The sequence below is a fragment of the Vibrio owensii genome, from assembly GCF_002021755.1.
Lineage (GTDB): Bacteria > Pseudomonadota > Gammaproteobacteria > Enterobacterales > Vibrionaceae > Vibrio > Vibrio owensii.
On sequence record NZ_CP019960.1, the window covers coordinates 749,729 to 807,399 of the forward strand.

The 57,671-nt window shown below is 46.0% G+C and carries 52 protein-coding genes (2 of these 52 running past the window's edge); 34 read left to right on the forward strand and 18 right to left on the reverse strand.

The features are described 5' to 3' along the window. Nucleotides 1-603, reverse strand: partial view of a type 1 glutamine amidotransferase domain-containing protein gene (locus A9237_RS19870; protein ID WP_078609279.1) — the 5' portion only. Its footprint begins 69 nt before the window's first position; 603 of the gene's 672 nt are visible here — the first part of the coding sequence; the start codon lies at nucleotides 601-603; its stop codon lies beyond the left edge, outside the window. Between the two features lie 117 nt (nucleotides 604-720). Here A9237_RS19870 and A9237_RS19875 point away from each other — a divergent pair, with 117 nt between their 5' ends. Then, the gene (locus A9237_RS19875) at nucleotides 721-1,605 is read left to right on the forward strand and encodes a LysR family transcriptional regulator (RefSeq protein WP_005388553.1); all 885 of its coding nucleotides are present in this window, start codon (nucleotides 721-723) and stop codon (nucleotides 1,603-1,605) included. Between the two features lie 59 nt (nucleotides 1,606-1,664). Here A9237_RS19875 and A9237_RS19880 read toward each other — a convergent pair whose 3' ends face one another. Beyond that, the gene (locus A9237_RS19880; protein ID WP_078609281.1) at nucleotides 1,665-3,326 is read right to left on the reverse strand and encodes an electron transfer flavoprotein-ubiquinone oxidoreductase; all 1,662 of its coding nucleotides are present in this window, start codon (nucleotides 3,324-3,326) and stop codon (nucleotides 1,665-1,667) included. Between the two features lie 278 nt (nucleotides 3,327-3,604). Between A9237_RS19880 and A9237_RS19885 the strand changes: the two genes are divergently transcribed. Further along, nucleotides 3,605-4,354 carry an electron transfer flavoprotein subunit beta/FixA family protein gene (locus A9237_RS19885; RefSeq protein WP_005450138.1) on the forward strand — a complete coding sequence of 250 codons (750 nt, stop codon included), beginning with the start codon at nucleotides 3,605-3,607 and terminating at the stop codon, nucleotides 4,352-4,354. 11 nt (nucleotides 4,355-4,365) lie between these two features. Further along, nucleotides 4,366-5,331, forward strand: a complete 966-nt coding sequence (locus tag A9237_RS19890) for an electron transfer flavoprotein subunit alpha/FixB family protein (RefSeq protein WP_078609284.1) — start codon at nucleotides 4,366-4,368, stop codon at nucleotides 5,329-5,331. Between the two features lie 913 nt (nucleotides 5,332-6,244). Here A9237_RS19890 and A9237_RS19895 read toward each other — a convergent pair. The 3 genes from A9237_RS19895 to pdhA are packed head-to-tail and all read right to left on the reverse strand — an operon-like array spanning nucleotide 6,245 to nucleotide 9,454. After that, nucleotides 6,245-7,387: a dihydrolipoamide acetyltransferase family protein gene (locus tag A9237_RS19895; RefSeq protein ID WP_078609286.1), complete on the reverse strand. Its 1,143-nt coding sequence runs from the start codon at nucleotides 7,385-7,387 to the stop codon at nucleotides 6,245-6,247. Then, complete coding sequence (locus tag A9237_RS19900) at nucleotides 7,384-8,367, reverse strand: alpha-ketoacid dehydrogenase subunit beta (RefSeq protein ID WP_009696326.1); 984 nt, start codon at nucleotides 8,365-8,367, stop codon at nucleotides 7,384-7,386. Before A9237_RS19900 ends, A9237_RS19895 begins: the two co-directional genes overlap by 4 nt. Continuing rightward, nucleotides 8,360-9,454, reverse strand: coding sequence for a pyruvate dehydrogenase (acetyl-transferring) E1 component subunit alpha (pdhA, locus tag A9237_RS19905; protein WP_078609288.1), 1,095 nt, complete (start codon nucleotides 9,452-9,454; stop codon nucleotides 8,360-8,362). Before pdhA ends, A9237_RS19900 begins: the two co-directional genes overlap by 8 nt. Nucleotides 9,455-10,047: 593 nt before the next feature. Between pdhA and A9237_RS19910 the strand changes: the two genes are divergently transcribed. The 3 genes from A9237_RS19910 to yegD all read left to right on the forward strand — a co-directional run bounded on the left by A9237_RS19910 (nucleotide 10,048) and on the right by yegD (nucleotide 12,671). Continuing rightward, nucleotides 10,048-10,368 (forward strand): DOPA 4,5-dioxygenase family protein, encoded by a 321-nt coding sequence (locus A9237_RS19910; protein ID WP_005450131.1) that lies wholly within the window; start codon nucleotides 10,048-10,050, stop codon nucleotides 10,366-10,368. A 236-nt stretch (nucleotides 10,369-10,604) separates the two neighbouring features. After that, nucleotides 10,605-11,231: a hypothetical protein gene (locus A9237_RS19915; protein WP_009696323.1), complete on the forward strand. Its 627-nt coding sequence runs from the start codon at nucleotides 10,605-10,607 to the stop codon at nucleotides 11,229-11,231. A gap of 87 nt (nucleotides 11,232-11,318) precedes the next feature. Beyond that, nucleotides 11,319-12,671, forward strand: a complete 1,353-nt coding sequence (gene yegD / locus A9237_RS19920; RefSeq protein WP_049537613.1) for a molecular chaperone — start codon at nucleotides 11,319-11,321, stop codon at nucleotides 12,669-12,671. 259 nt (nucleotides 12,672-12,930) lie between these two features. Here the strand turns inward: yegD and A9237_RS19925 are convergent, their stop codons facing one another. Beyond that, nucleotides 12,931-13,407 carry a copper chaperone PCu(A)C gene (locus A9237_RS19925; RefSeq protein WP_078609290.1) on the reverse strand — a complete coding sequence of 159 codons (477 nt, stop codon included), beginning with the start codon at nucleotides 13,405-13,407 and terminating at the stop codon, nucleotides 12,931-12,933. A gap of 92 nt (nucleotides 13,408-13,499) precedes the next feature. Further along, nucleotides 13,500-13,961: a hypothetical protein gene (locus tag A9237_RS19930; protein ID WP_039985069.1), complete on the reverse strand. Its 462-nt coding sequence runs from the start codon at nucleotides 13,959-13,961 to the stop codon at nucleotides 13,500-13,502. 407 nt (nucleotides 13,962-14,368) lie between these two features. Between A9237_RS19930 and A9237_RS19935 the strand changes: the two genes are divergently transcribed. Continuing rightward, a complete protein-coding gene (locus tag A9237_RS19935) occupies nucleotides 14,369-15,409 on the forward strand; it encodes a Preprotein translocase subunit SecY (RefSeq protein WP_078609292.1) in 1,041 nt (346 codons plus the stop codon). Between the two features lie 128 nt (nucleotides 15,410-15,537). On the opposite strand, the gene A9237_RS19940 is transcribed toward A9237_RS19935, so the two are convergent. The 3 genes from A9237_RS19940 to A9237_RS19950 form a co-directional block, all read right to left on the reverse strand. Next, the gene (locus tag A9237_RS19940; protein WP_005439304.1) at nucleotides 15,538-15,834 is read right to left on the reverse strand and encodes a hypothetical protein; all 297 of its coding nucleotides are present in this window, start codon (nucleotides 15,832-15,834) and stop codon (nucleotides 15,538-15,540) included. A 117-nt stretch (nucleotides 15,835-15,951) separates the two neighbouring features. Further along, nucleotides 15,952-16,287: a hypothetical protein gene (locus tag A9237_RS19945; protein WP_009704615.1), complete on the reverse strand. Its 336-nt coding sequence runs from the start codon at nucleotides 16,285-16,287 to the stop codon at nucleotides 15,952-15,954. 124 nt (nucleotides 16,288-16,411) lie between these two features. Beyond that, the gene (locus A9237_RS19950; protein WP_078609294.1) at nucleotides 16,412-17,602 is read right to left on the reverse strand and encodes a DUF5666 domain-containing protein; all 1,191 of its coding nucleotides are present in this window, start codon (nucleotides 17,600-17,602) and stop codon (nucleotides 16,412-16,414) included. Nucleotides 17,603-17,691: 89 nt separating this feature from the next. Between A9237_RS19950 and A9237_RS19955 the strand changes: the two genes are divergently transcribed. The 6 genes from A9237_RS19955 (at nucleotide 17,692) to A9237_RS19980 (ending at nucleotide 23,725) form a co-directional block, all read left to right on the forward strand. Beyond that, nucleotides 17,692-18,360: a response regulator transcription factor gene (locus tag A9237_RS19955; RefSeq protein ID WP_078610225.1), complete on the forward strand. Its 669-nt coding sequence runs from the start codon at nucleotides 17,692-17,694 to the stop codon at nucleotides 18,358-18,360. Then, nucleotides 18,332-19,573: a sensor histidine kinase gene (locus A9237_RS19960; RefSeq protein ID WP_078609296.1), complete on the forward strand. Its 1,242-nt coding sequence runs from the start codon at nucleotides 18,332-18,334 to the stop codon at nucleotides 19,571-19,573. Before A9237_RS19955 ends, A9237_RS19960 begins: the two co-directional genes overlap by 29 nt. Nucleotides 19,574-19,672: 99 nt before the next feature. Beyond that, a complete protein-coding gene (locus A9237_RS19965) occupies nucleotides 19,673-20,686 on the forward strand; it encodes an IS110 family RNA-guided transposase (RefSeq protein WP_078607610.1) in 1,014 nt (337 codons plus the stop codon). A 322-nt stretch (nucleotides 20,687-21,008) separates the two neighbouring features. Further along, complete coding sequence (locus A9237_RS19970) at nucleotides 21,009-21,938, forward strand: SRPBCC family protein (RefSeq protein ID WP_078609298.1); 930 nt, start codon at nucleotides 21,009-21,011, stop codon at nucleotides 21,936-21,938. 132 nt (nucleotides 21,939-22,070) lie between these two features. Continuing rightward, nucleotides 22,071-23,363, forward strand: coding sequence for an alkaline phosphatase (locus A9237_RS19975; protein ID WP_078609300.1), 1,293 nt, complete (start codon nucleotides 22,071-22,073; stop codon nucleotides 23,361-23,363). Between the two features lie 125 nt (nucleotides 23,364-23,488). Continuing rightward, complete coding sequence (locus tag A9237_RS19980; RefSeq protein WP_237358456.1) at nucleotides 23,489-23,725, forward strand: hypothetical protein; 237 nt, start codon at nucleotides 23,489-23,491, stop codon at nucleotides 23,723-23,725. A gap of 135 nt (nucleotides 23,726-23,860) precedes the next feature. Here A9237_RS19980 and A9237_RS19985 read toward each other — a convergent pair whose 3' ends face one another. From A9237_RS19985 to A9237_RS20010, 6 genes are all read right to left on the reverse strand, one after another. Next, nucleotides 23,861-24,307, reverse strand: a complete 447-nt coding sequence (locus A9237_RS19985; RefSeq protein WP_078609304.1) for a hypothetical protein — start codon at nucleotides 24,305-24,307, stop codon at nucleotides 23,861-23,863. Between the two features lie 12 nt (nucleotides 24,308-24,319). Next, on the reverse strand, nucleotides 24,320-26,098 hold the full coding sequence (locus tag A9237_RS19990) for a S8 family peptidase (protein ID WP_078609305.1): 1,779 nt from the start codon (nucleotides 26,096-26,098) through the stop codon (nucleotides 24,320-24,322). 255 nt (nucleotides 26,099-26,353) lie between these two features. Continuing rightward, complete coding sequence (locus A9237_RS19995) at nucleotides 26,354-26,689, reverse strand: hypothetical protein (protein WP_005439286.1); 336 nt, start codon at nucleotides 26,687-26,689, stop codon at nucleotides 26,354-26,356. Between the two features lie 8 nt (nucleotides 26,690-26,697). Beyond that, nucleotides 26,698-28,650: a tetratricopeptide repeat-containing diguanylate cyclase gene (locus tag A9237_RS20000; RefSeq protein ID WP_078609306.1), complete on the reverse strand. Its 1,953-nt coding sequence runs from the start codon at nucleotides 28,648-28,650 to the stop codon at nucleotides 26,698-26,700. 582 nt (nucleotides 28,651-29,232) lie between these two features. Beyond that, nucleotides 29,233-30,489 (reverse strand): aromatic amino acid transport family protein, encoded by a 1,257-nt coding sequence (locus tag A9237_RS20005; RefSeq protein WP_005439281.1) that lies wholly within the window; start codon nucleotides 30,487-30,489, stop codon nucleotides 29,233-29,235. Between the two features lie 220 nt (nucleotides 30,490-30,709). Further along, nucleotides 30,710-32,926, reverse strand: coding sequence for an EAL domain-containing protein (locus tag A9237_RS20010; RefSeq protein ID WP_078609308.1), 2,217 nt, complete (start codon nucleotides 32,924-32,926; stop codon nucleotides 30,710-30,712). 362 nt (nucleotides 32,927-33,288) lie between these two features. On the opposite strand from A9237_RS20010, the gene A9237_RS20015 reads away from it, so the two are divergent. The 11 genes from A9237_RS20015 (at nucleotide 33,289) to nirD (ending at nucleotide 46,737) form a co-directional block, all read left to right on the forward strand. Beyond that, nucleotides 33,289-33,723, forward strand: a complete 435-nt coding sequence (locus tag A9237_RS20015) for a GNAT family N-acetyltransferase (RefSeq protein ID WP_078609310.1) — start codon at nucleotides 33,289-33,291, stop codon at nucleotides 33,721-33,723. A gap of 290 nt (nucleotides 33,724-34,013) precedes the next feature. Next, complete coding sequence (locus tag A9237_RS20020; protein ID WP_078609312.1) at nucleotides 34,014-36,677, forward strand: nitrate reductase; 2,664 nt, start codon at nucleotides 34,014-34,016, stop codon at nucleotides 36,675-36,677. Between the two features lie 20 nt (nucleotides 36,678-36,697). Next, nucleotides 36,698-37,603, forward strand: coding sequence for a uroporphyrinogen-III C-methyltransferase (cobA, locus tag A9237_RS20025; protein ID WP_078609314.1), 906 nt, complete (start codon nucleotides 36,698-36,700; stop codon nucleotides 37,601-37,603). Next, the gene (locus A9237_RS20030; RefSeq protein ID WP_078609316.1) at nucleotides 37,600-38,553 is read left to right on the forward strand and encodes a glycosyl transferase family protein; all 954 of its coding nucleotides are present in this window, start codon (nucleotides 37,600-37,602) and stop codon (nucleotides 38,551-38,553) included. Before cobA ends, A9237_RS20030 begins: the two co-directional genes overlap by 4 nt. Nucleotides 38,554-38,782: 229 nt before the next feature. Beyond that, nucleotides 38,783-39,700: a dienelactone hydrolase family protein gene (locus tag A9237_RS20035; protein ID WP_078609318.1), complete on the forward strand. Its 918-nt coding sequence runs from the start codon at nucleotides 38,783-38,785 to the stop codon at nucleotides 39,698-39,700. Nucleotides 39,701-39,773: 73 nt separating this feature from the next. Then, nucleotides 39,774-40,355, forward strand: coding sequence for an ANTAR domain-containing response regulator (locus A9237_RS20040; RefSeq protein WP_078609320.1), 582 nt, complete (start codon nucleotides 39,774-39,776; stop codon nucleotides 40,353-40,355). 265 nt (nucleotides 40,356-40,620) lie between these two features. Beyond that, entirely contained in the window at nucleotides 40,621-41,985 is a 1,365-nt protein-coding gene (locus tag A9237_RS20050; protein WP_005375887.1) for a CmpA/NrtA family ABC transporter substrate-binding protein, read from the forward strand. A 72-nt stretch (nucleotides 41,986-42,057) separates the two neighbouring features. After that, complete coding sequence (locus A9237_RS20055) at nucleotides 42,058-43,023, forward strand: ABC transporter permease (protein ID WP_078609322.1); 966 nt, start codon at nucleotides 42,058-42,060, stop codon at nucleotides 43,021-43,023. A gap of 11 nt (nucleotides 43,024-43,034) precedes the next feature. Then, complete coding sequence (locus A9237_RS20060; protein ID WP_005450080.1) at nucleotides 43,035-43,871, forward strand: ABC transporter ATP-binding protein; 837 nt, start codon at nucleotides 43,035-43,037, stop codon at nucleotides 43,869-43,871. A gap of 10 nt (nucleotides 43,872-43,881) precedes the next feature. Continuing rightward, a complete protein-coding gene (gene nirB, locus A9237_RS20065) occupies nucleotides 43,882-46,401 on the forward strand; it encodes a nitrite reductase large subunit NirB (protein WP_078609324.1) in 2,520 nt (839 codons plus the stop codon). Then, on the forward strand, nucleotides 46,402-46,737 hold the full coding sequence (gene nirD, locus A9237_RS20070) for a nitrite reductase small subunit NirD (RefSeq protein ID WP_078609326.1): 336 nt from the start codon (nucleotides 46,402-46,404) through the stop codon (nucleotides 46,735-46,737). Between the two features lie 98 nt (nucleotides 46,738-46,835). Here the strand turns inward: nirD and A9237_RS20075 are convergent, their stop codons facing one another. Then, nucleotides 46,836-47,240, reverse strand: a complete 405-nt coding sequence (locus A9237_RS20075) for a PPC domain-containing DNA-binding protein (RefSeq protein ID WP_061009144.1) — start codon at nucleotides 47,238-47,240, stop codon at nucleotides 46,836-46,838. Nucleotide 47,241: 1 nt separating this feature from the next. Beyond that, a complete protein-coding gene (locus A9237_RS20080) occupies nucleotides 47,242-47,817 on the reverse strand; it encodes a TetR/AcrR family transcriptional regulator (RefSeq protein ID WP_005375904.1) in 576 nt (191 codons plus the stop codon). A 284-nt stretch (nucleotides 47,818-48,101) separates the two neighbouring features. On the opposite strand from A9237_RS20080, the gene A9237_RS20085 reads away from it, so the two are divergent. The 10 genes from A9237_RS20085 to A9237_RS20130 all read left to right on the forward strand — a co-directional run. Further along, entirely contained in the window at nucleotides 48,102-48,716 is a 615-nt protein-coding gene (locus A9237_RS20085; protein ID WP_078609328.1) for a glutathione S-transferase, read from the forward strand. A gap of 254 nt (nucleotides 48,717-48,970) precedes the next feature. After that, a complete protein-coding gene (locus A9237_RS20090) occupies nucleotides 48,971-49,231 on the forward strand; it encodes a hypothetical protein (protein WP_005443088.1) in 261 nt (86 codons plus the stop codon). A 21-nt stretch (nucleotides 49,232-49,252) separates the two neighbouring features. Continuing rightward, entirely contained in the window at nucleotides 49,253-50,914 is a 1,662-nt protein-coding gene (locus A9237_RS20095; protein ID WP_078609330.1) for a SpoIIE family protein phosphatase, read from the forward strand. 212 nt (nucleotides 50,915-51,126) lie between these two features. Continuing rightward, nucleotides 51,127-51,600 carry a type II secretion system protein gene (locus tag A9237_RS20100; protein WP_078609331.1) on the forward strand — a complete coding sequence of 158 codons (474 nt, stop codon included), beginning with the start codon at nucleotides 51,127-51,129 and terminating at the stop codon, nucleotides 51,598-51,600. A 96-nt stretch (nucleotides 51,601-51,696) separates the two neighbouring features. Further along, the gene (locus A9237_RS20105; RefSeq protein ID WP_078607610.1) at nucleotides 51,697-52,710 is read left to right on the forward strand and encodes an IS110 family RNA-guided transposase; all 1,014 of its coding nucleotides are present in this window, start codon (nucleotides 51,697-51,699) and stop codon (nucleotides 52,708-52,710) included. 466 nt (nucleotides 52,711-53,176) lie between these two features. Continuing rightward, a complete protein-coding gene (locus A9237_RS20110) occupies nucleotides 53,177-54,946 on the forward strand; it encodes a GGDEF domain-containing protein (RefSeq protein ID WP_078609333.1) in 1,770 nt (589 codons plus the stop codon). 40 nt (nucleotides 54,947-54,986) lie between these two features. Continuing rightward, the gene (locus tag A9237_RS20115) at nucleotides 54,987-55,529 is read left to right on the forward strand and encodes a prepilin-type N-terminal cleavage/methylation domain-containing protein (protein ID WP_009704587.1); all 543 of its coding nucleotides are present in this window, start codon (nucleotides 54,987-54,989) and stop codon (nucleotides 55,527-55,529) included. A 17-nt stretch (nucleotides 55,530-55,546) separates the two neighbouring features. Further along, entirely contained in the window at nucleotides 55,547-56,239 is a 693-nt protein-coding gene (locus A9237_RS20120; RefSeq protein ID WP_078609335.1) for a response regulator transcription factor, read from the forward strand. An 11-nt stretch (nucleotides 56,240-56,250) separates the two neighbouring features. After that, nucleotides 56,251-57,522: a sensor histidine kinase gene (locus A9237_RS20125; RefSeq protein ID WP_078609337.1), complete on the forward strand. Its 1,272-nt coding sequence runs from the start codon at nucleotides 56,251-56,253 to the stop codon at nucleotides 57,520-57,522. A 15-nt stretch (nucleotides 57,523-57,537) separates the two neighbouring features. Further along, a protein-coding gene (locus A9237_RS20130) for a type II secretion system protein (protein WP_009704584.1) crosses the window boundary here: on the forward strand, nucleotides 57,538-57,671 show its start. Its footprint extends 397 nt past the window's final position; the window shows 134 of its 531 coding nt (coding positions 1-134); the start codon lies at nucleotides 57,538-57,540; its stop codon lies off the right edge, out of view.

A 57,671-nucleotide genomic window follows, 5' to 3' on the forward strand; every position in this document is an offset into this window, starting at 1 on the left:
TCGGTCATCCACAATCACAAGCTCTTGCCATGGTTGCACTTTGGAATAACGCGCTGCGCCACGAGCAAGAGACTCTTCCAATAGGAATGGGATGTCGTTGATAGTGCCGAAGTCGATTTCTTCTTCGCGAGTGAAGCCTGTTACTGATTTAGACGCAAGTAGCTTCTCGCCATTGTTAAGCGTGATAGGGAGAAGAGCGCCCGGACCATGACAAACTGCTGCCACAATACCGCCATCTTCATAGTGTTTTGCAGAAATCTTGGCAAAATCTTCGTTGCTCGCTAGGTCTGAAAGAAGACCAAAACCACCCGGATAGAAGATCGCATCGTAGTTGTCACCGTTGATTTGTGACACTGGAATCGTGTTGTTGATGCGATTCTGGAAATCATCACCTGCCAAGATTTTCTCGTTTACTGCGTCGCCTTCGATGTCGGTTCCGTACAGTGGTGCTTGCCCGCCTTTGATAGAGGCAATGTCGTAATCGAAGCCTGCACCCAGTAATTCGCTAAGGGCATGAGTGAGCTCTGGCGCGTAAGTTCCGTTTGCTTGGTCAGTTTCACCAAGGGTCGCATGGTTCGTCACAATGATGAGTACTTTCTTCATGATGGTTTCCTTTTTGGCTTACGTATATTTGTTGAACACCTTCATACTAATTGCTAAACAAATAAGTGATAATACGATTAATTGGCAAAACATTATTGCTATATAGCAAAGGTAAGTATGGACAGTTTTGAAGGCATCAATGAGTTTGTTACGGTTGCTGAGAGCTTAGGGTTTTCTGCAGCGGCAAAACAGTTAGGTTGCAGTACCAGTCACGTCAGTCGCCAAGTCACAAGACTAGAAGAGCGATTAGGTGTCGCTTTGTTAGCACGTTCGACAAGAATGGTGAGTCTAACGGAAGCGGGGCAAGCGTATTATCAACAGTGTAAAGAGTTGGTGATTGGGCTTCAGCAAGCCAATGAACAGCTCACCACGCAGCAAACTCAATTGAGTGGTACGTTACGCGTGAGCGCCGCTGGTGCGTTTTCTGAGAACCATGTAGCGCCTGCCTTGATGGCGTTTGCCAAGCAACATCCTAATCTCACGGTAGAGATCAACTTCAATACCAGCATGGTCAACTTTATTGAAGATGGTTTCGATTTTGCCATTCGTTACGGCAGGTTGAGTGATTCAGGCTTGGTTGCGAGAAAGTTGGTGGATCGTCCCATGGCAGCGGCAGCCAGTCAGCGTTATCTCGATGAACATGGTTTACCAACGCACCCCGAGCAACTCAAGCGTCATAGCTGCATTATTGCCAATAAGGACGTTTGGTTGTTTGAAAAAGACGGCAAGCCTTTAGATGGCGTAAAGGTGCAGGGCAGATGGAAGAGCAATAACGCACACACGGTCTTGCAAGCCTGTGCGGAAGGGTTAGGCGTGGCTTACTTACCCAAGAGCAGTTTCAACGATGCTATTTCGTCTGGTCGCTTGGTGCCAATCCTAGAGCCCTATTGGGGAAGTGGTAACAGCAGCTGGATTGTTTATCAGAATCGTCACTTTTTGCCACTACGAGCGCGATTAGCTATCGATTTTTTACTTGATCATTTTGCCGATTGGCAGGAGTAAGAAGGTTCTGCCAATCGGTTTATTTATCCATTTGTTAGACGGTCAATATACTAACGTATCTACATGTTTTGATAGCTTGGTCCGCCGCCACCCTCAGGTGCTTTCCATGTGATGTTTTGCGATGGATCTTTGATGTCACAGGTTTTGCAATGCACGCAGTTTGCGGCATTGATTTGGAATATTCGCTCGCCTTCGACTTCTACCACTTCATACACGCCAGCAGGGCAGTAGCGCTGGCTTGGCTCATCAAACTTCTTCAAATGGACTTGAATCGGAATATGAGGATAGGCGAGTTGCAAGTGGCAAGGCTGATTTTCTTCGTGTTGTGTACTAGACAAAAATACTGATGAGGGTTTATCGAAGCTGATTACACCATCTGGTTTCGAGTATTGAATAGGTTGGCACTCGTCAATTGGTTTCAGCTGTTCATGATCGTGCGAAGGATCAGTGATTGTCCATGGTATTGGTTTTTTCACCAGAGGCTGCCACAGATTGTGTTCGAAGGTGGAAAGTGCGCCGCCCAGCACGCTGCCGAATTTGTGAATGTTCGCACCAAAGTTACGTGTGTCACTAAGTTCTTCATACAGGTATGAATCTTCAAACTTGGTTTGGTAATCCGGTTCCGAATTGGATTGTGTGAATGCTTCAGCAATGGCTTCTGCGGCTAATAAACCGGATTTCATCGCAGTATGGCTGCCTTTGATTTTGGCGACGTTTAAGGTGCCTGCATCACAGCCAATCAATAGACCACCGGGGAATTGCTGTTTCGGCAGAGAAGACAACCCACCTTTTGCAATGGCTCTTGCGCCGTAAGCGATGCGTTGAGCGCCTTTCAAATGTTGTTCGATAGCTGGGTGGTGCTTAAAGCGTTGAAATTCGTCAAACGGACTTAAGTAAGGGTTACTGTAATTCAAGTCGACAATAAGCCCGACAGCGATTTGGTTGTTCTCCATGTGATAGAGAAAACCGCCACCCGTAGTGTTGGATTCACTCAGAGGATACCCAGCAGAGTGAATCACGCTGCCTGATTGATCTTTGGCATCGGTAGGTAACTCCCAAATCTCTTTAAGCCCGAGTGCATAATGTTGCGGTTGTTTATCATCGTCTAAACCAAATCGTTGGATGAGTTCTTTACCAAGATGACCTCGGCACCCCTCGGCGAATACGGTGTATTTGGCTTTTAGCTCAATACCGGCTTCAAAGTTGGGTTTGGCTTCTCCTTTCTTGTCCAAACCCATGTCGCTGGTATTTACGCCTGTAACAGCGCCAAATGCATCGTAGTTAATTGTGGATGCGGCGAAACCGGGATAGACCTCAACACCAAGTGATTCTGCTTGTTCTGCTAACCAACGACACAAGTTCGCCAAACTGATGACGTAGTTGTTTTCATCATTGTGCATTGGGTTGGGGGTAAGAAAGTGGGGAACACGAACGTGATTAAGTTCTGTGGTTAGGTACAAGAAGGCATCGTTTTTTACAGCGGCGGAAAGCGGTGCGCCCATGCTTTGCCAATCAGGAAAGAGTTCGTCTAATGCACGCGTTTCGAATACCGCGCCAGATAAGATATGTGCACCAACTTCTGAACCTTTCTCTACCACACAAATAGACAGCGGTTCGCCTTCACGCTTTTGGTTGAGTTGCGCTAAGCGGCATGCAGCACTCAAACCCGCAGGTCCGGCGCCAACAATCACCACATCAAATTCCATGCATTCTCTTTCCATCTTCTTGCTTCCTTTATGCGAAACCTTTCTTTGTGTTTCAGGTGCTTCTTCTATTACGCAGTGCTCGTATAAAGAACTATAGTCCAGTTGACGTAAACGTAAACTAAACTAAGCTCAAATGGTAACGTCATAGGGCGTGATAAAGATTTTGAGTGACAATGTCACAATGCGTTTTTTATTAGCAAGGTGATGAAAAGCAAGAGCTTTAACACAAATCTTTGTTACGCATGACCCAATTGCTAGGACGCGTATCGCTTTGCGATCTGCTAGGAGGGAATGTGAAAGTACTGGTTGCGATTAAACGTGTAATTGACCCTTACGTTAAAGTAAGAGTGAAATCTGATGGTTCCGGTGTGGAAACCAACAACGTGAAAATGACGATGAACCCATTCTGTGAAATTGCGGTGGAAGAGGCAGTACGCCTTAAAGAAGCTGGGGTAGCAGAGGAGGTGTTGGTGGTGTCGATTGGTGACACAAGTTGTCAGGAACAATTGCGCTCAGCGCTCGCATTAGGTGCGGATCGTGCGATTCATATTGATGTTGAACAGTCACCAGAACCGCTTGCGGTCGCGAAGTTACTCAAAGCTGTGATGGAGCAAGAGCAGGCTCAATTGGTGCTTCTGGGTAAACAGTCAATCGATACGGATAACAACCAAGTCGCGCAAATGTTGGCAGCACTAACGAATCGCCCACAGGGGACATTTGCATCGGAAGTGAAAGTAGAAGGGGAAACGGTTCTGGTTACTCGAGAAATCGACGGTGGCTTAGAGACGCTCAAACTGGATCTGCCTGCAATCATCAGTACGGATTTGCGATTGAATGAACCGCGTTACGCCTCTCTACCGAATATCATGAAAGCGAAGAAGAAGCCGCTATCGGTGATGACGCCAGACTTCTTTGGTGTGAGTGTTGAGCGCTCTCAGCAAGTACTGGAAGTCATGACGCCGCCTGCTCGTAAAGCCGGTGAGATGGTTGGCAGTGTGAGCGAGTTAGTCGACAAGCTCAAAAATGAAGCGAAAGTGATTTAGGAGGCATAACCATGGAAAACAAACCGTTAGCAACCTTGGTCGTGGTGGAGCACGACAACCAATCACTTTCAGTCGATACATTACGTGCGTTGAGCGCGGCTTCTCAAATTAAACAAAACGGTGCCTCTTTGCCGGTCACCGCCTTGTTAGTCGGACACCAGTTCAACTCAGTATTGAATGAGTTGAAGTGTGTGCAAGGTATCTCGCAGATCGTTGCGATTGATGCTGCCGAATATCAACATGCATTGGCAGAAAATCTGTCTACCTTGATTGCCGAAGTTGGTCGGGATTATTCGCATATCCTTGCTCCCGCGAGTACCTTCGGTAAGAACTTGATGCCCCGAGTCGCTGCCTTATTGGATGTTGGGCAGTTGTCAGATGTGATTGCAATTGAATCGCTCGATACGGTTGTTCGCCCCATCTATGCCGGTAATGCGTTAGCCAGAGTTCGTTCGGACGATACAACCAAAGTGATGACGATTCGAAGTTCAGCGTTTGACGCAGTTGCTGTGTCTGATTCATCAGTAGTTGAGAATGTCGTGACGTTAGAAACGGTCATTAAGGCAGAGCACAGTGAGTTTGTTTCACAGCAAAAAGCGGAAAGCGAAAGACCAGAACTACCGGCGGCAAACGTTGTTGTCTCTGGTGGTCGTGGGTTAGGCAGCAAAGAGAATTTCGCACTGGTGGAACAACTTGCCGACAAGCTTGGTGGCGCAATTGGTGCATCACGCGCTGCGGTAGACGCAGGCTTTGTTTCTAACGATTTGCAAGTTGGGCAAACGGGTAAGATTGTCGCGCCTCAACTGTACATTGCCGTGGGTATTTCCGGGGCGATTCAGCATTTGGCTGGGATGAAGGATTCTAAGGTGATTGTGGCGATCAACAGTGATCCAGAAGCGCCAATCTTCCAAGTCGCAGACTATGGTTTGGTAGGTGACCTGTTTGAGATTATGCCGGAGTTGCTGGAGAAGGTGTAAGTTCGGTATTTGTCGGGCGTCATTCCCTAGAACGAAGAATGAGCGAGTAGGGAATCCCTTCATGCTCGCTACTTTAAGTCGTCATTCTGAACAGCTAGGAACGAGCGTGATTCAGAATCTGCTATCAAAGTGCGCTGTGGGTTTATGTCTATGAAGTTGCTTCAGCTTTGGTTGTCATTAGATTCCTAGTCGCGCCTAGGCTTGCTGGAATGACGCGCTAGAGTTTCTTGCTAAGAGTCAAATTCTTAAGTCGCTTTTTGCTGAGTGCAAACCAAACCGCCTCATTCCATAGAGCGAAGAATGAGGGAGTAGAGAATCTTATTCTTGCTCACTATTTTAAGTCGTCATTCTGAACAGCGAGGAACGAGCGTGATTCAGAATCTGCTATCAAAGTGCGCTGTGGGTTTATGTCTATGAAGTTGCTTCAGCTTTGGTTGTCATTAGATTCCTAGTCGCGCTTAGGCTTGCTGGAATGACGCGCTAGAGTTTCCTTATGAAAATCAGACTCTTGAGGCGATTCTTGTTGAGTGCAAACCAAACAGCGTCATTCCCTAGAGTGAAGAATGAACGAGTAGGGAATCTCTTCTTGCTCACTACTTTAAATCGTCATTCTGAACAGCGAGGAACGAGCGTGATTCACAATCTGTTGTCAAAGTGCACGGTTGGTATATCGCTATGAAAGCCCTTCAGTGCACTTTGCCATTAGATTCCTAGTCGCGCTTAGGCTTGCTGGAATGACGCGTTGGAATTTCCTTTAAATGTTAGGTTTTTACGGCGCTATTTGTTGAGTGCAGACCAAACTGCGTCATTCCCTAGAGTGAAGAATGAACGAGTAGGGAATCTCTCTTTAAATTCACTCTCAAAACAAAGGGCTTCCAATAAGAAGCCCTTTATTGTTCATAGCAAACACTTTCTAAACACTTGGTTTTCTTAGGTGCTCTGCCAGCACTTTTGTGAACCTTGCTGCTTCACCGCCGGTACATGCTCGGTGGTCAAACGTAATCGACAGCGGCATGGCTTTCACTGCTAAAGCTTGTCCGTCTCGAATTACAACCTTCTCAATGATTCGACCTGCACCGACAATCGCGACTTGTGGCGGCGTGACCACTGGTGTTGCGTAAATGCCTGCAATTGCGCCAAAGTTTGAAAGCGTAATGGTGGCGTGTTGCAACTGCTCACGACCAATCTTACGTTCACGTATGCCTTGTACAGTTTGGTCTAACCAACGACGCACCTCTTGAGGCTCATACTCATCAGCGTGTCTCAGAACCGGCACGTACAAACCATGTCGACTGTCTACGGCAATACCAATATTCACCGTGCTGTGGACACAACGCGTCATGGTTTCGGCATCGAACCATGCATTCATGGCAGGCTCTTCCTGACACGCATGCACGATCGCTTGGACCAGACGAATACTGATGTCTTCACCTTGCTTCCAGCCATCTAAGACAGCTTCCTCAGTAATGGTCACTGCCGCGACATTGTGATGGGATTCCGCCATGGTCGACACCATGGTTCGGCGTGCGCCTTTGAGTACTTCTGTACCGGGACGTTGTTTGCCTGCTTCGTCGTAAATGTCGGCATCGACGATCAAACCATCCGGACCGCTGCCTTTGACCAAATCTAAATCCACACCCAGTTTTTTCGCTAATAGGCGAGCAGAAGGTAGGGCAGTGATGAGGTTATCAGGTGATGGATTGTGTTCGCCACCAATCCAGAAATCATCCACATTCACGCTGTGCGCATGTTGGGATACATTACCGACCACGGTTGCTGCATCGGCAGTTTGTTTTTTCTCGGAGACGGTTTGTTCTGCTCCCGTTTCATCGATTTCCAGAAGTAGAGCACCAATGTTGATTACATCGCCTTCTTCGCCATGACGACTCACGATACGGCCGCCATAAGGAGCAGGGACGTCTACGGTCGCCTTTGCGGTTTCGACAGTAAGCACCACTTGGTCGAGCTTGACCATATCACCGACACTAATATGCCATTTCACAATTTCTGACTCAGCGAGACCTTCGCCGAGATCGGGTAAGTTAAACGTCTTCATTTCCAATCCTCCACGAGTTCGCGCGCGGCGAGCACAATGTCTTCTTCCTGAATCATGTAATAATCTTCGTTGCGGTAGTACGGCATGATGGTGTCCATGCCCGTGACGCGTTTTGGTGGCGCTTTGAGTAGGCACATCGCATGTTCTGCGGTTCTGGCTAACAGCTCTGAGCCGACACCACAGGTTTTGCTGGCTTCATGTACCACCAAGAGGCGTCCGGTTTTCTCAAGTGAACGGAAGATGGTCGCGGTATCAATGGGTTTGATACTGGCTAAATCAATCACCTCAACTTCGATACCTTGATTGGACAGCGTTTGAGCCGCTTGCAGTGATTCGACAACACACGCTCCCCAAGTCACTAACGTAATGTCGCGACCTTTGCGAAGGGTAAAGCAAGTGTCGAGAGGTAGCGCTTCTCCGTTATCTACCACTTCAGATTTCACTGTGCGATAGATACGTTTTGGCTCAAAGAACATCACTGGATCGTTGCTACGAATGGCTGCCAGGAGCAAACCATAAGCGCGTTGCGGTGATGAAGGAATCACAACCTTAAAACCTGCGGTGTGAGCAAACAATGCTTCGACACTCTCGGAGTGGTGTTCTGGTGCGTGAATACCGCCACCAAAGGGCGCGCGGAACACTGCAGGGCAGGTGAGTCGACCACGAGTACGGTTACGCATTCGTGCCGCGTGACACATCAAATGTTCCAATGCAGGGAAGACAAAGCCTTGGAATTGAAACTCTGCGACAGGTCTTAAGCCTTGCGTTGCCATCCCGACAGTGACACCGCCAATAAGTGCTTCGGCCAATGGCGTGTCGATAACGCGCTTAAGGCCGTATTTTTGTTTGAGTCCTACAGTGGCGCGAAATACACCGCCGTTGTCACCCACATCTTCGCCAAGGACGATGACATTCGGATCGTGTTCCATTTCATGGTGCAGTGCGAGGTTCACTGCTTCAACTAACGTGAGTTCAGCCATGTTTCCCTCCCTGCATTCGCATTGCTTTGTTGATTAGATCATCCCTTTGCGCATGAAGTTCTTGGGGTAGGGATTCATAAAGGAAATCGAAGCCCGTTTCAGGCGCTTGATTCGGCATGTTGAGATAACGTTCAACGGCGAGTTCAACTTGTTCTTTACAGTGGGCTTGCCACTCTTGTTCTTTCTCGTTACTCCAAACACCTTGATTGGTGAGAAAGGTTTTAAGGCGACGAACAGGCTCATATTGCCAAGCCGTTTGAACCTCGTCCTCGTTTCGATAGCGGGTCGCGTCGTCGGCGGTGGTGTGATCGCTCAGGCGGTAACTTATTGCTTCAATTAACGTTGCGCCTTTGCCTTTTCTGGCTCGTTCGAGGGCAGTCATTGTTGCATCAAACACCGCGACGACATCGTTGCCATCCACCGAAATACCGGGGATGCCAGCACCTTTGGCTTTCTCTGAGAGAAATTCCGCAGCACATTGCAAACTGCGCGGTACGGAGATCGCCCATTGGTTATTGTTCACCACAAAGACTAATGGGATGTTCCATGCGCCCGCACAGTTAATGGATTCAAGGAAGTCGCCTTTGGAAGTGCCGCCATCGCCGCACATCACCAAAGCCGCATCGTGATTGCCTTGGATTTTCAGTGCTGCCGCAACACCAACGGCATGGGTACACTGAGTTGCGATTGGGACACAGAAGGGGAGGTCTTTGCTCGGAAAAGGGCTGCCTTCAGGAGCGAAGTCGCTGCCGCGCTCATCGCCTCCCCAGTATTGCAGGTTCTTTTCCATTCCTATACCACGACACCACATGGCTGGCATATCGCGATAATAAGGAACAAACACATCACTGGCTTTCAGCGCTCTGCCTACCGCTATCCCAACGGCTTCCGAGCCAAGGTGTGATGGGTAGGTGCCTAATTTACCAGTGCGTTGCAGGGCAACGGCTTTGTTATCGTAGGTGCGAGTTAATACCATGTCTTGGTAAAACCCGACCAAGGTTTCGAGATCAGCCCAGTTGGGTAGTTGGCTGACGAGGTTCCCATCATGGTCGATAAACCGATGCATGGGTAATGCCTGAACGTTCATCTCAAGCTCCTTTTGACGCTGCGGGTCTTTTGGACTGCAGCTGCTCATTGTTTCGATCTCAGCCTGTATGGGTACTCAGGCTTTGATATCAGCGCAAAAGGTTATACCTAGGATTGCAGTTTCTTTGATAGTTATCGACGCTTTTGGTGCTCGTCTCTCTAACAAAAGTGTGTTCTGGTAAAACACAAGGCGTCATTTATTACTGCTGTTTACACCGCCTAATCCAGTGATGAATCTTGGTATAACCAGATACAGTAAGTGTAAACAAATTGTTAAATTATGCTTTAATTTGAGTTGTAACCCACAGTAAAGTTTCGCTTACACCGTACTTTTCTAGGATAAAACACTGCTTTCTTGAATTGTACGTTTTCGAAGTTGAAGGGAATCACTGAGTTTGACAGGAAATTTGTAATAAAATTATGCTGTAAAATTCGACAGGTTGAGTGATTTATCAACCATATCCGCGCAGATCCAGTATCACGTTAATCTCTCCGTCACGCTTTGACGATAGATTTGAATTTGTCGCTTCCCTCGATAGTTGAATGCAGGTAGTGTGGCGACTAATGAAAGTCAGTGATACGCATGGAGAAGTTATGTACCACATTCATGTTTACTTCCCGCTTCAGCAGCAGGATAAAGCTCAAGCCTTGAATGAGATCATTCGTCAAGAACGCCAAGATGTCTTGCGCGTTTTCCCTTTAGTGTGCAAGTTGGTTGGTCCACATAAGATGCCGATGTTTGAGCTGCATGTTGAATCGATAAGTGATGAGTTTATCGCATGGCTTGATACCATTCGTGGCGGTTTTTCGGTTTTGATTCATCCAGTCAGTGACAACGAGCTGCGTGATCATACCGAGCGTGCGATTTGGTTAGGTCGTGAGCTTGGCGTATTTGAAGAAAAGCTCGAAGCATAATTCGTTTGGGTAGAGCGTTTCTTTCCCTCCTGTTTGGTCTATCCAGATTCAGCAATTCCGTCCATCGTGTGCTAAACCTTAATAACGGTAGTGATAAAGTCGTCACTGCCGTTTTGATTATATTTATGATGTTTAACAATGCGTTAAAATAAGATTAAGCACAAAAACAGGGAAGTGCAGTTTACGACCCCAACGCCATTGGCAGTGGAAAAGGACATTTCTGGAGGGGAAAGGGTATGCTTACAATACTCTTAGTAGCACTTGCGCTGTATATTTTCTGGTTGTTGTTTCGTAACGGTCCTGCGTTTGCAGAGCGAGTGCCGAATAAAAAACGTAATTGGGTCGGACCGACGTCAAATCAAAAAGAATGGCAGGGCTATTGCTCCGAGGTATTTCAGCCATTCAGTTCTCAAACCACCTTTTATGCCATCGCATATTTCGCCAATTTTGTCGCTGCGGCAAACGCCATATCATGGTCGATAGTGTATGAGGGCGATTATTCCGTCATCATCAGTCGCTTTGGCAGCTACTTCATTCTCAACACGCACGATGCCTTGGTGATCTCTGGGTTTGTCGCACTGGCTTGTTTCATCATTAATTGGCAAATGGCGGTACACTGCGCGGGGATCATGAGCCAGTATTTGGTGCGAATCTTAATCATCAATCGTACGCGCTTCGTTGCGATTAGTTTGGTGTTCTGCAGTTACTTTGCCTACCTGCTGACTGTCGGCATTTTCTGGTTGTTCCACGATGGATACTCTATTTGGCATGGGCTTACGCTCACTCCGGTATTTCTGCTGTTGGCGTTGTTGCTTGCGGTTGTGTTGCCATCAATGAAGAAAGAACCTGCCGAGAAAGAGTAAGCGCCACTTATTTCATTGAGTTGCGGTAGTAATTCCACTGAGGTTGAGGTAGGATTGCCGACCTTTTTTTCGTCAGTGGGAGGACTTATGTATATCGGCTTTGACTACGGCACCGCGAACTGTTCGGTGGCGAAAATGGAACAAGGTGAACCGCAACTTTTAAACCTTGAAGGGAATAGCCCTTACATTCCTTCCACCCTTGCTGCACCAACTCGTGAGTCGGTGTCTGAACATTTGTTCCGCCATCGCAGCATCAAACCTTTCGATCAGGTTGGTGAACAGGTTTTGCGTCGCGCGATCAATCTTAATCGTGAAGAAAGCATTGAACTTGAGCCAGAAGACATGGCGTTTGGTCAAGCGGCATTGAATCGCTACTTGGAAGATCCTCGCGATATCTATTATGTGAAGTCTCCAAAGTCTTTCCTCGGTGCTTCTGGCCTGCGTGATGTTCAGCTGAGTTTCTTTGAAGATCTGGTTTGCGCCATGATGGACAACATCAAAGCGCAAGCAGAGAACAGTGCGCAGCAAATTATCACTGATGCGGTGATTGGTCGTCCGATCAACTTCCACGGTCGTGGCGGTGAGACGGCGAACATTCAAGCGGAAGGCATTCTTTTAAGAGCAGCAAAACGCGCTGGTTTTCAGAACATCGAATTCCAATTTGAACCGGTAGCCGCAGGTCTGGAATACGAAGCAACGCTAACCGAAGATAAAACCATACTAGTGGTCGATATCGGTGGTGGTACGACAGACTGTTCTTTGATTCAGATGGGGCCATCTTGGCGAGGTAAAGCCGACCGTACCGCAAGTCTGTTGGCGCACAGTGGTCAGCGTATTGGTGGTAACGATTTGGATATCGCCTTGGCGTTCAAACAACTGATGTTCCCATTCGGTATGGAGAGCAAGATGGAATCGGGCATCATGATGCCAACCACGCAGTTCTGGAACCCAATTGCGATCAACAATGTAGAAGCGCAGAGCGATTTCTACTCACGTGAAAACTTATCGGCGTTGAAACTGCTGCACAAGCAAGCGCAAGAGCCTGAGAAGTTGGCTCGTTTGTTAGAGGTTTACCACGAGTCACTGGGCTACAACATCGTGCGTCGCGCAGAAGAAGCCAAAGTCGCGTTGTCTGACCAAGCGTCTTATCGTGCGGGCATTAACTTGTTGTCTGAGTTGATTGAAGTTGATGTTCAACGTGATGAGATGATCGAAGCGATTGAATCACCGAAGAATAAGATGACGGCTTTGGTTACCGAAGCGGTAGAGCAAGCGGGCGTGAAACCGGATGCGATCTTTATGACAGGCGGTTCAGCACGTTCACCTATTTTGCGTGATGCAGTGCAGACAGTATTGCCAAACATTCCAGTGGTGAGTGGCAACTACTTTGGTTCGGTCACTGCTGGTCTAGCGCGCTGGGCAGAGGTTTGCTTTAAGTAAGACTGAGTTAGCTGTTATTAGATTCCTGATCTCGCCTAGGCTCGTCGGAATGACGAGGCTGGAGTTTGGCTGATGTGTTGTACTAAGCCACTCAAACTTTGACAGAAGACTAAATAGGGTCATTCCCTAGAGCGAGGAACGAGCGAGTAGGGAATCTCTAAAGTGCACATCAGTACAACCAAAGGTGCACACGACTAGAATCATAGGTACCAAAAGAAAAAGAGCCCGCTGAAGTATCGGGCTCTTTTCGTCTAAGCGATTAATGATGGTGCGTGTGCTTTTCTATGTGGTCTTTCTTCTCAACCGCCATTTCTACTTCCACTTTACCTGTTTTTTTGAACGTCAAAGTTACAGGGAAGCGGTCGCCTTCTTTTAGCGTTTGGGTTGGGTTGAAGATCATGAGATGGAAGCTGCCTGGCTTGAATTCCACTTTTTGCTGAGGTTCTACCACAACTTCATCAATCTTAATCATCTTCATCATGCCGTCTTCTTTCGTGTGAGTATGAATCTCCACACGGTCAGCAATCGGTGTTGAAGCCGCGATCAGCGCGTCATCGGCGTCACCTAGGTTACTTAGCTGGAAGAAACCGCCAATTACTGGCGCATTTGGTGGCGCTTCACGGCTCCAAGGATGATCGATGTGAATCTTGCCTGCTTCGTATTCGTGAGCAAGGCTGAGTGGGCTTGCCAATAAAGCGACAAGAGCGATGGTTGTGGTTTTCATCAGTTTGATCATTTGTGTTTTCCTTTTTAAATCTGGCTGTTCTCTATCGGTTCTTCGATAGGATTAATACGTTATGTTTATTTACCGACTACTTCGTTGAGTATTTAGGTGTGGAAAACACAAGGCGGAGATTGCTTGGGCGCTACGTATTTGTAAACTTTTCTTCCGCAAGCTGCGAAATGATAGGGAGTGAAAACGTGCTTGGTGCGTCTTAACCAAGAGAGCGTAGTCAGATACAGACCGAACGCGATAGCGATAAAGAATTGCGCCGCTTGTAATAATGGACATTCAAACTGAAAGCCATCGTGCAGGTTAAGATCTTGAACAAATTCAGAATTGGGCAGTGCGTTGGCTTCAATCAGTTCGTTAATATCCACCCATTTAAAGCCATCAGCGGTACACAGCAACACCTTTTCATCTTGAACTTGGTTTAGCCAATTTTCGCTGTGGATTTGCGTAGGGTTCAGTGCCGCAGTCGACGTTAGGTACAGCTGAAACAGCACAGCGATGATGATCATGACTGCGCTTATCGCTTTCTTTCCATGCTGTGTTCTGAGTGTGTCCATACGACTTTTTATTATGAAGCGGAGATACGCTAATTGGCTGTAAGACTATGTTTCGGCGCAGGATAGTAACAAACGAACATCAAATTGTAATCGTGAGTTTATAAAAAGGTGATGTGAGTGTGTTTTATTTGTTTTGCGGTTTTTTATTCTGAGAACACATATCGCAAAGATTTATCGTTCGGAAAGCTTTCAAACCTATTGGTGCGCTGAATGTCGCAAATTGAGCTGGTGATTTTGCGTGCTAGAATCGCACTGATTCAATTCAAACTGATTATCTATTCCTCACTTGTTTTCCATTAACGGAATTATGACAGTAATTTAATAAAGGATACGGTATTCTCCGCACCTTTGTAGTTGCTTGAAGCGCCCGTCATATAAGGGCTGCGGAATCTTAAGAAATTTCTCCAATGAAATACGAACAACAGATCGGATATCGATATCCTAAAGGTCGATTTGCTATGGTGAGCGTGTACGCGTTTACTGGCGCTGCGATTTTAGCATCGACTATTTTTTCTCTTTTACTGTTTTTGTCGATTGACGAAAACCCAATGATGCAGGCGCTATTTGGCGGTCTGGCCATCATCTTTGAAGCGGGCAAGTTTTACGCTTGGTATGAATACGGTGAGCGTCGCGCGCACAGAAACTACACAGGAGCCCTAACGGCGTTAGTGTTCTATTTGGTGCTTGCTGCTATTTCTATTGGCGGCAGTATCGGTGGCATCAACAGTGCGACCAACAGTGCCCAAAGTCATATCTCGGTAGAACAAGCGAAAGTGGAAGCGTACAACCGTCAGATTGCGTCAATCGATAAGCAGATTGAACTGAACAACATGGCGGCGCAAAAGTACATCGAGATGGAGCGTATCGCGACTGGCGTAACGCGCATTCAAGAGCAGAACAAAAAGCTACGTGAAGAGCAGCAACGTTTAGCAACAGAGCGAGATAGCTTACCGCCAGTGGCGCAAGGCTCGGTGATTGGCCTGATCGACAGCTTAGCGAAAGCATTTGGAACGACTTCTTCTCAAGCGCAGTTGGGCTTGGTGGTGTTCTTATCTATCTTGTTGGATTTCTTTGCTGCTTTCTTTGTGGGCTTGATTGGTGAAGAGAATCGCTTCCGTCATTTCTTCCGTCGTAACGATGGTATAACGCTCGCAAACGTCCGAGATATTGAGCCAGAGCCTGCGGGGTACCTACCTCACATCAAAGAAGAAGCGGAGCCTGAAGCGCAACAAGAGCTTGAACCAGAAGAGCCAAAAACGTTATTAGAGCAGGTGAGTGATGCGTTAAAAGGTCACCAAATTACTTGCACCAAAAAAGCGGTGGCGAAGCAGTTCAGGCTCTCGGCAGAAGAAGTCGACAAAGTGTTTGAAGAACTGGCCGAACTTGGCTTAGTCGGTAAGAAAGCCAACCATCATTATCACTGGATTGGTCAGGCCGAAACGGCTTAAGCATCGCGAACGAAAAACAAAAGAGCGCCCAGATGGACGCTCTTTTTATTTACTTTAAACTAATGGTCACTTTATACCGATAGTCACTTCAAGCCAATATTCACAAATCGATTCACATCAGGCTGAGATTAATCTGTAATGATCTTCTTGGTTGTGTTTTTAATTGGTTTCTTTTCTTTCTCTGGCATGGCCGCATCAACGGCTTTCCCAGCAAGCCCTTCGTCTGGTAGTGCTTCTTTACCAGCTTCTACCGTCGTGTCTTTTAAGGCTTCTTTTGGTGTGCATCGACCACCGACACCCACAACCGCTTTAGTGGCTGTTGCTTTAGCTGCTTTTTCTGCATCACAGTCTGGGTCCAAAACACCTGCGTGCGCAGAGGTTGCGCCGAATAGGAGAAGAAGTAGGGCAAGGTTACGTTTGTTCATTACAGTTACCGTCTTCGTGTAAACATGAATTAAGTGTAACTGAGTGATGTGAGTTTGCAGGAAAAGAAAAGTGCCGCCGAAGCGACACTTGCGAGTTTCTGTTGTAATTTCGGAACTTTAGTCGTTCGCGAGTTCAATTTCTCTTGCGATATTTTGATCGTTAATTACTACGCCATCGACTTCGATCGTTGCACCATCTAATTGCGCTTCTTGTACGCCATCGAGTTGGGTATTGGTATCAATCACCACCGTTTTGGTTTGGAATTCTGGCCCATGATCGTTTTGGCAGGCCAGCACGAAAGTTCGGGAGTTTGCGTCGTAACTGTTTACTAAGCCTGTGCACTCAAAAGACTCCAATCGCTCTGGTGTGTTGTCGCTGTTTGTCGCCGCGAAGCTGCTTGCTGAAGCACAAGCACCGAAAAGCATAATTAGAGGCAGTGTCATTTTACGCATTATTAATCCCTCATTTGGTCATACGTATCTGATGTAAAAATTGAAAAGAAAAGACGATACGAGAGAGGGAAGAAGCACCACAAAGACGGTGCTTCTTAGTTGTGTTTGTTGTACTTATTTCGACTTAGTCGTCGTGGCCTTCTGCTTCCACTTCACGTGCGATGTTTTGGTTGTTGATTATGACACCTTCAACTTCTACTCGCGTACCGTTTAGGTTGTGTTTGTTTAAGCCTTCAAAGCGAGTTTGTGCGTCAATCACAGCAGTATTATTTGCCATAACTTGGTCTGCGTCGTTTTCACAGCGAGCTACTTGGAAGGTTTCTGCATTCACATCGTAGTTAGAAACGATGCCTTCACATTCGAACTCTTTACCTTGCCAGTTGCTGTCGTGGTCACCATCAAAATCAGGACCATCGATTTCAATGTTTGTCGCTGTGCGAACGCCGTTCTTCATTACCGATGTTACTTCCACTTCTTGACCTTGTTTAAGATCCGCTTTAGCACCATCTTCAAAACGTGTTGCGTTGTCGACCGTAAAATTGCCACGGTAGTTTAGTGAGAATTGACTGTAATCGTTCGCAACCCATGTCACGATACCTTCTACATCATTGTCACCAACAAGACTGTCGTAGTTTTCTACTTCCACTTCTGTCGCAACAAATACGTCGCCTTGCATAGAACCTTCAGCTTCAACCCACTGACCGACCTCTAGACCGTCAACGCGGTTGTAAGATACCGTTGTGTTTGCGCCAAGTTTGAACGTGCTGTTGTTTGCATCAATGCTTGAGATACGGCCTTCGATTTCGTCAGGGCCATTGATATCAAAATCAAATTTCACAACGGATAGCACTTTGTAGCCAGCATCAGCAGTTGGTAGTGATGACACCATGACCCAATCGTTTAGTTCGATTTCACTGCTCAAACCGTCAAACTGAAGTTCTACACCGTTGACTGTGAAGGTTTTGTTTGCATGATCGATCGCGGTTACTGTACCAGTCATGGTTGGCTCTAGCGTAACGACGACGGGTTCATCTGTCGTGTTCGATGCTGCTTTTACTGTTGAGCCAACTTGCACCATCATGTTTGGATGTACCGCACCAAGGTTCATTTTTTGAGTGCCATACATGACTTCAGACACTCGGTAAGTGTAACCATTCACCGTGATGGTACTTGCTTCATCGTTTACTGATTCAACCGTACCGATTGCAGCGCTTGGCTTCACAACAGGTTGTGGTGTTGAACTACCGCCGTCACCAGACCCGCCACAACCAGATAATGCCAAACCCACTGCCGCTACAAGCGCTAATTTTTTCATGATATCGACCTATTTTTGAAAGCTTATTTATGAATTTGGTTGTATCTTATGACGCGTATCGTGAAGTGATCGTGAAGAAACGTGAGCCTATGAAAATATTAATTGTCGACGATAATCACAATGTTTCAGAAACCATTGCCGATTATCTAGAACTCGAAGGAATGACCATTGATTGCGCTTACCACGGAGAGGCTGCGCTAAATTTAATTCAAGAAAATCATTACGATGTCATCATCATGGACATCATGATGCCAAAACTCGATGGCATCAGTACGGTTGGAAAACTACGCCAAGAACTTCTTTGTGGTACCCCAATTTTGTTCTTAACCGCCAAAGATACCTTAGATGACAAAGTGGCTGCCTTTAACGCGGGTGGCGATGATTATCTGATGAAGCCTTTTGCCATGCAGGAGCTGAGTTTGAGAGTTCATGCTCTGGCCAATCGAGGCCCAAGACAAGACATTGGTACATTGAAGTTTGCCGACATTAGTTTGGATGCTCGCACTGATGAAGTGACGCGCATGGGCAAACACATCAAGCTGAGTCGTATTCAAACCAAAATTCTCAAGTTGCTATTGAAGCGTGCACCGTCTGCGGTTTCTCGTACTGAGGTTATTGAGAACGTGTGGGGCGATGAACCGCCGGGCAGTGATGCATTAAGAAGCCACATTTATGGTTTAAGAACGGCACTCGATAAGGGTTTTGATGATTCCAGATTAGAGACGATTCATGGACAAGGCTACCGACTCAAAGCATAAAGAATACCCGAGTATCTATCGCAAGATTCGCTGGGGTTTTGGCTTGATGACCTTTGCGATGTTCACCTTATTTTGGTCGTTGATCTACGTTGCTGAGAATAAACTCGAAGTATTGAGCTTGCACCACTGGCTTGATACCGAAGTGGCACTATACAAAGAAAACTACCAACAGATGGGGTGGGATGCGCCATTGCCCAATGTGATGGAGTTTGATTCGTATTGGAGTGAAGCGCCAACGCCAGATTGGTTATTGTCGTTCAAGTTTCCGGGTTTCTACGAATACTTATTAGGTGAAGAAGATAAGCACTTCGTGGTGTTCGAGCATCCGTCTGGAAAAGGGCTAATGTACATCGTCTTCCAAGATGATTCCGATGACTACTTGGACGAATACGAAAGCTCGCTGCATCAATTTACTTTCTTCTTGGGTGGCTTGTTCTCCATCATCATGGTGGGTTATGGCGTTTACATGGTGCGTATTCTGTCTCGACCGTTAGCGAAGATCGAAGACAAGATTGGCAGAATGCCGCCGGACCAACCAACGTTTGAGGTTGATACCAAGTTCAGCGAAACACGCCATATCGAACAGACGCTGTTAGACAGCAAGAACGAGATCGCGGGTTACTTCAAACGAGAACAAGAGTTCAGCCGCTTTGCGTCACACGAGCTACGCACGCCAATCATGGTGATCAAAGGGTCTACCGATATTCTGAGTCGTGTGCCAGAGCAACTGCCTATCGCACAAAAGGCAATTACACGTATGCAGTCGGCTTGTGAAGAGATGCGAGTGTTAACGGAAGCCTTTTTGCTATTGGGTAAAGAGAAGGTAGAACCACAACATTACGCTGATCATGCGCTATTGCGTTGCTTAAACCAGCAGCTCGACGAACTCGCGCCGTTATTTGCCAAGCAAGGGGCGGAGTACAAGTTGGAAGAGACCAACAGTGGTATGGTGCACGCACCGGAAAGCTTCGTAACGATTGTCATCAATAACCTGATAAAAAACGCTTTCAGCTACAGTGTGGGTGATATAGAAATTGCTCTCAATGGGACGCAACTTACTATTATGAATCGCCATGATGGCAATGAAACCTACAACGCTGGCTATGGATGTGGTTTGGTGATTGTCGAGCGCATTTGTGAGCGAATGAGTTGGCCATTTGAACTGGACGATGATGGCGTCAGGTTTACTGCAAAAATCGATTTTCGCTCCTAAACGCGTGCAAATTATTTAAAGCCAGAGAACGTACTCTGGCTTAATTATATGGTCCGCCCCACTCTCCAAGCCCTTAAGCCTCAGAATGAGGTGAACCATATGTCTTCTATTCACATTTTAGGTATCGACCTAGGCAAGCACTGTTTCCACGCTATCGCTCATAACCGTTCTGGTGCGGAAGTATTGCGTCGTAAGTTTAATCGAAACCAACTCCAACATTTTCTTTGTAAAATCGAACCAACAACCATTGCTTTCGAAGCTTGTGGCGGTGCTCATTGGCTCGCTCGTAAGTGTGGTGAATACGGCCATCAAGTTCGACTCATTCCTCCCCAGTACGTTAAGCCTTATGTCAAAGGCAACAAAAATGATTTCATAGATGCATCAGCAATTGCAGAAGCGGCTGGTCGACCAACAATGAGGTTTGTCGCGGTAAAAAGTGAAGAAGCCCAAGTCATTGCAGCGATTCATCGTGTCAGAGATGGCTATATCAAGGAGAGAACCGCGGCTATGTCTCGAATTGGGGCTATCTTGCTTGAGTTCGGCCTGAGTTTTCCAAAGGGGCATGCAAAGATGAAGTCTCTCTTCCAATGGTTAGCAGCACAAAAAATGGCACTGCCGGAGAGCTTGCTGTGTGAATTAGTGTCTATCCACGAACACTACAAATACCTTAATGAAAAGGTCAAAGCTCAAGACAGTAAGCTTCAAGTTATTGTTAATAATAATGAAAGTGCACAATTGCTGAAAACTATCCCTGGAGTTGGAGACCTTACCTCAACGTTGTGCGTTGCTGACGTAAGCTCCCCAAACAATTTCACCAATGGTCGGGAAATGGCAGCTTGGTTAGGGCTTGTACCGAGACAATTCTCTACGGGAGGAAAGACCAAGCTACTTGGCATAAGTAAACGAGGCAATAAACATCTCAGAACTCTGTTTATCCATGGAGCAAGAGCCGTTCTCTCAAGGCTAGAAACGACAGGGAAAGTGTTTGGTGAGTGGCTCATCAAACTTCGGGCGACGAAGCCATTTAATGTTGTGGTCGTAGCACTTGCCAACAAGCTAGCAAGAATAGCTTGGGCGGTGTTGTACCACCGCCAAGCTTTTAAGGTTGTATAGCTATAACCAAGTTTGCAACGCCAATGAAAATGATGACAAAAACGGTCAATCGACCAGATTAAGAACCTGACACAAAAAATAGCGTTAAATGCTTTTGGCTTTTTAAGGATAATCTGGCGCAGATATCATCGTGGAGCTGGGAAGCTAGTGCTCCCAACAAGGACTCCGAATACATTAGCGCAAACCAACTCCGTTATGACTTAATTGTAGTTGCAATAACGGGGCGGACCATACATTTTTGTATCTAACTGCCAGTGAAACAAGAAAAAAATTCGATATCGATTAGACTCAAAAGAGTCAAAGTGAATTGCAAGGAGTGGTTATGCTCTCGTATCAGGTCAATCGAAGTATCGAAATTGAAAAGACACAAAGTGACATCATCGAGTACTTGAAAGACTTTACTCATTGGCCAGAGTGGTCGCCGTGGATCATTATGGAGCCAGAATGCGAACTCACCTACAGTGATGAACAAGGTGTGGTTGGTTCTGGGTATCAGTGGAATGGTCATCGTATCGGGACAGGGGCGATGGTACTTGAGAGCACGCAAGAACACCGCCTAGATATGGAACTTCACTTCTTTAGACCATTCAAAAGTCACGCAAAAGTGACGTTTTTAGTGACGCCGTCACAGAATGGCAGCACGGTTGAATGGATGATGCAATCGCGAGTTCCTTGGTTTTTGTTCTTCTTGAAAAACATGTTTAAGTCAATGATTGGTATGGATTATGACCGCGGACTTCGCATGCTGAAAAGTCAGATGGAAACGGGCCAAGTGCTGTCTCAGCTTACCGACATCGGTTCCCGCAAACAAAATGAAATTAACTACATTGGCTTAATGGGGGCCGGAACCATTCCAGAATTGGGGCCCGTCATGCAAGATCATGTGGCGCGACTGTACGAGCTGGCAGAGCAAGAAAGCTTGCCAATGACAGGGGAGTTATTCTGTTACTACCTTTCTATGGACATGAAGCAAGGTTACTTTGAATTCATCACTTGCTTGCCAGTGAAAGCCGGCGTCGCGGCTACTGGCGATTTTGTGGCTGGGACGATCCCTGAGTGTGAAACTTATGTGGTTGAACACAAGGGTGAATACTGGTTCTTAGGGAATGCTTGGTCGTTCGTCATGAATCTCACTCGACAAAACGGCATCAAAGTCAAAACCAAGCCATTGGGTATTGAGCGTTACCTGAACAATCCAAATGAAACTGATAAAGCAGATTTGTTGACGGAAGTGATTGTCTTCAAGAAATGATGTGCGTTGTAAAACTATGAAGCAACGCCATGTTTCATCCCAACTACATGATAGTATTCGTTTATAAATTAGAACGATACACAAGTTGATGCGTGCCCTTGTGGCACCATCGTATTATGTCATGGATGAGATATGAAGCTTAAATACCCCCTAATTACTGCCTGCCTTTTTGCCACGCCTACCTTCGCAGATGATGCACCAAAGAACATTATATTTATGATCGGTGATGGCATGGGCCCTGCGTTTACTACCGCTTATCGTTATTACCACGATGATCCAAAAACCGAAGAGATTGAACCGACCATCTTCGATTCCATTTTGGTTGGTATGGCGAAAACATACCCTGATGACGTCACTTATGTTACCGACAGTGCGGCGAGCGCAACGGCTCTTAGTACAGGTGTGAAAAGTTACAACGGTGCGATTGCGGTGGATACCGATAAGCAGCCAATCAAAACCATGTTAGAGATGGCAAAAGAAGAAGGGATGACGACAGGCTTAGTGGCAACGTCGCAAATTAACCATGCGACACCAGCAAGTTTTGCTGCGCACAATGAATCCCGCCGAAACTACGATGCCATCGCCAATGACTACATCGACAACAAAGTGGATGACCAACTGCCAGTAGACTTACTGCTGGGTGGCGGTGTGCGCTATTTCGAGCGTGATGATCGTAACCTTGTTGATGAGTTCAAACAGCAAGGCTATCAGTACATCACGGATTTCAAACAATTGCCTGCACTACAAACCTTACCTGCATTAGGTTTGTTTGCAGACAAGGCCTTTCCTTTTGCACTTGATGAAAATTCAACACGATTAGAACAGATGACCAATAAAGCCTTGTCACTACTGCAGCGTCAGGATAATGGCTTCTTTGTCATGATTGAGGGAAGCCAGATCGACTGGTGTGGCCATGCGAATGATATTGCATGTGCAATGGCAGAGATGAGCGACTTTGCCAAGTCCGTAGAGTTAGCGAAAGCCTATGTGGATGGTCATCCCGATACTTTACTGGTGGTCACCGCCGATCACTCCACTGGCGGTTTAACTCTTGGCGCGAATGGACAGTATCAGTGGGATACTGAAGTGATCAAAGGTGTTCATAAAACCGCATGGCCTTTGGCGATATCTCTTGCGCAGTCAAATGACATGATCGCGACATGGAATGAATCTGTTGATTGGCCTTTGTCTAAAGAGCAAGGTAGAAAACTGGCTTATGCGAAATTGAGTGAGGAGCCGGCAAAAACGCTCTACAAGGAAGTAAAAGCCATCATCAACGAGAAGAGCTACACCGGCTGGACAACAAAGGGGCACACTGCGGTTGACGTTCAAGTGTTCGCTTATGGCAAAGGTTCTGAGCAGTTTGTTGGTTCACAAAATAACACCGACATTGCCAAGAAGTTGATTTCATTCATCCAAGATTAACAGGGTAGATTGTTACGTGAACTTGCCGCCCAGATCACCGTTTTATGGGTAATTTTGCATGACAAATAGAGCGAATTAGCATAGCTTAGTTTTTGTGCAACATGCAGTGCGGAATCTTTGATGTGATGCGTATAGAGAATAAAGCAAACCCTTATGTAACCAGCAGTCAGCTCGATTTGAAAAACGTCAGTCGTTATATGAATCTGGCGTTTAAAGCGAATCGAATTGATGTGAGTGCAGAATTGAGTACCCAAACTGGAAAACCAACTATGGTAATCAAGAATGAGGATGGGGCGGTTGTGCGTCGTATTGATGGTCAAAAGATCATTAATAAAATGAACCACGTTGATACTTACGTCTGATGTGGCACTTCAAAGAGAAAATGAACCAAATAAAAAATGCCTCAGTAATTGCTGAGGCATTATTTTTATCACTCTATAACGTTAACTCAAGTGTTACGTCATAGTGCTCAGAGCCAACTTCTCTTTGCTAGAGAATTATTGTGCACGGAATTTACCGCTGTTTAGTTCAATTTTAGACGCTTTTACGCGACTGTCAGCATTCAAGTAATCGCTGATACCAAGCAGGTCTTGGCCTTCAGACGCTTTGAATACTGCAGACTCACCTTGTGCAAATACAACGTCAAGCTTGAGTTGTTTAGCCACGGCTTTCGCATCCGCTGGATTTTTCACGGTAACGAAAATCAGGCCAGTGGCTTTTGATACGTTGCTAAACGCATTCTTAAACACTTCATCGCCTGCATGCAGTTCTGCCGCTTCTGAAAGGTTATCGACAGAAAGTTTGCGGTAATCTTGGCCGTTAATCTCGACGGCATCTGATGCTACAAACAGCTCAGGCGCAGGTTGTTCTGCTAGTTGTTGCTCTGCATGGACAGCGGTTGCCATAGTCGAAAGAGCCAGAATAGAAAATATCATAAATTTCATGTGAATGACTCCTTAGTGACCGAAGATACGCATAGACCAGTTTTTAATAACACCAGGTTTTGCGTTGTTTGCCATCGGTACATCATAGATAGCTGAAGAGTTGAAATATGCAATGAATGAGAACACTTCATCACCGTTTGTATCGATAGCGCGTAGCGTCCATTCGCCTTTTGCGTCCTCGCCGTAGAACTGGTTAGATAGCAGAAGTTGATTCTCATAGCCTGTCACGTTTGGATCGAGCGATTGACCAACAAGGCCGTTACGCGGCGTTTGTAGTACAGAACGAGTGCCAGATGGTGAAACTAGTTCGATTGCCAAATCAGGTAGACGTGAATGCTCAAGCGTTAGTTTCACCTGTACCGATTCAACCGTAATGTCATCGGTCACTGCGATAGCTGAAGAGCCGCCAACCAAGCTTGCATCTGGGACGCTGACTTCTGTCGCATTGCTCGCCCAAGGAGTAATGATCTGTGCAGGCAGAACATTGTTTGTCATGCGAGCACGTTTCATTGCTTCATCAAGGTTAACCGCACCAAAGCCATAGAAGGTGTGGAAGTTGACGCCCGCTGCGTTTTTCTGCCATGGTGAGATTGCTTCGTAGCTCACCAGTTCACCTTGGTTGTTCACGAACTCAAGCTGAACGCCAGGGTGATCTTTGTCAGTCACGCTTGCGGTTTCCGCGAGCAGCGCACGCACGTCACGAGCGGTTAGCGCATGGTTTGTCGACATAATTGCCGCTATCGCACCTGAAGTGTTTGGCGCAGCAGAAGAGGTACCATTCATCGTGCTGGTGTAGTTACAGCTCGGATCTTGTTCTGTACCACCGTGTAGGCCGTTAATACCAAGATCAGCGCTGGTGTTTTGACCTGCTTCACAGCCCATCAAGTCGGTTGTGACCATAGCTGGGAAATCTTGACCATATTCGCCGGCTGGTGCAGCAACCCAAACGTTAGCACCAACGGAAGAGTAACTCGCACGAGTACCGTCGGCGCGGAGTGCACTAGTGACTAGGTTGTAATAACTTGAGTTATCGTAAGATTGTGCCGAGTTGTGCATTGGTAGCCCTTGGTTACCGCCGCCTGCGAAGAAATCGCTTGGAAGCACAAAGAAACGACCAGTGTTGAAGTAGCGGTACCCATTACCTGCAGACTTCACGAAGACCGCACCTCGGCCCCAAGCATTGCTTTCGCTGACGTCCTTCATCACATCCATTTCAAGTTTGAACTGTGGGTCGTTCTCATCGAAAGGAATTGGTGTGATAGGGCTAAAGCCATAGCTTTGGTTGAATACGCGGACATCGCTAGTGGACGCGTCTGCACCGTGCGAAATCAACCAACCTTCAAGAGTTTGGTTAGCGAGCCAGTTAAAGCCCATTAGAGACGAGCGAGAAGCAACGCCGCGAACGCCTTCACCGTTGTTACCAACCGCACTGATTAGGCCAGCAACAGCAGTACCGTGGCCATTTGCGTCTACTGGGTAATCGGCTGGGAATGGTGAATCTTCAACGAAGTTTCTGCTACCTGTGACTACGTTACCCGCAAGGTCTGGGTGGTCGATCTGTACACCAGAGTCAATGACCGCAACTTTTACGCCTACACCCGCAATACCCATTGCTTGTGTCAGTTTGGTGTTTAAGTCGTTACCCGCAACGGCAGGGTTGGCTGCAAATGCAGTTTGGCCTGTGTTATCTAGGTGCCATTGCTCTGAGTAGAGCGGATCGTAAGCCGAGACGGCAGGTGAAATGCCTACTGCTAACATCGCAGCGAATAGGCGATTAATGCGTGTTTCCATTTGTGACCTCATGTCTTTGTTTGGAATTTTTATCCCTGTTCGATACTCCTTTAAACAGGTCTAAACAAAGCTAGCGGGTAAGAATGGAGACGAAAACTGTTTACATCTTATTTACTTTTGTTTTTCGACGCACGACATTATCTTGACGTTAAATGCTTGAAGTCACGAAAGATTCTAGATATTTGGAGAAAAGATTGCGTGTTTAAAAAGCAGGAAAATTAGAGTAATTTCCTGCTTTTTATGGAATGGGGTGATTTATATGGCAGGTTGTATGGTTGGCTCAGGTTCTGTAGGGGCTTGTTCTTTACGAGACAGCAACCCGTCAACCACTTTTTCTACATAGAACTTCTTGTATTCTTGATCGCACCAACGTTTGTTTAAGCCTCTGCGATTAAACTCGGCGCCAATGGCAACACGAGTTTGGTTGGATGCTCGATTGTAATACAGGGTTTCACATAGCTGTATGTTGCTCATTTGTTGAGCGTATACATTCACACTGCTGCTTCTCATTCCCAATTGTGCGGCTTGTTGATTGCTGCATGCGGCCAAAATGAATGGCGATAGGGCAGCAATAATCCATGTTTTCTTCATTGTGCTTTCTATGACGTCGAGTGAATTTTGAACTGGTTTCGCCCAGCTTGTTTGGCATCATACAGAGCTTGGTCAGCAGCGAAAAACCATTGATCCCACTCTTGTTTGATGGATTGCGCGCTTAACTCGTTAACCGCGCCGAGAGAGATTGTCGCGCCTAGAGAGTCTGAGTCAACCTCTAGGTTGTTGTTTTCAACTGCAAGTCTCAAACGGTCTAAGGTTTTTGCGCAGTCGTCGGCGTGGCGGATTTCAAATAGTAAGACGAATTCTTCACCACCCCAGCGTACCAATAAGTCTCCAGAGCGAGTGGCTTCATCAAGGATACGCGCGACATGAGTCAGCATCTTGTCACCCAAGTCATGCCCGTATTGGTCGTTGAACGTTTTAAAGTGGTCAATATCAATCACGGCCAAAGCAAATTTACGCCCCGGGCTGCGTTTCGCCATGTTATCTAACCAATTCGGCAGATAACGTCGGTTATGTATCTTAGTCAACGGATCGGTGGTGTTTTGCTGAGTGAGCTCTTCGTTGATCTTGTTCATCTGACGAATGTAGCGAAATAGCCAGAAGCCAATCGCTGCCACAATTAGGAAGTAAAAGATTTCGCGATAGCGCTGCGACTCAAGTTCCGATGCTTGCAGGGCATTTTTCGCTTCAAGTAATGTCAGTTCTTTTTGAGCAAGTTTGGCTTCTAAATCGAGCTTGATATTAATCATCTCGTCGCCATGAACATGATTGTCGAAGCTTTTCTCTAAGTTACGTAGACGGCCCAAGTTGTCGAACGCTTTTTCAAAGTTCTTCAACTCCTGATGAGCACGAACCAAGACCAAGTACAGATCCATTTGTTGTTTGGTTTCTGCACTTGCTGTTTCACTTAGGCCTTCTAGCGCGAGTTTTGCACTTTCAATGGCTTGTTCGTATTTACCATCTTTCAGATAGGCTTCGGCAAATGCCTCGTGACAAGCGGCTTTCATGCCTTTTAGTTTTTGCGGGTTAGGGAGGTCTAAGCAAGCTTGAGCTAACTTATAAGACTCTTCCATTTTACCGAGCGTGCTAAGTAGCTGCGATAAATTAGAAACGGAGTTGTGTTTTATTCTTACTGAGCCCGTATCCATAGAGAGCTTGGCCGCACGCTCAAAGTAATGTTCCGATTCTTCGTATTTGCCCATTCCGTAGTTAATGACACTCAAGTTCGCATACATAATTGCAAGGAACAGGCTGTTGTCGTATTTCTCGTTGCTATTGAGATACCCACTGATGGCTTGGTCAAGATAGGCTTTAGCGCGATCCCAATCAGACAGCTCCATATAGAGCGATGCTATGTTATTAAGAGTCATCGCAGTCTGGATTTCAAACTCAGAGTCTTCAAGCAAATCGTAAGCGGTGCGATAGTGTTTTAAACCAGTTTGTACTTGCGCTCGTTGTACTTCCGCATTACCAAGCCAACGGTAAGCTCGGCCTTGTAGCGAGTTGTAACCGATTTGGCGTGAAATGTTGATGACGTCATGCAGCAGCAATTCGCCTTGCCAAACGTCGTCTGCTTCTACCAATTCGACGGCTTGGTTTAACTTGGCTTCAGCGATGACCCAAGGTAACTCGTGCTTTTTGCCAAACGCCACAAGATCAGGAATCTCGGGTAGGGGAACCCCTTCATAACGTTCTAGATAAATACGCGCAAAATAGTACAAGGCTTCTGAATTTGGTGAAGCATCAGCGGGAAGCGTTAAATCGCTTGATTTGATAGAACGAGGCTTGCCGATGGAGTCAAAGTAGAACTCAAGCATCGGATAGTCTTTTATGGTGAGATGGTGTCTGAGATAGCTTTCTTTATTCGCGTAATCTGCCGCAATGCTATTTGTCGAGCACATAGCGCCAAACACAATCGGAAATAGGTATCGTAACGTTTTAAACGGGAAAAGCTTTAGGCTGTTGATAAAAGCTAACTCTATAAATTGAAACACCCTAAAAGTTTATCACTTCTTATCAATGAACACCCACAGATTTATCTATTTTATCTGTTTGAAAAAGTTAGTTATTAGATGAATGTAATTAGGCATATGAAATATGGGCGTTTTTAAAAAGACCTACTTAAAAAAGAACGTCTTGATAGAGTGGTTAATGTTGGTTTGCAGCAATGACAAAAAGCTTGAAACACGTTAGTGCGCAATGGTTGAAGAAGGGAAATGAGTCTTAAAAAATCGTTCGATCTCTAAAATTTCATCAGACTGTCATAAATATTTAATATTGGTATGTCTTGTGAAAAAAGGTGTTTTTAGACATAGTGTTATTAAGCCATGAAAAATTGGCTGTTCTAACAAAAAAAGGAGATTGCCTATGCACAACGAAATGATTCAACCTTCCCGCTTCGGTATTATCGGCCGTACTTGCATCGCGTCAGTACTAATGATCGCAGGCGTTTTCACTCTCATGTAATGAGACAGTAATTTTTCATTACTGTTCAGAAAACCATAGCAAAATTCAGGGAATTACCTTAATAAAAAAAACAAGGTATTCCCCTGAAAATCCCACCTAAGTCTCTTTTCTTAGCTCAACAAGCTAAAAACCAACGCACTTACTGCAACAATACCCGTCATCAGTACAAAGTATGTCGATACTTTTCCACGATATTTGTGCAGTGCTTTCACTTTGTATACCGACAACATCGGCATAATGAACAAGATCATCGCGATAACCGGGCCAGATAGTGCCTCCATCATACCCAAAATGCTTGGGTTCATGATTGCCGCAATCCAAATAGACACGAATAGCACCACAACACTGATGTGATCAACACGGCGTTTCGGCATATCTGAATGCTTAGTGATCAAACCATTTAGGCTTTCACGTGCACCCAAAAAGTGGCCAAGGAAAGAAGAGGTGATCGCGACAAATGCCACCAGTGGCCCAAGTGTTGCGATAAATGGGTTGTCCGTAGCGTTAGCTAAGTAAGAAAGTACAGATACGTTCTGTGACTTTGCCTCTGCCAGTTGTTCTGGAGAAAGCGCTAATACACAAGAAAACACAAACAGAAGAACAAATGCGATCAGCATGACGCTAGTACGGCGCAAGATAAGCTCTGATTTTACGTCGGCACCTTCTCCATAATGGCGACGCTGTACATTTGCAAAGCTAGAGATTGCTGCTGCGTGACTGAACGAGAAGATCACCACGGGAATCGCTAACCACATTGTGCTTGCAAAAGACGACATTTCTGGTGCATCCATCACTGGCATGCTCCAGTTTGGCATTAGATAAAATGAAAGAAACGCCAGAATCGCCACCAATGGGTAAACCATGATGGCAAACGCACGTAGCATCACCTTTTCACCCGCCATCATGATAGCAATTAAGCTAAACACCAATACGCCAGACAGAAGGGCGCGCGGTAATGGCTCCATACCAGCTTGGTTGACCATAAAGCTGTCAACGGTGTTGGTGATGCCGACGCCATAGATAAGAAGAATCGGGAAGATAGAAAGAAAATACAGCAGCGAAATGGAACGGCCCGCTTTCGCGCCAAAGTGTTCTTCTACGACATCGGTAAAGTCTGCGTTTTTGATCTTTGATGACAGTACGAAACGAGCGAGGCCACGGTGCGCTAAGTAAGTCATTGGGTATGCAAGAATCGCCATGACAACCAGCGGCCAGAAACCACCAATACCAAGGTTTATTGGTAAGAACAGAATGCCAGCACCTACGGCAGTACCAAACAAGCTTAATACCCAATGAGTATCGTGTTTTGTCCAGGTATTTGTTGTGTTTAATTCACTAAAATTTAACGTATCTCGAGATTCTTTCACTTAAAACTCGCCTTTATAAAAATAATAATCGCGCGGATGTTATATGTTTTAGTGATTGTTATCACATTGGCCAAGTGGTGAATCGTGCTAGTGAAAAGGCAGGGCAGTAAACTATCGAACCATGAAAATTTGAAAAAAGCGATATATAGTTCCGGTTTGGTATGTTTAAACTGAAACTATATCGCGAAATTTTCTGTTTTTATGGTTTTAGATGTTGTGGTTAAGCTTTGTTCGATAACATTGTAAGGTGGTCCGAAAGCGGCAGTGGTCTTGCGACCCCAAACCCTTGAGCAAACTGAATATTTAGCGCTTTCAGTGTATCGATATGATCTTCTGATTCGACAAACTCGGCAACCGTGACCAACTGCATACTGCTGGCGACTTGGCTGATGGCTTGGACGATGATTCGGTCATTTTCACTGTCGACAATGTTTTTCACGAATGAGCCGTCCACCTTCAGCACGTCGAGGGGAAGGCGACGCAAATAATCGAAGCTCGCATAACCGGTGCCAAAATCATCCAGTGCGATGGTGGAACCTGCTTCTCGAAGTCTGTTTAAGTTTTGAATTGCAATTGGTTCATTACGAAGTGCATCCGATTCCGTGATTTCAAAACACAGTTTATTCATCGGGATCTGGTGTAGATCCGCTTCGGTTTGAATGTCTTCCGCTAAACCCTGTGAATTCAGCGCTTTGGCGGTCAGATTGATGGCGCATCGTCCGATCGAGTCCCAATCTTCAATATGGTTTTTTAGCGCTTTGAAAGTGTGTTCGATTACCCATTTATCTAGCTCTCTTTCTAAACCGAACTCGTTGATCAAAGGGAAAAATTCGGCCGGAGACATAAGCTCCCCCTGTTTAGGTTTAAGGCGCAGCAAAATCTCAAAGTGGGCATTTTGAGTGTTATCCGATAGCGCTCGATACGGCTGACAGTAGAGCTCAAATTCGTTTTCGCGAAAGCACTGTTGGATGAAGCTCAATTGGTTAAGTGTCTTATTTTCTTCTTGATTGTGTGTTACCCAGTTCACGCATGCGGTGTCGCGGCCTTGTTGCTCGCACAGTTTGGAGATCAAAGGATCAAGATTGTGGTTTCCGTAGATGGAAGCACACTGGATTGTACGTTTTACAAGGCTTACCGCGCTGTCGTCGAAGTAAAAATAGAATCGATCTAAAAGCCCAATCAATTTGGATAATTCGCTTTCCATCTTAGGCAGTTTTGGGGCAAAACAGAGTAACCCACTGGCAAAAGGTGGCAGATAGGCGCGTTTTAAATGCTCGGTATTGGCAGCCAAATACTGGCTTAACTGTTTCATCAGTTGCGCGCGGCCTTGGTGCCCGAGACCGTTGAGTTTGGAAAGGGTTGGTTCAAGGTCAATGTAGATCAATGTCGCGTGAGTTTGCGTTGCGACATCTTCTTTTAATTGCGCGAGATTGTATAACCCCGTAAAGCTATCGATGCGTTCTTTTCGAATCGCATTACGTGTCGTGACATAGTTCTTTATTGTATGAGCACCAAGCATAAAAGTGAGCATGGTCAGTACAAACAAAACCAGCAACATCGCATAAACTTGTTCACGTGATATGAAACCTAGGTTGTAGCGGCTGATTATGTTCTCGACACAAACGAGCAATGTTGCAGCGCCAATCAGCATTGGGCGTAGTAAGCCAAACTTTCCGAGCCCCATGCCGACCAAACACAGCAGCATCAAGCTAAGTGTATTCAGAGTTAACGGGTTTTGTGCCGAGATTCCGGCCACTAAAAACAGCGAACACACCATCAGCCATAGTCGATAATGCAAAGGGTTGGAGTAGGCTGCCATCATGGCACGATCGAGTTTTATGTAAGGCGCGTTTTCTCCATCAAGTACATAGCTAAGACCAAGGCTTAGTAGTGGGGTAAGTACCATCTGAGTAAGGATTGCGCTTAACACTGAGTAAGCGACAAACTCGAAAGAAAAGTCAGAGGATCCACCTAGCATTACACTGATCAACATGAGCAATGCGGTGTTTGCAATTGGATAGAGTATTCCTATAAACGCAGCGTAGTAGCCAAGTTTAACCGTGAAGTTATACGCAGCAACGCGTTTTAAGGCTGCACGATACAACTGGCAAAACAATAAAGGCAATGCGGGGAGCAACACAGAAAACAGCACCGCCATTTCCCATGGACGCTTGGAAAAGAATCCATAGTAAAACAGTAGTCCTGCCACGATAGTCGGGAGGACTCGCCAACTGTATCGCAGCGTTACGGTAACAACGAAAGCAGCCGTAAAAGAGAGTACGTGAACGCGATCTTGCGCAATCACATAGAAATTGGAGAGGCTATAGCTCACTTGTATTGCGCAAAAGATTAGGATTTGAATGCCTAAAAACTGCCACCACTTTTTATTTTTATAATCGAGCAAAGGGCTGATTTGCTCGAATCCAGACACCGACATTATCCACTCTAATTCTGACAACTAAATCGAAGCGCTGACGTAAACGCGAGTTCTTCATTTCCATGATGATTCGCCTAGCAAAATGAGCGTTGTTGCTCATGTTGGACGGTGTTCGTCCGTATTGTTTTTATTATTTTTGTATATAAGAGCGGCGATTATTCAACAAAAAAGCGCTAACAATCAAATAAAAACTGGTACGACGTTCTGTTTATATGAAAGAGCTCTCATGGAAAGTCGCGCAGAATACTTCAATTTAGAGGTACGACTATCAATAAAATCGAAAGAAGTTCATGAAATCGTTAGGTTCCGTCTTATTTCGCCACTATATTTCGTTCGTCATGCCGTAAAAAGAAGAGACCACAATGAAGATCATCTCAGTAGAAAAACAAGATTTAGTTGCACTATACGAGCTCGAACACGAGCTGTTTGGGCATCATGCATATCCAAGATTCTTCTTCAGACAAGCATTTGATTGCTGGCAACAGGGATTGATGGTTTCCAAACACGGCGAGCAAGTCACAGGCTATGTTTTGATGGCACAAAGTGATGAACAAAACACCCATTGGATCTTGTCACTTGCGGTAGATAGTCAGCATCGAGGAAAGGGGATTGCACGTTCGCTTGTGGAGAATGTAATCGCAAAGGCAAGTTCCGGTTCTGTCATTAAGTTAACGGTCGATCCAAACAATGCGCCGGCTTACAAGTTGTACACTTCGTTAGGCTTTAAGGTTCTGGAAAAAGAAGAAGATTATTTCGGTGATGGAGAGCCGAGGCTGATCATGGCACTAGCCCGTTAATCTTGCACTTCTGTGATTCAAACTCGCACCTAATCAGTGCATTGCCAATTATAAAGTGAAAGCGGATTTTGTTAAGTTATTGAAATATAGTGCAATATAAAATTGGCATCGGGTTTGCAATTTAGATTATGTTCATCGTTAACTCGATGCGCCGCTTTCCCTTAGCAGGCGGTTAAGCGGATAGGGTATTACTTTTTTGAGCTTTTATAGGCAATGCAGCCTCTCTCGTTTCGGGAGAGGTTTTTTTTCGCTTGTAGCTCGTCATTCTAAGGAAAGAATCAGGGGGCGGAATGTCGCAAGGATGCAAAAAAACCACTTGTCCCTATTGTGGTGTTGGATGTGGTGTCGAGGTCAATGCGAAAGGAATCGTTGGGGATGCGTGTCATCCTGCAAATGCGGGGTCACTGTGCGTAAAGGGTGTCGCGTTGGCAGAGAGTTTGAATATGCCTTTGCGTTTGCTGTATCCAAAGCTTGTCACCAAGCAGCGACCTCAAGGGCAAGAAGTACAATGGCAACAAGCCACAGATCTAATTGCAGAAAAGATTCATCAAGCGAAAGCAGAGTTTGGACCGGATTCCGTCGCGATGTACGTGTCAGGCCAGTTGTTGACGGAAGACTATTACGTCGCCAACAAACTCATGAAAGGCTATGTTGGCAGCGCAAACATCGATACGAACTCCCGTTTGTGCATGTCTTCGGCGGTTGCGGCTCATGTACGAGCATTTGGTGAAGATGTCGTTCCCGTCAATTACGACGATATTGATAAGACTGAGCTATTGATAATTTGCGGTGCTAATACCGCTTGGACGCACCCTGTTTTATTTCGACGCATTCAACAAGCGAGAGAAAACAATCCTAATCTCAAGCTGGTGGTCATTGACCCGCGTGAAACGGTCACCGCGCAGCAAGCTGATTTGCATCTACCAATTAAAAACGATGGGGATGTATCACTTTTTAATGGGCTGCTTAAGTTTCTTATTGAGCAGCAATGCATTGATTATCAATACATAAATTCCTATACCGACGGGTTTGATGCACTTACAGAAGAAGCTTCTAATTTGCGTTACGATGTCACTAATCTAACGTCTTCCATTGGGATTTCAGAAGAAAAACTCACGACATTCTTTCAATGGTTTGCGCAAAGCCCAACCGCAATTACGCTGTTTTGCCAAGGGGTTAACCAAGCCGAAAATGGTGTCGATAAAGGCAATGCCATTATTAATGCACATTTGGCATCAGGTAAAATTGCCAAGTCAGGTTGCGGGCCATTTTCTATTACAGGTCAGCCGAATGCGATGGGCGGACGAGAAGTCGGTGGTTTAGCAAATCAATTAGCGGTACATCGTGCTTTTGACGCAGAGTCTATCAAGCAAGTGCAGGCGTTTTGGGATTCACCAGAAATTGCCACTCAGCCCGGTTTAAAAGCCGTTGAACTGTTTGAGGCGGTAGAACGTGGTGAGATTAAAGTTCTGTGGATCATGGCAACCAATCCCGTCGTCTCTTTACCAGATAACCAATTGGTAAAACGTGCACTAGAGATTTGTCCGTTTGTGATTGTTTCCGATATCACAGCGGATTCGGATGTTGCGCATTACGCGGACCTGTTGCTGCCCGCCGCTGGCTGGGGGGAGAAGCAAGGCATGGTAACCAACTCTGAGCGTCGACTTTCAAGGCAGCGCCAGTTTCAAACGCCTCCGGGTGAAGCAAAATCAGATTGGTGGGCGATAAGCCAAGTCGGGCAAGCTCTGTGTGCATTGGAAAAGACACAAAATGGTTTTGCGTTTACTTCAGAGCGGGCGGTATTCAGGGAATATGCGGCGATGACAGGCATGAATGCAGATTCACCATTGAAGCTAGATCTTTCTCAATACGCGAACTTAACCGAGCAAGAATACGAAGAGTGGGTGCCAACACAATGGGGAGGAGAGCGTCCTTTTGCTGATGGTGTCTATTCGCACTCAGATGGTAAAGCGCGTTTTGTCGTGACCAGTGAATCTCCAACGCGTTTAGAGAGAACAAAAGGCTGGTGGCTCAATACGGGCAGGCAACGCGACCAATGGCATACCATGACGCGCACAGGGCATATTGCACACCTTGCCGCCTCTGAGTTAGAGCCAACCGTGTACATGAACACACTCTCTGCCACTCAAAATCGCTTAAAAGCAGGACAACTCGCCAAGCTGTTTCAGCCTACTTCAAACACCGGTATTTATGCCAAAGTTGCCATTGATGAAGGTTTGGGTTTTCAGGAGCTGTTTATGTCAATGCACTGGGCAGGTCGATATGGCGGTGAAAGCAGTGTTAACGCGATAGTAAACAGCGCAAAAGACCCTATTTCTGGGCAACCTGCGTTTAAGTCATCTTATGTTGAAGTGCAAGATGCGGCGGTAAAAACCTACGGTATGTTCATCGGTACACAGTTTGATTCCGGTAAATTTCTCTACAGCGCATTTCAAGCAGAAAGCAATTTGGGTATTTGGCGCTTTGCACACGATAAGCGACCAAAGAAGCAGAGTTTTTGTCGAACGGAAAAGAGCCGCAGAATTACGATAGATATTGCCCAGGGTTGGCTCGCGGTGGATTACGACCTTGTTGGAGACGTTCGTATCATTCGCTCTGTTTTAGTGGTGTCTAGCGAACCGATTCAAACTGACTACACCAACTTTACTGGCTTGATTGGCAAGCCGATGGAGCTATCGCAACTGCTTACCATCACTCAATCGCAAAGCTGCGCCAAACTGGTTTGTAGTTGTTTCCGCGTCACCGATAAACAAATACATGACGCGATGGAGAAACAAGACTGCACTTCATTGACCCAACTTCAAAACAAACTCAAATGCGGCACTAACTGTGGTTCGTGCGTTTCTCAAATCAAACAAATGATCGACAGTCATCAGCGTCAAAAGGGCAAACAGCAAGCGAACCAGCAAAGTCTGGCTATTCAAATAAAGTAAGTCACAAAGAGGATAAGCACATGGAAGCGCCTTATCAAAAGTCTTGGTTTAAGAAAGGACAAGCGAGTCAGAAACAAGAACGCTCGTCTCGCTTTTCTAAGCATAATCAAGCAAGCAAACTGAACCAACTCTTAGAAGACCATTCAGTAGACCTCGACGCGAACCGCAAAGGTTTTGTCTCGATTGTTGGAGCAGGGCCGCACGATCCTGACTTGTTAACCGTGAAGGCTGTGAAAGCGATTATGTCGGCAGAGGTTCTGCTGTACGACCGTTTGGTTAACAAAGATATTTTGGAGTTGGCTTCGCCACAAGCCGATTGGATTTACGTGGGCAAACGATGCGGACAACCTAGTATAGGTCAGGAAGAAATCTGTGATTTGATGGTGTCGCTCGCTCAGCAAGGAAAGCGAGTTGTGCGCTTAAAAGGGGGAGATCCTTTCGTATTTGGCCGTGGAGGCGAAGAGGCGTTAGCGCTCGTCAAACACTCAGTCGCGTACGAAGTCATCCCCGGTATTACTGCTGCGATTGGATGTTCAGCAAACAGCTTGATTCCGCTGACTCATCGTGGCGTTGCTCGCAGCGTTACCTTTGTTACTGGGCAAGTCGTAACAGGCGCATTTGAAGCGTGGAGCCAACTGATGCAAGGCGGACAAACGTTAGTTTTCTATATGGGGTTAGAAAAATCAACGCAAATACAAACGGGTTTAATCAACTCCGGTTTGAGAGAAGATTTCCCAGTCGCAATCATCACTCATGGGTGCAGTCCTCAACAACAAGTGCACGTTACACAACTCAATCAGCTCAATGATTTATCGATTACACTTAAAGGCGTGAGCCCAGCATTGATTGTGATGGGAGAAGTTGTCAAACTGCGCGAACAACTAATAGAAACCGTACAGTCAGTGACGGAATACGAGGGAATATGAGCAGCATTTTGGAATGTATTAGAACAGTCGGTCGTGGCGAACGTGGTAGAAAACCACTGAACTTTGACCAAGCGTTTCGAGTTATGGATGAATACCTAAACGGTGAGTGCGACGACGATCAGATGGCAATGCTATTGATGCTGATCCGTGTACAGAACGAAACTCAACAAGAAATCGCTGGCTTTGTGAAAGCATTCCAATCCCGCATGCCAGCTATTGGTGCAGACATTGACTGGCCATGTTATGCAGGCAAACGTGAAGCGGCAGGGCAGCCTTGGCACCTGTTGGCAGCGAAGATCCTCGCCGATAATGGTCATAAAGTGCTGATGCACGGCTATCACGACCGTCAATCTGGTCGTTTGCATGCGGAAGATTACCTCGATAAGTTTTCTATCAACAAAGCGGAATCAGCAGAAGACGCAAAGCGTGTGTTAGAAACACAAAACATTGTGTATCTGCCGTTGAGTTCGTTTGCACCCCAAGCAGAAACCATGATCGGTTGGAAGAATCGTTATGGGCTTAGAACGCCGATTAATACCGTGGTTCGAGCATTGAATCCGGGGCAGGCGACGGTTGGTATTCGTGGTAGCTTTCATCCCGGGTTCCAACAACTTCATGCTGAAGTCGAATTCGAGATTGGCAAAACCGCTCATGCCGTTGTGTCATTCAAAGGACAATCGGGTGAGTCAGAATACAACCCGAAAGTAAGCCAAACCGTATGGTTAAGCCAAACAAGTGGCGTGACATCGCACTACTGGACGGAGCAAATGCTGTCTGAGGTGCCAATGCCTGCGAACTGCTCATTTGGGACGTCAGAAGATGACATGAATCAAATGGCGAATACGGTTCTCGCTACGATGGCAGTGGTCTTGTTTGCACAAATGCACGACAGAGAAAAAGCATTCGAACGCGCCTTCTCTTACTGGCAAGCCTATTGCGGCCAACAATAACGCACTATTGTCAATTAATGTAAAACCAACGACGCAAAGTTGTTGAATCTGAATCCATTATCTATTGTTTGAAGAAGGTAAAAGATCCTAGCTCGCCAATGATGTGTTTCACCACCTTGCTCCGTATCAGAGTGGTGAAACCGCAGTTTTAGCCTCAATCGCGTTCGTTTTTAGCTTCGCGTTTGAGAATGAGAAAATCCCATATGGTAAGACACAGAGGACATGGATAATGGTTCTAAAGCATACCACTCCTAGTGAAAAGGCTTCTCATCCGATCCCGCAAGAAGCCTTCGATTGGTACGACGAATACGCCCACGGAAAAATCACGCGCCGAGAGTTTCTTAATAGGCTGGGTGGCCTTGCTGTGCTCGGCTTTAGCATGACAGCACTGGTCGATGCGTTAACCCCGAATTACGCACTCGCAGAACAAGTTTCATTTAACGATCCTGACATCAAAGCAACTTACGAAACCTTTCCATCTCCAAATGGGCATGGAGAAGGGCGTGGTTATTTGGTGATGCCACAGAAGAAGACCTTAAAATCGCCGACCGTGTTGGTGATCCATGAAAATCGAGGTCTGAACCCTTATATCAAAGATGTCGCAAGACGACTTGCAAAAGACGGCTTTATTGCTTTCGCTCCAGACGCACTTTATCCACTCGGCGGCTATCCGGGGAACGACGATGAAGGTCGCGCCATGCAGAAAGAGATGGACAGAACCAAGATCGAACAAGACTTTATTGCAGCCGCTAACTTCCTCAAACAATACGAGGGTGGCAACGGTAAATTGGGCGCGGTTGGATTCTGCTTCGGTGGATACATTGTCAATATGCTTGCAGCGGTAATGCCTGAAGAGCTCGATGCAGGTGTGCCTTTCTATGGAACACCCGCGGCGCAAGAGATCCAAAAGCAAGTCAAAGGGCCATTAATGATTCACTTTGCAGGGCTCGATAAGCGTGTTAACGACACATGGCCTGCCTATGAGCAGCAGTTAATCGCGACCGACGCACAGTATCAAGCGTTAATGTATGAAAACGTCAACCACGGCTTCCATAACGACTCAACGGCACGCTACGCACCGGAAGAAGCAGCGCTCGCTTGGGAACGTACACTCGGCTTCTTCAAAGAACATCTCGCCTCTAGTTAAAACGCTTCAGCTTTAGTTGGCACATTCCTTGTTATGTCTCTCTTAGTGAGTGAGATATAAACAAGGAATGTGCATGACTCAATCAACGTCAAAAACACCCATCATAGTATGTTGTGATAGCCTCCAAGAGCAGGCTCGATTGTCCGGCTTATTGAGCAAAGATTACGACAACATCATCGGCTGCCAATTGGCACAACTAGAAACGTTAATGCAACGAGAACCCTCAGCAAGCGTTGTGGTTGGATGGCAGCAACCAACCGCGGAACTGCGTTTGATCGTCGATTTCTGCCGCAGAAAGTCGGCACCACTTCTTATCGTCTTAAAGCAATTATCATCCAATGATATCAATCGGTTATCAGAAAAAATGGACTATGTTCTTATGCCGCACGATAGTGAGTTTGCACTTCAGCCTTGGATTGAACATGCGACATTAGTGAGAGCGAAATTCGAAAGTATGCAATCGGAAATTGAATTACTGACCTACAAGATTGAAGAGCGCAAGCTGGTGGAAAAAGCCAAGGGTCTGTTGATGAAGATGCACAGCGTTGATGAAGAACAGGCTTATAAAGCACTTAGAAATTCAGCCATGCAATCGAGCCAAACGCTCGCACAAGTTGCCAAGAATTTGATAACTACTTTGGAGGTGCTTGATTAGTTTCCCTACCACTTTGGGGTTAGAGTGCGTTTTCTAACGTGGTGCGTGTTGCACTATCAGCAAGCAATAACAGGGAATAACAAACGGCAAGATATACTAACTTATTGTGTTTGCTGTGAAAAATAAGTTGGCACAGTAATTGGATTAGTAGAATTGGGTTTATTGTTGAATCGCTTATCTCAATTATCAACGGCGGTAATTGTAGACTTAGCAACGGCGCTACTGCTCTTCGGAGTAGTGGCGCTTTTTTTATGGGAGCAAACCAATGAAATGGAGTTCGATGCTGAAAGTGTCAGCAATTTCGTTATCGGTATTCACCACGGTCAGCGTAAAGGCAGAGTTGGGTGAGCCAGAAATTGAAGACCTGAAGTTTGGTTTTATTAAGTTAACCGATATGGCACCGCTGGCGGTTGCTTATGAGAAAGGCTTTTTTGAAGACGAAGGCTTGTACGTCACTTTAGAAGCGCAAGCAAACTGGAAGGTGCTTTTAGACCGAGTCATCGATGGTGAGCTTGCTGGCGCGCACATGCTTGCTGGTCAGCCATTGGGCGCAACGATTGGTGTCGGCACAAAAGCAGAAGTGATTACCGCGTTCAGTATGGATTTGAACGGCAACGCAATTACGGTTTCCAATGACACTTGGGAGCAGATGAAGCAGTACATTCCAAAGCAACCAGATGGCAAACCAGTTCACCCAATCAAAGCGGATGCGCTGAAGCCTGTGGTCGACAGCTATCTGGATAAAGGCAAACCGTTCAACATGGGCATGGTGTTCCCTGTATCGACACACAACTATGAGTTGCGATACTGGTTAGCGGCAGGTGGGATTCATCCAGGCTTTTACGCACCAGACTCAGGCGATAACAGTGGCCAGTTGGATGCTGATGTTCTTTTGAGTGTTACACCGCCACCACAAATGCCAGCCACAATGGAAGCGGGCACGATCAAAGGGTACTGCGTAGGCGAACCATGGAACCAACAAGCCGTATTCAAAGGCATTGGTACGCCAGTCGTGACCGACTACGAGATCTGGAAGAACAACCCAGAGAAAGTATTTGGTGTTTCCAAAGCTTGGGCTGAGAAATATCCAAACACACACATTCGCGTAGTGAAAGCCTTGATTCGAGCGGCACATTGGTTGGATGAAAACGACAATGCCAACCGCCAAGAAGCAGTGAAGATGCTATCAAAAAGCGAGTACGTCGGAGCCGATGCCGAAGTTATCGCCAACTCAATGACGGGCACATTTGAATACGAGAAAGGCGACAAACGAGACGTGCCAGACTTCAATGTGTTCTTCCGTCATAACGCCACGTACCCGTACTACAGCGATGCGATTTGGTACCTGACCCAAATGCGTCGCTGGGGACAGATCTCAAGCGAGAAATCCGATGATTGGTACATGGATGTCGCAAAAGAGGTTTACCGTCCAGATATCTACCAACAAGCAGCTCAAGCGCTAATTGAAGATGGTGTGTTGAGCAAAAAAGACTTCCCAGATTTTAGTGCTGAAGATGGTTTCCGTGCGCCACAAACACACTTTATCGACAACATCGTTTATGACGGTCGCGAGCCAAATAAATATCTAGAGAAGTTCTCTATCGGGCTTAAAGGAAAAGACAAGGTTTAACCATAACGATAAACGCCACAGGCGAGGGAATTCGCTTGTGGCAACAAGGATGTAAATTTCTTAGGAGTGAGTATGTCTAGTAATGTCATTTCCCTGTTTCCTGCTAAGCAGGTAGTGAACCGAAGTCGGCTGGTGCTTTTACCCGTCATTGGCTTGCTGATCTTTTTGGCAATGTGGCACTTAGCAGCGAGAGAAGTGCAAACTTCATTAGGTACGCTACCGGGGCCAGTGCAAACTTTTCAGCAGTTCAGCAACCTTGTCGATGACCATTGGCAAGAGCAAGAAAAGGAACAAGCGTTTATCGAGCGTCAGGAAAAGCGCAATGCTGCGAAGTTAGCCAAAAATCCAGATGCGGAAGTGAAGATTCGTCCCTACACAGGTAAACCGACGTTCTTCGACCAAATCATAACAAGCTTAGTGACTGTGACTGCGGGCTTTTTGCTGGCGACGGTTATCGCGATTCCACTTGGCATCGTGCTTGGTCTTAATCAAGGGCTGTATCAAGCGTTCAACCCAATCATTCAACTGCTCAAGCCCGTATCACCTTTAGCTTGGCTGCCTATCGTCACTATGGTTGTAAGTGCCACTTATGTGAGTGATGACCCGATGTTTGCTAAGTCGTTCATCAACTCTCTGATCACTGTAGCGTTGTGTAGCTTATGGCCGACGCTGATTAATACCGCAGTGGGTGTAACGAGCGTTGATAAAGACTTAATCAACGTAAGCAAAGTGCTTCAACTTTCGTGGTGGCAGCACATTCGCACTATCGTTTTACCTTCTGCCATTCCAATGATCTTCACAGGTTTACGTCTCTCTTTAGGTATCGCTTGGATGGTGTTGATTGCGGCAGAAATGCTCGCTCAGAACCCAGGGTTAGGCAAGTTCGTTTGGGATGAATTCCAGAACGGCAGCTCGGCATCATTGGGGCGCATCATGGTGGCTGTCATCACCATCGGCTTTATCGGTTTGATGCTCGATAGAGGCATGCTGCAACTTCAAAAGTGGCTGTCTTGGAATAAACAACAAGCGTTGAGATAAGGGAAAAGATCATGGAAAAAGCATTATTAGATCTGACGCGTTTAGGGATGCGATTCCCAACGCCAGATGGCGAGTTCATCGCGCTTAAGAACGTCGATTTACAAATCAATAAAGGCGAGTTTGTATCCCTAATTGGTCACTCTGGCTGTGGTAAATCAACGGTATTGAACTTAGTTGCAGGGCTGCACATGCCAACAGACGGCGGCGTAATAGTCGATGGGCGAGAAGTAGCAGGACCGGGACCTGACCGCGCAGTCGTGTTCCAAAACCATTCATTGTTGCCTTGGCTCACCGTATATCAAAACGTTGAGCTCGCAGTCAAACAAATTGCCGGCAAAAAGGGCAAAGCGTGGATTCAGGAACAAGTGAATCACTACTTGGAGTTGATTCAAATGCAGCATGCCGCGCACAAAAAGCCGGATGAAATCTCGGGCGGTATGAAGCAGCGAGTCGGCATTGCGAGAGCACTGGCACTTCAACCAAAGGTTCTACTGATGGATGAGCCATTTGGCGCGTTGGATGCGTTAACTCGTGCGCATTTGCAGGATGCACTGATGAAGATTCAAGCCGAGCTAAACAACACCGTCATCATGATTACCCACGACGTGGATGAAGCGGTGCTGCTATCCGACAAAATCGTGATGATGACTAACGGACCGGCAGCAACCATTGGAGAAGTGTTAGAAGTGAATCTACCTCGCCCTCGTGAGCGTGTAGCACTGGCGGATGATGCGCAGTATCAGAAGTGTCGACAAGCGGTGTTGAAGTTCCTTTACGAGAAGCAATCCAAAGTCGAGATTCCTGCTTCGAAAGAAGACAAACCCAAAACCGCAGCGCAAACGGCATAAGGAGGCAGCGATGAACAGTCCTTTAACGATCCCTGTAAAGAACGCATTGAGCCACATCGTTGTGGTAGGCAACGGTATGGTCGGGCAACACCTTGTCGAGCAATTAGTGCAGAAAAACGCGCATTTGGAGCACCGAATTACCGTGATTGGTGCAGAGCGTTTTATCGCGTATGACCGTGTACAGTTGTCCTCTTTGTTTGCGGGTAAGTCTCATGATGATTTGATGCTGAGTAACCAAGAATGGTACGACATGCATGGCATCCAACTCGTACTTGGCAGCCAAGTAACAGGCATCGACAGAGAGCAAAAGCGCATTCTGCTTGATGGTGAAGATGTGCTGGGTTACGACCAACTTGTGCTCGCTACTGGTTCGTACCCATTTGTGCCGCCAATTGAAGGTAAAGACCGCGACAACGTGTTTGTCTACCGCACGCTTGATGATCTTTCACAAATCAAAAAGGCATGTGAAGGTGCAAGAACAGGCGCGGTGATTGGCGGCGGCTTGTTGGGTTTAGAAGCGGCAAACGCACTTAAACTATTGGGGTTAGAAACTCACGTTATTGAATTTGCTCCCCGCCTGATGCCTGTGCAGTTAGACGATGGTGCTGGCTTAGTGCTAAAAGAGAAGATTGAAGCGCTAGGGCTAACCGTTCACACCTCAACGGGTACGGAACGAATCTGCGATGGTGAAACGGCTAAGCATCGTATGGTGTTTAAAGACAAAGATCCTCTCGAAGTGGATGTGATTGTCTTCTCCGCAGGCATTCGTCCTCAAGATGAGTTGGCAAGGCTGGCTGAGCTAGAAATAGGCGAGCGAGGCGGTATTGTGATTAACAACCAATGCCAAACCAGCGATGAGAACATATACGCGATTGGCGAATGTGCCCTTTGGGAGCAGAAGATATTTGGTTTAGTCGCACCCGGTTACACCATGGCGAGAACCACTGCCGATGTCCTGACTGGAATGCCAAGCGAAGGTTTTAAAGGTGCAGACATGAGCACCAAACTCAAGCTGCTTGGGGTGGATGTGGCGTCTATCGGCGATGCACAAATGCAAACCGAAGGCGCTCAAGAAATGGTCTTGCAAGATGCGGTCGCAGGCATCTACAAAAAGCTGGTGGTTGATGCGAGCGGCACCCAATTGCTTGGTGCGATTCTCGTTGGTGACAACAGCGACTACGATGCGCTCTTACAGTGTTATTTGAACAAAACGGTTCTACCAGACCACGCAGCGAACCTGCTGTTTGATACCGGAATGCTGGACGGAGAGATGCCAGACAGCGCCATCATCTGCTCTTGTCACAACGTCACAAAAGGCGACTTAGTTGCCGAGATTCAAGCCGGCACTACCAACCTGACAGACCTTAAAGCCAACACCAAAGCCGGTACTGGATGTGGTGGCTGTAGCAATATGGTGAAGTCGGTATTGGATACTCAATTGGCAGCCATGGGGGTAGAGGTTAACAACCACCTTTGTGAGCACTTTGAGCTCAGTCGCCAAGAGATGTTCCATATTTGCCAAGTGGAACAAATCAAAGACTTCGACACCTTAATTGCACTGCATGGCAAAGGGCATGGGTGTGATATTTGTAAGCCTACAGCGGCATCTGTGTTTGCTTCTTTGTGGAATGAACACATCATGGAGCCGCAGCATCAATCTCTGCAAGATTCTAATGATGCCTTTATGGCAAACCTGCAAAAAGATGGCTCTTACTCGATTGTGCCTCGTGTTCCGGGCGGCGAAATCACACCAGACAAACTCATCGTGCTAGGCGAAGTTGCTCAGCAATACGATCTGTACACCAAAATCACTGGCGGTCAGCGCGTGGATTTATTTGGTGCGCAGTTAGAACAGCTTCCTGAAATCTGGCAAACCTTAATCGATGCTGGTTTTGAAACAGGGCACGCCTACGGTAAATCGGTGCGCACCGTGAAATCGTGTGTCGGTTCTACTTGGTGTCGTTATGGTGTTGATGATTCGGTTGGGTTAGCCATTGAGTTAGAGAACCGCTACAAAGGATTGCGAGCGCCCCATAAGCTTAAGTTTGCCGTATCGGGCTGTACTCGCGAGTGTGCAGAAGCGCAAAGTAAAGATATTGGGGTGATCGCTACTGAAAACGGCTGGAATCTATACGTTTGTGGTAATGGCGGCATGAGACCAAGACACGCGGATTTGTTTGCATCCGACTTATCTAAATCAGAGTTGATCACCATGATCGACCGAGTATTGATGTTCTACGTCAGCACCGCTGATCGCTTGCAGCGCACGTCGGTGTGGATGGAGAACATGGAAGGGGGCTTAGATTACCTTAAACAAGTGATTTTGGATGACTCTCTCAACCTATGTGATGCATTGGATGAGCAAATGGCACGAGTCGTAGATACCTATCAATGTGAGTGGAAGAGTACGTTGGATAATCCTCAAAAATTGCAACGCTTCCGTCCTTTCTTGAACAGCACGTCGGGCAGCAAAGTCTTGCCGTACCAGCGTGTGCGCGGTCAGCGTATTCCAGTGAAACAGGAGGTGTAAATGGCAGCTTTAACTAAAGTGAAATTGTGTCAGCTTGATGACCTAATGCCGTTCATCGGTGCCACGGTGTTGATTGAAGGCGAGCATGTCGCGTTGTTCTACATTCCTGATAGCGGTGTTTACGCCGTTCAAGATTGGGATCCAATTGGTAAGGCTTATGTGATGAGTCGAGGGATTGTCGGTGATATTGATGGTGAGATGTGTGTTGCATCACCACTGTATAAACAGCACTTCAGTTTAAAGAGTGGGCAGTGTTTGGAAGACGAAGCGCACGGTCTAAAAACGTGGCAATTAACGATCGACGATAATCAGGTTTGTTATTTAGCCGAAGAATGATCCTCGAAATTAGCTTGCTCGATATGAGTAAATTCTTAGCGTAAGAGACAAGCGAATAAAGCTCCAGAGACAGCACAGTATGGCTCTGGAGCTTTTTACTATTTGGAAGGGTTCACTTGCAGTTCGGTATAGCCGGTCGAGTCGTCCATCGTTCTGGTAAACTCAAGTTCTGAGTAAGAATGGATGATCAATTCTGCGGTAGTATCAATCACTGTGCCTTCCAGCAAATGCCCGCCCCAAACTCGTCCTTCACGATCAGACACCGAGATATGAACGTGTTGATGTCCAGCCGTTAGGGTTCCCATCACAGAGACAATTTCAAATGGCTCTTGTTTGGTTAACGTGCTTTCTGCACCTGCCAAACGAAGGTTGAGGTCAGAGACACAGCCAACGCATGAGGCAATCGAGCCTGCTTTGATACCATACTGCTCGACCAATTTCGCTAGGTTCAGCTTTAAGTCCATACCTTTGGTAAGACGTACCGCTATCACTTCAATCGACATGTCACTTCCTAATCAAAACCAGCAAGCAGGAAAGCGCCGTATCCAAATCGGCATAACGTTTGGCTTTGCCAAGCACGCGCATGCCTTGCATGTTGTTGAGAACAAAACGAGCAAGCTCTTCTGGTTTCAGCGTTTTCGGCACTAAGGTTTCTTTTTGCGCATTGGTCAGCGCATCCGCAATGATGTCGATAAGATGGTCAAATAAGAAATGCCCTTTACGCAGTACGTCATCGTCTTCGCCTGCGTGCTCAATCAACGCATTTTGAATAAAACACCCACAGTTGCGTTTGCGTTGCAGCTCAGCAAAAGATTTAAGGAACGATTCCAACTCAGGTAAAGACGCGTCGTCTTTTTCCAAATCATTCAGTGAAGGTAGCGAGACCTTCTTCAAGTAGGTATCGAGCGCCTCGTAGTAGAGTTGTTGCTTGTCACCATAGGTGTTGTAAAGACTGAAGCGGTTGATGTTCAACTCGTCGGTGAGATCCGAGATAGACGTGTTCGCAAAGCCCTTGCGCCAAAACACATCCATAGCCACGAGAAGCTTTTCATCTCGGTCGAAGTTGGCTTTTCTTGCCATAAATTACCTGCCTGGGTCTGCTTATCGGGTAATTAAATTGCTTTGGAGGGATGGTACAGAGAACCTCTAGCGTTCGAACTGAACCAATATGATGAATACCCATCTATTCTTGGGTATCAGCCCCCAAATTCATGTGAACTCACAAACTGCATCAAAAATCTCTCTCAGCAAACAGACCCACAACTGTTTGAAAACTTTTGATAGTGAAGTTCTTGACTGATCGTTTATAAACTGGCTACAGTATATCCTAACCATTCGGTTAGAAAAAGATAAAAGGATGTGAAATGAAGCTCTATGAAACCGCAATGACTCCAAGTTGTAAGCGAGTTAGCATTTTTCTAAAGGAAATCGGTGGCGAGGTTGAGCGAATTGCGCTGAACGTTCGTGAGGGCGATAACCTATCTGAATCGTTTAAATCGAAAAGCGTGAACGGCAAAGTGCCTCTACTGGAACTGGATGATGGCACGACGATCTGTGAAAGCGTGGCGATTTGTCGCTACCTAGATGAAGCGTTTGAAAATGATCTGGCGCTGTTTGGTGCTAACCAACTCGAACGTGCTCAGGTGGAAATGTGGCATCGCGTTGTCGAATTCCAAGGCTTGTACACGGCTTTTCAGGCGTTTCGCAATATCACAGCAATTTACCAAGACCGTGAAAACTGTGTGGCTGCGTGGGGTGACGAGTCGAAATCTCGCGTATTAGAATTCCTACCAATTCTCGACAAGCGCTTGTCAGAAAGTGAGCACATCGCCACGGACAACTTCACCATCGTAGACATTACCGGCTACATTTTTGTTGGTTTTGCCGTAAATGGTTTGAGTATTGAAGTGTTCGAAACCTACCCAAATATTGCACGTTGGTTTGAACAAGTATCGGTGCGTGAAGCGTTTCAAGGCTAACTTCTAGCGTGATTTTTCTAAGCAGCAAGGCTTTTGTAGACTTGCTGCTTTTTGTCGTTTTAAGCGCAAAGATCTTCAATTTGTTCAGGTTTTCTCTTCTTTTTCTACCTTTCTCCTATAATTAACTCTGTTAATGAAACAACATCAATTGGCTCTCACGGCGTTTTGGAACCTTGAGTTCTTAGTTTGTAGACGTCCCAATCATTATTGGACTTCACCAAGTAATGAAGGACACCAAGCGACAAGGAGAGGTTATGCGTGTTCGAAGTAAAACCATCAATGGCGTGTTGTGTACGCTGCTCGTAGCGTCTGTGTGCGGACTCGTTGCCATGTATCAAAACCACAGTCAGCAGCATCAACAGATCGAGTTGCTGCGTGGGCAATTGATGGAAAAAGAAAACCAAATCGTCATCTCTAATGAGGCGTTGTCTTACACTCGTTATCAACATCAACTTTTAGCGGAAGATTACAGCCGTTTCAGAGATGCGCAATCCATGAGTAGCGTGCTGCAATAGAACAAACAGGCAAGGAGAGGTATGAAGTCCATATTGTTGGTCGACGACAGCAAAACGGTCCTGCTCTACATGACCAGTGCTTTGCAAAAGCAAGGATACGAGGTCATTGCCGTTGAAGATGGTGAGTCTGCGTTAGAAGTGCTGACTCACCGAACTGACATTCAGTTTGTCCTCAGTGATTTGATGATGCCGGGCATCAGTGGCATTGAGCTTTGCCGTGAGCTCAAATCGTCGGCGTTTTCTCGTTATATCTTCTTTGTGCTTCTCTCTTCCCGTAACGATCAAGAATCCATCATCAAAGGCATGGATGCAGGCGCCGATGACTTTGTCGACAAAAAGACGTCTGTAGAGGAACTACAAGCGCGTATCCGTGCGGGCTTTCGTACCTTAGAACTGCACAACACGCTCACGACAAAAAACCAAGAGCTCGATTTAGCGTATCAGACCATTCAGCAGGATTTGGATTCTGCCGGAGAGTTAATGGAACAACTGTTGCCAGTGGAAGAACAGATTCACACGGCACAATTTAGCTTCACTTATGTTCCTTGTACCAAGATCGGTGGGGATATGTTGGGCTATGTGGAGCTTGATCAATCGCACGTTGCGTTTTATGTCTTCGATGTTTCCGGGCACGGTATTTCTTCGGCTTTAATGGCGTTCTCTATTCAACAAACTTTGTCACAACGTAACAAATCGGAGTCGATAACGTTAGACTGGAGCGACAACGAATACCGCATTAGTGAGCCTGCTGCTGTGATTGAAAGGCTTAATCGACGCTATCAGCAAACGCAAAACAGCAAGCTCTATTTCACTATCGAATATGCCGTGTTGAACACCGAAACCGGTGAACTGAATTATTGCACCGCAGGGCACCCTAAATTCGTTTGGCAACAGACGGAGCAAAACCGCTTGGAACTTGTTGGCGACAACAACTTCATTGTCGGGGCATTGGAGCCGATGATGTACCAAGGTGGAAGTATCCAACTTAAGCCTAATGACGCGCTTTGGTTTTTCTCCGACGGCTTATTGGAAGCCAAGCAAGGCGGGGAGCTTTACGGTATTGACCGACTGCTAGCTAACATCGAAGAGAGTAAAGCGATGCCAGAAAAGGCACAAACCAATGCCGTTTTGGAGCAAGTGCAAAACTGGCAAGGAAAACCAGAAATCGACGATGATGTGAGCTTGTTGAAAGTGCAATGGTTGGGCTGTGCACAATCGCAAGCCGTTAAGTCGACAAGTTCGGTATTCCAGAAATCCTATCAAGCGTCTTTAGAAGTTTCACGCCAAGCAAGTCTCGAATTGGTTGAGTTCCTTCAACAACATTCGGTTTCTTCTCATGTCGCGCAAACTCTAGAGTTGTGCGTGGTTGAGTTGATGAACAATGCTTTCATCCATGCCTATCAAGAGCAAAGCGGAAAAACGGTTGAGTTAGAATGCGAACTAACACAAGGTGAGCAGCACAACATAGAAGTGCGTGTATTTGATTATGGCAATCGCATTTCTGATGAAACCTTCCAAAGTTACACCTCAAAGCAAATTGAGACGCCAAATCTATTCGATGAAGAGAGTTGGATGCCTTCAGGACGAGGTTTGATACTCATAGCTCAAATGACAAATGGGTTTTCTGTATCATATCAAGGGGAGCGCAATTGCTTTACGGTCGTAATGGCATCGAAATCGTAACTTTTTGCTTGTGATATTGCTTAAATCTTCCTCTTACTCACATTATTTTTGTGCGCGCTAATCGATTGCCTAAACTTTATTTTTTCTGCCCGTTTTGAGTTAACCCTGCGTTAACTTTCCCCGTCGTATATTCGCCGTCAACCGATGGAGAGTCAGGGCTTCTGCCTCTTGTCATCGTGATTTTTCTCTCGTTTGTAATTGGGAAATAAAAAATGAAGGCGAAAGGTTTTACCTTAATTGAATTGGTCGTGGTCATTGTCATCTTAGGTATTTTATCTGTGACGGCAGCGCCTCGATTCTTGAATTTGCAAGATGATGCGAGAAACGCGGCAATTGCTGGGTTAAGAGGGGCGATGAACGGTGCGATGGGCATTGTTTACGGCAAAGCGGCGTTGATGGGTGTCGAACGCGCAGAAGAGGCTAAGTTGGATACTGACGGCACAGGTACGCTTGATTTGGCTATCGCTTACGGATACCCAAAAGCGACCTTAAATGACCTATCTATTGTGGTGCAAGGCTTGAGAGAAGACTGGGCACATAAAGAAATCCCTGGCAGCGCTTCAATTCACTTCGGCATTGCGGGTTATGACAAAACTTGCATCAAGTACACACAAGCCGGTGTGACTAGTGCAGCAACAGCCGTGGTTATCAAAGATCCGGCAGAGTGCAGTGGGTTAACAAAATGATTCTTAGAGCCACTTTTGAAGTGGCTTAATTATATGGTCCGCCCCACTCTCCAAGCCCTTAAGCTTAGAGTAGGCTCTCAGAATGAGGTGAACCATATGTCTTCTATTCACATTTTAGGTATCGACCTAGGCAAGCACTGTTTCCACGCTATCGCTCATAACCGTTCTGGTGCGGAAGTATTGCGTCGTAAGTTTAATCGAAACCAACTCCAACATTTTCTTTGTAAAATCGAACCAACAACCATTGCTTTCGAAGCTTGTGGCGGTGCTCATTGGCTCGCTCGTAAGTGTGGTGAATACGGCCATCAAGTTCGACTCATTCCTCCCCAGTACGTTAAGCCTTATGTCAAAGGCAACAAAAATGATTTCATAGATGCATCAGCAATTGCAGAAGCGGCTGGTCGACCAACAATGAGGTTTGTCGCGGTAAAAAGTGAAGAAGCCCAAGTCATTGCAGCGATTCATCGTGTCAGAGATGGCTATATCAAGGAGAGAACCGCGGCTATGTCTCGAATTGGGGCTATCTTGCTTGAGTTCGGCCTGAGTTTTCCAAAGGGGCATGCAAAGATGAAGTCTCTCTTCCAATGGTTAGCAGCACAAAAAATGGCACTGCCGGAGAGCTTGCTGTGTGAATTAGTGTCTATCCACGAACACTACAAATACCTTAATGAAAAGGTCAAAGCTCAAGACAGTAAGCTTCAAGTTATTGTTAATAATAATGAAAGTGCACAATTGCTGAAAACTATCCCTGGAGTTGGAGACCTTACCTCAACGTTGTGCGTTGCTGACGTAAGCTCCCCAAACAATTTCACCAATGGTCGGGAAATGGCAGCTTGGTTAGGGCTTGTACCGAGACAATTCTCTACGGGAGGAAAGACCAAGCTACTTGGCATAAGTAAACGAGGCAATAAACATCTCAGAACTCTGTTTATCCATGGAGCAAGAGCCGTTCTCTCAAGGCTAGAAACGACAGGGAAAGTGTTTGGTGAGTGGCTCATCAAACTTCGGGCGACGAAGCCATTTAATGTTGTGGTCGTAGCACTTGCCAACAAGCTAGCAAGAATAGCTTGGGCGGTGTTGTACCACCGCCAAGCTTTTAAGGTTGTATAGCTATAACCAAGTTTGCAACGCCAATGAAAATGATGACAAAAACGGTCAATCGACCAGATTAAGAACCTGACACAAAAAATAGCGTTAAATGCTTTTGGCTTTTTAAGGATAATCTGGCGCAGATATCATCGTGGAGCTGGGAAGCTAGTGCTCCCAACAAGGACTCCGAATACATTAGCGCAAACCAACTCCGTTATGACTTAATTGTAGTTGCAATAACGGGGCGGACCATACATTTTTGTGCTCAAAAGTTGTGCGTATTCCCTAAAAAAGTTCCCCTAAAAGTCACTTAAAACATACCGTTATGGTGACGATAAAAATTAATCATTAAAACGAGGGCTGGCGTTAACTTAGCGTTAACCATGAGAAATTTAAGATATGACTCATATCACACACTGTGCCTCTTAAAGCGTTGGCTTTGAGATGGAATTTAACCTTGTTAATGATTAACAGGAAGTAGAGGCGAGTGTCATTAAACGTGTTGGTCAGCGAACTACGTGAATACCAACTCAATAAAAACACTTATAAAGGTCTCTTAATGTCAGATTTCAACTTGTTGTACCAACCAAAACTAAAAGATGGCGTGATCGTTGGTCTTGAAGCTTTGCTACGACCAGTCGACGTTGAAAAAACACTGCCTGAATTTTTCGCCGAAGTGAAAGACAACATGGCGCTTGATCTCGCTGTGATGAAGCGTTGCTTGGAAGACATCGCGAAGTTTGACATTCAAATTCCGGTGTCCATCAACATCTACCCAACCAGTGTTTTGAATGATTACTTCGTCTTTAGTGCTATCAAGCAGCTAAAAGGAAAGAACGTTTCTTTAGAGTTGGTTGAGCATCAAGGTGTAGAGCTGAATGACGAATTTCTTAGTCATGTGGCGCTGCTAAAAGACAACGGCATCAAGCTGTCTATTGATGATTTCGGTAAAGATTTCGCGAGAGCGGATTTGGCGCTCACTATCGGTGCGGATGAAGTCAAATTTGACCGTTCGTTGGTTCATGACATTGAGAAAAACTACAGCAAATTTAAGCACCTGTCGTTTTTGTACTCAAAGATCAAAACGCTATGTACACACAAAGTTGTTTTTGAAGGTGTTGAGAACAAGCGTCAAAAAGAACTGATCGAATTGTTTGCTGAAAAGCCAACGATTCAAGGCTTCTACTTCTATCCAGCAATGCCGCTAGAGGAGATTATTGAGCTAGATTGCTTTTCCAACCTTGAGCAAGATGCACCCGTAGAAGCACTGCTACGAATGAGCTTGGATTTAGATTACAAGCTTTATAACTTTCTGATTGAAAACAATATTGAAGATGTACAGAGCGAAGAAGTGAATCGCTTTATTGAAGACCATGACATCTTGGGCGTCGTGCACAACGAAGACGTAAATACGACTCTGAGCAACCTAAGAGACATCTATTTCAATAATACATCGATTATTGCGAATGGCGTTGTGTCGATGCTCGATTCAGCTGAAAAGCTGGTCATCATGAGAAACGAGCAAGGTGTGGTGATTTTTGATAACGCGGCACACCGAGAGTTGGTCGGAACCAGTATTGTTGGTGTGAAACCGCAAGAGATCATCCACGAAAACGAAAGCTACCGTTTGTGCTTAGAGAAAGATAAGAACTTGCTGCAAGACGAACATCTTATGTTCCACAAAGACAAAGAGTTTTTCGAGGGCATTGAGTACGACACGATTCGCGAAAAGATGGTCTACAACGGCAAGAAATTCATCATTGCAACTGTTTGTCCGTCGAATACTGGACTAATGGATGTAACCAAGGATGAGTTGACCAAGTGTTATACCCGTTCGTTCTTAAAGTACCACTTAGCGTCATACGATAATCGTATCGTGGCTTTTCTTGATATGAATGGCTTTAAAGCGATAAACGACAACTACGGACATCGCATTGGTGATAATTGTTTGGTGGATTTCGCGTGTTTATTACGTTCATCGCTACGCGAAAAAGATGTGGTGATTCGCTACGGTGGCGATGAATTTGTGATTGTTTTTGACTCTTCAGCATACGAAGACATTGAAAATCGATTGAACGCACTAAACGCGAAAATGGCGCGTTACTTTGCAGAAAAAGGTTTCGATTTGTCATTCGCGTACGGCTTATCAAAAGTCGTAAATCACGATATTGATGCTGCGATTGAGTTAGCTGACAAGAACATGTACTCGGCAAAACGACGCTTTAAGCGCCAATTAAGTGTGGATTACGTTATCTAAAACTTTCTAACAGGGATGTTGTAAATGTTAGGAGTTTTAAATGAAAAACAAAGGTTTTACTCTCATTGAAATGATCGTGGTGATTGTGATTTTAGGTGTGTTAGCGGTGACAGCGGCTCCTAAGTTCATGGGATTACAATCCGACGCGAGAATCGCAACACTGCAAGCGACCAAAGGCGCTATTGAGTCCTCGTTTGCTATGTTTTCTGCCAAGTCAGAAATACCGTCTACTGAGATTCAACCTTGTGATTACCACAAGCAAATGCGCTGTATGGTCATTGATGGTCAGCAAATTCGTCTAACCAATGCTGATAATTATCCGTGGTTTGATGTCTTTCCGAATCAAGCGCTGTCGCAGTTCAAAGCTTTGGTGAATGTTGACGTTTCTCCTCTTAACGATGATTTGCACGGTGAAGACAAACTCAACTTTGAAACGGATTACGACGGCGGCTTTTGGATCTTCCCACAGTTTTACGGCGATTGGAGTGAACTCGATACACTGCGTTGCCGAATCCACTACACGCCAGCAACGGCAAGTAGAACAGGTCACAGTATTACAACACTGGAAACTGAAGATTGTTAATAACGAGCGAAACGTAAATGGAAGTCACGCACAAACATGTTCTGCTGGTGGACGACAATGTTGAACTAGCAAAAACCATTATGGAATATCTGGAGCTGCATGGTATTCACAGCGACCATGCAGCCAATGGGGTAATGGCATTACAATTGGCACGATCGGATGAATACGATCTGGTGATATTGGATGTGAATTTACCTCATTTATCCGGCATCAAAGTCTGTGAAACCCTTCGAGCTGATGGCATCGATTTACCCGTGCTGATGCTCACCGCAAGAAGTGAACTCAGCGACAAGCTTAAAGGGTTCAGTGCTGGCGCGGATGATTACATGGTAAAGCCCTTCGCGCTAGAAGAGTTAATGGCCCGTGTCCTTGCTCTGTTGAAGCGAAGTAGCGGTACGCCAGATCGTTTAGTGGTGGACGATTTAGTATTAGATACCACCCAAAGGCAAGTTTATCGGGCGGGAGTCGCTCTAACGTTATCGCCGACTTGCTACAATATTTTAAAAGTGATGATGAGCGCTAGTCCTTCACCAGTAAGTCGAAGTAAGATAATGCGATTGGTCTGGGGCGATGCGTCACCAGAGAGTAACAGCTTGAAAGTTCACATGTTTAAGCTGCGTCAGGCGGTGGATAAGGGGCAAAACACCAAGCTTATTCATACGCTTCCTAACTTTGGCTATGTGCTCAAGTCCGAGTCGCGGCATCAATAGGAAAATCATCAGTGAAGATCAAAGACAGTCTTAGAGTGTACGTCATCACCGTCTCTGCGGTGTTAGGGTTAATCCTTGCCGTTGTTGCGGGCTCTTATAGCACCTATAACCTCTATACTGGTATCGATCTTGTGACCAAAGGTGTCATGTTGGTGAAAGCAGAAACGGAAGATCCGCAAGCAGGCAAACCCATCATCAACCCGCCTTTTATCATCACGGCCAACTGGGATGATTTACCCTTGGCATTTCAACTCAAGTTTGTTGAGAAAGAACTCGCGGTAGGGAAGTTATTTAAAGCGACGGAGACTGAGTATCGCGCAGGGAGAAACGCCAACCGCTTTATCTACCTGTTGATCAAAAGCGAAGTGGATGCTCAAACCAAATTTGTCGCAGTCAAAATCAACAAAAACGCCTTCGATGATTTCGCCGACACGCTAAATATCAACTTATTACCTCAGTTAGATTACATCGTTGTGTTTGTCACTGTACTGCTGATCTTCTTTTTGGTTGGGGTATTTACCATCATCAAGAGAATCACCAAACCGGTTGAAGAGCTGAAAAACTGGGCAATCAATATTCGAGAGAAAGACGATTTATCCAAGGTTCCGGACTTTAAGTTTTCTGAGCTCAACATGATGGCGCGAGTTATTAACTCCTCGGTGTCGGCAGTCCGGAAAAGTGTCCGTAAAGAGCAAGAATTCATTCGTTATGCCAGTCATGAGTTAAGGACGCCAATTGCGGTTATTCGTTCTAATTCGGAACTGATGAAAAAGATGATCGCCAGTGATATGCCTAAAGAGCGTTTACTGAAGAATCTGCAGCGAATCGAAAACAACAGCTTAGCCATGTCCGATTTGTGTGACAGTTTGTTATGGCTCAACCATGAAAAGTCAACAGAACTCAGAGAAACGATGACCAGTCTGGGCGTATTAACCGAACAGGTCGTGAACGAGCAAAGATACTTGTTATCTGGAAAGAAGGTAGAGGTTGAAACCTCGGTCGATAGCTTTGAATGTTTGCACTTAGAAGGAATGTGCAAAATCGTGATTACCAATCTTGTGCGCAATGCCTTTCAGCACACCAATGAAGGTGAGGTCATCATCAAACAGCAAGGGCTGGAAGTACAAGTGATCAATCGAGATAAACAAAAAGACCTGACTCATGAAACGACGGGGTTTGGTTTGGGTTTGTTGATCATCAAGAAAATCTGCGACAAGTATTACTGGCAGTATGAAGAACAAGTGCTGGAAGATGGTCGCGCAGTGAAAGTGACGTTTGTTTAAAGGGCAATTCTTAGCATGAAAACAAGTGTAGGCATGAAAAACAAAGGCTTTACATTGATTGAACTCGTTATCGCTATCGTGATTTTGGGTATTCTCGCCGTGGTTGCTGCGCCGAGATTCCTGAACCTGCAAAAGGATTCAAAGGTTGC

Bases quoted from the DNA above. Each gene is read 5' to 3' on its own strand.
- nirD (WP_078609326.1), top strand. From the start codon at position 46,402: ATGGCAGCTTTAACTAAAGTGAAATTGTGTCAGCTTGATGACCTAATG.
- A9237_RS20015 (WP_078609310.1), top strand. From the start codon at position 33,289: ATGAAGATCATCTCAGTAGAAAAACAAGATTTAGTTGCACTATACGAG.
- cobA (WP_078609314.1), top strand. From the start codon at position 36,698: ATGGAAGCGCCTTATCAAAAGTCTTGGTTTAAGAAAGGACAAGCGAGT.
- A9237_RS19960 (WP_078609296.1), top strand. From the start codon at position 18,332: ATGGACAAGGCTACCGACTCAAAGCATAAAGAATACCCGAGTATCTAT.
- A9237_RS20030 (WP_078609316.1), top strand. From the start codon at position 37,600: ATGAGCAGCATTTTGGAATGTATTAGAACAGTCGGTCGTGGCGAACGT.
- A9237_RS19940 (WP_005439304.1), bottom strand. From the start codon at position 15,834: ATGAACAAACGTAACCTTGCCCTACTTCTTCTCCTATTCGGCGCAACC.
- A9237_RS19915 (WP_009696323.1), top strand. From the start codon at position 10,605: ATGCTTACAATACTCTTAGTAGCACTTGCGCTGTATATTTTCTGGTTG.
- A9237_RS19975 (WP_078609300.1), top strand. From the start codon at position 22,071: ATGAAGCTTAAATACCCCCTAATTACTGCCTGCCTTTTTGCCACGCCT.
- A9237_RS19990 (WP_078609305.1), bottom strand. From the start codon at position 26,098: ATGGAAACACGCATTAATCGCCTATTCGCTGCGATGTTAGCAGTAGGC.
- A9237_RS20115 (WP_009704587.1), top strand. From the start codon at position 54,987: ATGAAAAACAAAGGTTTTACTCTCATTGAAATGATCGTGGTGATTGTG.
- A9237_RS19895 (WP_078609286.1), bottom strand. From the start codon at position 7,387: ATGAAGACGTTTAACTTACCCGATCTCGGCGAAGGTCTCGCTGAGTCA.
- A9237_RS19930 (WP_039985069.1), bottom strand. From the start codon at position 13,961: ATGGACACACTCAGAACACAGCATGGAAAGAAAGCGATAAGCGCAGTC.
- yegD (WP_049537613.1), top strand. From the start codon at position 11,319: ATGTATATCGGCTTTGACTACGGCACCGCGAACTGTTCGGTGGCGAAA.
- A9237_RS20060 (WP_005450080.1), top strand. From the start codon at position 43,035: ATGGAAAAAGCATTATTAGATCTGACGCGTTTAGGGATGCGATTCCCA.
- nirB (WP_078609324.1), top strand. From the start codon at position 43,882: ATGAACAGTCCTTTAACGATCCCTGTAAAGAACGCATTGAGCCACATC.
- A9237_RS19995 (WP_005439286.1), bottom strand. From the start codon at position 26,689: ATGAAGAAAACATGGATTATTGCTGCCCTATCGCCATTCATTTTGGCC.
- A9237_RS19875 (WP_005388553.1), top strand. From the start codon at position 721: ATGGACAGTTTTGAAGGCATCAATGAGTTTGTTACGGTTGCTGAGAGC.
- A9237_RS20080 (WP_005375904.1), bottom strand. From the start codon at position 47,817: ATGGCAAGAAAAGCCAACTTCGACCGAGATGAAAAGCTTCTCGTGGCT.
- A9237_RS20095 (WP_078609330.1), top strand. From the start codon at position 49,253: ATGAAGTCCATATTGTTGGTCGACGACAGCAAAACGGTCCTGCTCTAC.
- A9237_RS20040 (WP_078609320.1), top strand. From the start codon at position 39,774: ATGACTCAATCAACGTCAAAAACACCCATCATAGTATGTTGTGATAGC.
- A9237_RS20075 (WP_061009144.1), bottom strand. From the start codon at position 47,240: ATGTCGATTGAAGTGATAGCGGTACGTCTTACCAAAGGTATGGACTTA.
- pdhA (WP_078609288.1), bottom strand. From the start codon at position 9,454: ATGAACGTTCAGGCATTACCCATGCATCGGTTTATCGACCATGATGGG.
- A9237_RS20120 (WP_078609335.1), top strand. From the start codon at position 55,547: ATGGAAGTCACGCACAAACATGTTCTGCTGGTGGACGACAATGTTGAA.
- A9237_RS19935 (WP_078609292.1), top strand. From the start codon at position 14,369: ATGAAATACGAACAACAGATCGGATATCGATATCCTAAAGGTCGATTT.
- A9237_RS19980 (WP_237358456.1), top strand. From the start codon at position 23,489: ATGCGTATAGAGAATAAAGCAAACCCTTATGTAACCAGCAGTCAGCTC.
- A9237_RS20055 (WP_078609322.1), top strand. From the start codon at position 42,058: ATGTCTAGTAATGTCATTTCCCTGTTTCCTGCTAAGCAGGTAGTGAAC.
- A9237_RS19950 (WP_078609294.1), bottom strand. From the start codon at position 17,602: ATGAAAAAATTAGCGCTTGTAGCGGCAGTGGGTTTGGCATTATCTGGT.
- A9237_RS20105 (WP_078607610.1), top strand. From the start codon at position 51,697: ATGTCTTCTATTCACATTTTAGGTATCGACCTAGGCAAGCACTGTTTC.
- A9237_RS20090 (WP_005443088.1), top strand. From the start codon at position 48,971: ATGCGTGTTCGAAGTAAAACCATCAATGGCGTGTTGTGTACGCTGCTC.
- A9237_RS19900 (WP_009696326.1), bottom strand. From the start codon at position 8,367: ATGGCTGAACTCACGTTAGTTGAAGCAGTGAACCTCGCACTGCACCAT.
- A9237_RS19955 (WP_078610225.1), top strand. From the start codon at position 17,692: ATGAAAATATTAATTGTCGACGATAATCACAATGTTTCAGAAACCATT.
- A9237_RS19910 (WP_005450131.1), top strand. From the start codon at position 10,048: ATGTACCACATTCATGTTTACTTCCCGCTTCAGCAGCAGGATAAAGCT.
- A9237_RS19880 (WP_078609281.1), bottom strand. From the start codon at position 3,326: ATGGAAAGAGAATGCATGGAATTTGATGTGGTGATTGTTGGCGCCGGA.
- A9237_RS20010 (WP_078609308.1), bottom strand. From the start codon at position 32,926: ATGTCGGTGTCTGGATTCGAGCAAATCAGCCCTTTGCTCGATTATAAA.
- A9237_RS19890 (WP_078609284.1), top strand. From the start codon at position 4,366: ATGGAAAACAAACCGTTAGCAACCTTGGTCGTGGTGGAGCACGACAAC.
- A9237_RS20085 (WP_078609328.1), top strand. From the start codon at position 48,102: ATGAAGCTCTATGAAACCGCAATGACTCCAAGTTGTAAGCGAGTTAGC.
- A9237_RS19985 (WP_078609304.1), bottom strand. From the start codon at position 24,307: ATGAAATTTATGATATTTTCTATTCTGGCTCTTTCGACTATGGCAACC.
- A9237_RS19945 (WP_009704615.1), bottom strand. From the start codon at position 16,287: ATGCGTAAAATGACACTGCCTCTAATTATGCTTTTCGGTGCTTGTGCT.
- A9237_RS20035 (WP_078609318.1), top strand. From the start codon at position 38,783: ATGGTTCTAAAGCATACCACTCCTAGTGAAAAGGCTTCTCATCCGATC.
- A9237_RS19925 (WP_078609290.1), bottom strand. From the start codon at position 13,407: ATGATCAAACTGATGAAAACCACAACCATCGCTCTTGTCGCTTTATTG.
- A9237_RS20050 (WP_005375887.1), top strand. From the start codon at position 40,621: ATGAAATGGAGTTCGATGCTGAAAGTGTCAGCAATTTCGTTATCGGTA.
- A9237_RS20100 (WP_078609331.1), top strand. From the start codon at position 51,127: ATGAAGGCGAAAGGTTTTACCTTAATTGAATTGGTCGTGGTCATTGTC.
- A9237_RS19970 (WP_078609298.1), top strand. From the start codon at position 21,009: ATGCTCTCGTATCAGGTCAATCGAAGTATCGAAATTGAAAAGACACAA.
- A9237_RS20020 (WP_078609312.1), top strand. From the start codon at position 34,014: ATGTCGCAAGGATGCAAAAAAACCACTTGTCCCTATTGTGGTGTTGGA.
- A9237_RS19965 (WP_078607610.1), top strand. From the start codon at position 19,673: ATGTCTTCTATTCACATTTTAGGTATCGACCTAGGCAAGCACTGTTTC.